Origin of the sequence: Microcoleus sp. T3_A4, from assembly GCF_036700465.1 — a bacterium.
In the GTDB taxonomy this organism is placed as follows: Bacteria; Cyanobacteriota; Cyanobacteriia; order Cyanobacteriales; family Microcoleaceae; genus Microcoleus.
On the sequence record NZ_JAUBOY010000017.1, the window covers coordinates 57,672 to 115,342 of the forward strand.

The 57,671-nt window shown below is 45.6% G+C and carries 48 protein-coding genes and 1 tRNA gene (2 of these 49 cut by a window edge); 30 read left to right on the forward strand and 19 right to left on the reverse strand.

The annotated features are described in order from the left end of the window. Positions 1-3 carry the start of an AI-2E family transporter gene (locus QUA07_RS11600; RefSeq protein WP_333083079.1) on the reverse strand. It extends 1,041 nt beyond the left edge of the window, so the window shows 3 of its 1,044 coding nt (coding positions 1-3); the start codon lies at positions 1-3; its stop codon lies off the left edge, out of view. A gap of 416 nt (positions 4-419) precedes the next feature. Here QUA07_RS11600 and gshA point away from each other — a divergent pair, with 416 nt between their 5' ends. The 8 genes from gshA (at position 420) to QUA07_RS11640 (ending at position 12,187) form a co-directional block, all read left to right on the forward strand. Continuing rightward, positions 420-1,571, forward strand: a complete 1,152-nt coding sequence (gene gshA / locus QUA07_RS11605; protein ID WP_333210167.1) for a glutamate--cysteine ligase — start codon at positions 420-422, stop codon at positions 1,569-1,571. A gap of 372 nt (positions 1,572-1,943) precedes the next feature. Beyond that, a complete protein-coding gene (locus tag QUA07_RS11610; RefSeq protein ID WP_333293458.1) occupies positions 1,944-2,405 on the forward strand; it encodes a tRNA (cytidine(34)-2'-O)-methyltransferase in 462 nt (153 codons plus the stop codon). A gap of 582 nt (positions 2,406-2,987) precedes the next feature. Continuing rightward, positions 2,988-5,450, forward strand: coding sequence for a peptidoglycan DD-metalloendopeptidase family protein (locus QUA07_RS11615; protein WP_333325115.1), 2,463 nt, complete (start codon positions 2,988-2,990; stop codon positions 5,448-5,450). Between the two features lie 138 nt (positions 5,451-5,588). Then, positions 5,589-5,661 (forward strand) — tRNA-Met (locus QUA07_RS11620). Positions 5,662-5,787: 126 nt separating this feature from the next. Next, positions 5,788-6,387, forward strand: coding sequence for a peroxiredoxin (locus QUA07_RS11625; protein WP_015178160.1), 600 nt, complete (start codon positions 5,788-5,790; stop codon positions 6,385-6,387). Positions 6,388-6,492: 105 nt separating this feature from the next. After that, complete coding sequence (locus QUA07_RS11630) at positions 6,493-7,032, forward strand: redoxin domain-containing protein (protein ID WP_333325118.1); 540 nt, start codon at positions 6,493-6,495, stop codon at positions 7,030-7,032. 214 nt (positions 7,033-7,246) lie between these two features. Further along, a complete protein-coding gene (locus QUA07_RS11635; RefSeq protein ID WP_333325120.1) occupies positions 7,247-11,296 on the forward strand; it encodes a hypothetical protein in 4,050 nt (1,349 codons plus the stop codon). 330 nt (positions 11,297-11,626) lie between these two features. Further along, on the forward strand, positions 11,627-12,187 hold the full coding sequence (locus QUA07_RS11640) for a Uma2 family endonuclease (protein WP_333325234.1): 561 nt from the start codon (positions 11,627-11,629) through the stop codon (positions 12,185-12,187). 177 nt (positions 12,188-12,364) lie between these two features. Here the strand turns inward: QUA07_RS11640 and QUA07_RS11645 are convergent, their stop codons facing one another. Beyond that, positions 12,365-14,833 carry an ATP-dependent Clp protease ATP-binding subunit gene (locus QUA07_RS11645; RefSeq protein WP_333325123.1) on the reverse strand — a complete coding sequence of 823 codons (2,469 nt, stop codon included), beginning with the start codon at positions 14,831-14,833 and terminating at the stop codon, positions 12,365-12,367. A gap of 443 nt (positions 14,834-15,276) precedes the next feature. Here QUA07_RS11645 and QUA07_RS11650 point away from each other — a divergent pair, with 443 nt between their 5' ends. Further along, entirely contained in the window at positions 15,277-20,622 is a 5,346-nt protein-coding gene (locus tag QUA07_RS11650; RefSeq protein WP_333325127.1) for an AAA family ATPase, read from the forward strand. A 4-nt stretch (positions 20,623-20,626) separates the two neighbouring features. Here QUA07_RS11650 and QUA07_RS11655 read toward each other — a convergent pair whose 3' ends face one another. Continuing rightward, positions 20,627-21,193: a hypothetical protein gene (locus QUA07_RS11655; RefSeq protein ID WP_333210154.1), complete on the reverse strand. Its 567-nt coding sequence runs from the start codon at positions 21,191-21,193 to the stop codon at positions 20,627-20,629. Positions 21,194-21,315: 122 nt separating this feature from the next. On the opposite strand from QUA07_RS11655, the gene QUA07_RS11660 reads away from it, so the two are divergent. The 3 genes from QUA07_RS11660 (at position 21,316) to QUA07_RS11670 (ending at position 24,107) form a co-directional block, all read left to right on the forward strand. After that, positions 21,316-22,329: a hypothetical protein gene (locus tag QUA07_RS11660; protein WP_333325129.1), complete on the forward strand. Its 1,014-nt coding sequence runs from the start codon at positions 21,316-21,318 to the stop codon at positions 22,327-22,329. Positions 22,330-22,486: 157 nt separating this feature from the next. Next, positions 22,487-23,587, forward strand: a complete 1,101-nt coding sequence (locus tag QUA07_RS11665; RefSeq protein WP_333325131.1) for a glycosyl transferase — start codon at positions 22,487-22,489, stop codon at positions 23,585-23,587. 103 nt (positions 23,588-23,690) lie between these two features. Next, a complete protein-coding gene (locus QUA07_RS11670; protein WP_333325134.1) occupies positions 23,691-24,107 on the forward strand; it encodes a secondary thiamine-phosphate synthase enzyme YjbQ in 417 nt (138 codons plus the stop codon). On the opposite strand, the gene QUA07_RS11675 is transcribed toward QUA07_RS11670, so the two are convergent. After that, positions 24,094-24,609 carry a heme-binding protein gene (locus QUA07_RS11675; protein ID WP_333325136.1) on the reverse strand — a complete coding sequence of 172 codons (516 nt, stop codon included), beginning with the start codon at positions 24,607-24,609 and terminating at the stop codon, positions 24,094-24,096. The two genes, QUA07_RS11670 and QUA07_RS11675, sit on opposite strands and share 14 nt — an antisense overlap. A 420-nt stretch (positions 24,610-25,029) precedes the next feature. Between QUA07_RS11675 and QUA07_RS11680 the strand changes: the two genes are divergently transcribed. Continuing rightward, positions 25,030-26,232, forward strand: a complete 1,203-nt coding sequence (locus QUA07_RS11680; protein ID WP_333325140.1) for an EAL domain-containing response regulator — start codon at positions 25,030-25,032, stop codon at positions 26,230-26,232. 53 nt (positions 26,233-26,285) lie between these two features. Next, positions 26,286-27,131 (forward strand): prohibitin family protein, encoded by an 846-nt coding sequence (locus tag QUA07_RS11685; protein WP_333325142.1) that lies wholly within the window; start codon positions 26,286-26,288, stop codon positions 27,129-27,131. A 137-nt stretch (positions 27,132-27,268) separates the two neighbouring features. On the opposite strand, the gene QUA07_RS11690 is transcribed toward QUA07_RS11685, so the two are convergent. After that, positions 27,269-28,192 (reverse strand): LysR family transcriptional regulator, encoded by a 924-nt coding sequence (locus QUA07_RS11690; protein ID WP_333325145.1) that lies wholly within the window; start codon positions 28,190-28,192, stop codon positions 27,269-27,271. A gap of 382 nt (positions 28,193-28,574) precedes the next feature. Here QUA07_RS11690 and QUA07_RS11695 point away from each other — a divergent pair, with 382 nt between their 5' ends. The 9 genes from QUA07_RS11695 to QUA07_RS11735 all read left to right on the forward strand — a co-directional run bounded on the left by QUA07_RS11695 (position 28,575) and on the right by QUA07_RS11735 (position 35,943). Continuing rightward, complete coding sequence (locus QUA07_RS11695) at positions 28,575-30,077, forward strand: APC family permease (RefSeq protein WP_333325146.1); 1,503 nt, start codon at positions 28,575-28,577, stop codon at positions 30,075-30,077. Between the two features lie 213 nt (positions 30,078-30,290). Then, positions 30,291-30,995, forward strand: a complete 705-nt coding sequence (locus tag QUA07_RS11700) for a cadmium resistance transporter (protein ID WP_333325148.1) — start codon at positions 30,291-30,293, stop codon at positions 30,993-30,995. 20 nt (positions 30,996-31,015) lie between these two features. After that, positions 31,016-31,678, forward strand: coding sequence for a cadmium resistance transporter (locus QUA07_RS11705; RefSeq protein ID WP_333325151.1), 663 nt, complete (start codon positions 31,016-31,018; stop codon positions 31,676-31,678). Positions 31,679-32,218: 540 nt separating this feature from the next. After that, positions 32,219-32,884, forward strand: a complete 666-nt coding sequence (locus QUA07_RS11710) for a hypothetical protein (RefSeq protein WP_333325154.1) — start codon at positions 32,219-32,221, stop codon at positions 32,882-32,884. Positions 32,885-33,030: 146 nt separating this feature from the next. Beyond that, complete coding sequence (locus QUA07_RS11715) at positions 33,031-33,453, forward strand: DUF202 domain-containing protein (protein ID WP_333325157.1); 423 nt, start codon at positions 33,031-33,033, stop codon at positions 33,451-33,453. A 15-nt stretch (positions 33,454-33,468) separates the two neighbouring features. Further along, on the forward strand, positions 33,469-33,915 hold the full coding sequence (locus QUA07_RS11720; protein ID WP_333325159.1) for a DUF202 domain-containing protein: 447 nt from the start codon (positions 33,469-33,471) through the stop codon (positions 33,913-33,915). Between the two features lie 19 nt (positions 33,916-33,934). Then, on the forward strand, positions 33,935-34,171 hold the full coding sequence (locus QUA07_RS11725; protein ID WP_333325161.1) for a hypothetical protein: 237 nt from the start codon (positions 33,935-33,937) through the stop codon (positions 34,169-34,171). Between the two features lie 172 nt (positions 34,172-34,343). Beyond that, positions 34,344-34,847 (forward strand): hypothetical protein, encoded by a 504-nt coding sequence (locus QUA07_RS11730; RefSeq protein ID WP_333325164.1) that lies wholly within the window; start codon positions 34,344-34,346, stop codon positions 34,845-34,847. A gap of 301 nt (positions 34,848-35,148) precedes the next feature. After that, complete coding sequence (locus tag QUA07_RS11735) at positions 35,149-35,943, forward strand: sulfite exporter TauE/SafE family protein (RefSeq protein WP_333325167.1); 795 nt, start codon at positions 35,149-35,151, stop codon at positions 35,941-35,943. A gap of 229 nt (positions 35,944-36,172) precedes the next feature. Here QUA07_RS11735 and cysK read toward each other — a convergent pair whose 3' ends face one another. After that, a complete protein-coding gene (cysK, locus tag QUA07_RS11740) occupies positions 36,173-37,153 on the reverse strand; it encodes a cysteine synthase A (protein ID WP_333325170.1) in 981 nt (326 codons plus the stop codon). A gap of 18 nt (positions 37,154-37,171) precedes the next feature. Further along, positions 37,172-37,609, reverse strand: a complete 438-nt coding sequence (locus QUA07_RS11745; RefSeq protein ID WP_333325173.1) for an Rrf2 family transcriptional regulator — start codon at positions 37,607-37,609, stop codon at positions 37,172-37,174. Positions 37,610-37,719: 110 nt separating this feature from the next. Here QUA07_RS11745 and QUA07_RS11750 point away from each other — a divergent pair, with 110 nt between their 5' ends. After that, positions 37,720-37,953 carry a hypothetical protein gene (locus QUA07_RS11750; protein WP_333325175.1) on the forward strand — a complete coding sequence of 78 codons (234 nt, stop codon included), beginning with the start codon at positions 37,720-37,722 and terminating at the stop codon, positions 37,951-37,953. A gap of 763 nt (positions 37,954-38,716) precedes the next feature. On the opposite strand, the gene QUA07_RS11755 is transcribed toward QUA07_RS11750, so the two are convergent. The 6 genes from QUA07_RS11755 to QUA07_RS11780 all read right to left on the reverse strand — a co-directional run bounded on the left by QUA07_RS11755 (position 38,717) and on the right by QUA07_RS11780 (position 46,211). Continuing rightward, positions 38,717-40,027 carry a YeeE/YedE family protein gene (locus QUA07_RS11755; protein WP_333325178.1) on the reverse strand — a complete coding sequence of 437 codons (1,311 nt, stop codon included), beginning with the start codon at positions 40,025-40,027 and terminating at the stop codon, positions 38,717-38,719. 182 nt (positions 40,028-40,209) lie between these two features. Continuing rightward, on the reverse strand, positions 40,210-41,166 hold the full coding sequence (locus QUA07_RS11760; RefSeq protein ID WP_333325180.1) for a sulfurtransferase: 957 nt from the start codon (positions 41,164-41,166) through the stop codon (positions 40,210-40,212). A 289-nt stretch (positions 41,167-41,455) separates the two neighbouring features. Next, entirely contained in the window at positions 41,456-42,040 is a 585-nt protein-coding gene (locus QUA07_RS11765) for a Crp/Fnr family transcriptional regulator (RefSeq protein ID WP_333083957.1), read from the reverse strand. A gap of 87 nt (positions 42,041-42,127) precedes the next feature. After that, on the reverse strand, positions 42,128-42,859 hold the full coding sequence (gene cysE / locus QUA07_RS11770) for a serine O-acetyltransferase (RefSeq protein ID WP_333325183.1): 732 nt from the start codon (positions 42,857-42,859) through the stop codon (positions 42,128-42,130). Positions 42,860-43,015: 156 nt separating this feature from the next. Then, complete coding sequence (locus QUA07_RS11775) at positions 43,016-44,959, reverse strand: ATP-binding protein (protein WP_333325186.1); 1,944 nt, start codon at positions 44,957-44,959, stop codon at positions 43,016-43,018. A 220-nt stretch (positions 44,960-45,179) separates the two neighbouring features. Next, on the reverse strand, positions 45,180-46,211 hold the full coding sequence (locus tag QUA07_RS11780; protein ID WP_333325188.1) for a sulfate ABC transporter ATP-binding protein: 1,032 nt from the start codon (positions 46,209-46,211) through the stop codon (positions 45,180-45,182). Positions 46,212-46,732: 521 nt separating this feature from the next. On the opposite strand from QUA07_RS11780, the gene gltD reads away from it, so the two are divergent. After that, a complete protein-coding gene (gene gltD, locus QUA07_RS11785) occupies positions 46,733-48,217 on the forward strand; it encodes a glutamate synthase small subunit (RefSeq protein WP_333253831.1) in 1,485 nt (494 codons plus the stop codon). Between the two features lie 179 nt (positions 48,218-48,396). Continuing rightward, complete coding sequence (locus QUA07_RS11790) at positions 48,397-48,888, forward strand: tetratricopeptide repeat protein (protein WP_333325190.1); 492 nt, start codon at positions 48,397-48,399, stop codon at positions 48,886-48,888. 53 nt (positions 48,889-48,941) lie between these two features. On the opposite strand, the gene QUA07_RS11795 is transcribed toward QUA07_RS11790, so the two are convergent. From QUA07_RS11795 to QUA07_RS11810, 4 genes are all read right to left on the reverse strand, one after another. After that, entirely contained in the window at positions 48,942-49,355 is a 414-nt protein-coding gene (locus QUA07_RS11795; protein WP_333325193.1) for a transcriptional regulator, read from the reverse strand. After that, complete coding sequence (locus QUA07_RS11800) at positions 49,330-49,638, reverse strand: type II toxin-antitoxin system HigB family toxin (RefSeq protein ID WP_333310847.1); 309 nt, start codon at positions 49,636-49,638, stop codon at positions 49,330-49,332. Before QUA07_RS11800 ends, QUA07_RS11795 begins: the two co-directional genes overlap by 26 nt. Before the next feature lie 120 nt (positions 49,639-49,758). Then, complete coding sequence (priA, locus tag QUA07_RS11805; protein WP_333325196.1) at positions 49,759-52,320, reverse strand: primosomal protein N'; 2,562 nt, start codon at positions 52,318-52,320, stop codon at positions 49,759-49,761. Between the two features lie 79 nt (positions 52,321-52,399). After that, positions 52,400-52,756, reverse strand: a complete 357-nt coding sequence (locus QUA07_RS11810) for a sensor histidine kinase (RefSeq protein WP_445305884.1) — start codon at positions 52,754-52,756, stop codon at positions 52,400-52,402. A 339-nt stretch (positions 52,757-53,095) separates the two neighbouring features. Here QUA07_RS11810 and QUA07_RS11815 point away from each other — a divergent pair, with 339 nt between their 5' ends. The 3 genes from QUA07_RS11815 to QUA07_RS11825 are packed head-to-tail and all read left to right on the forward strand — an operon-like array spanning position 53,096 to position 54,509. Continuing rightward, a complete protein-coding gene (locus tag QUA07_RS11815) occupies positions 53,096-53,365 on the forward strand; it encodes a hypothetical protein (protein ID WP_333325199.1) in 270 nt (89 codons plus the stop codon). Further along, positions 53,355-54,299: a fused MFS/spermidine synthase gene (locus QUA07_RS11820; RefSeq protein WP_333325201.1), complete on the forward strand. Its 945-nt coding sequence runs from the start codon at positions 53,355-53,357 to the stop codon at positions 54,297-54,299. Before QUA07_RS11815 ends, QUA07_RS11820 begins: the two co-directional genes overlap by 11 nt. A 39-nt stretch (positions 54,300-54,338) precedes the next feature. Beyond that, a complete protein-coding gene (locus QUA07_RS11825) occupies positions 54,339-54,509 on the forward strand; it encodes a YqaE/Pmp3 family membrane protein (protein ID WP_333259816.1) in 171 nt (56 codons plus the stop codon). Positions 54,510-54,640: 131 nt separating this feature from the next. Here the strand turns inward: QUA07_RS11825 and QUA07_RS11830 are convergent, their stop codons facing one another. Next, on the reverse strand, positions 54,641-55,927 hold the full coding sequence (locus QUA07_RS11830; protein ID WP_333325204.1) for a lipid-A-disaccharide synthase: 1,287 nt from the start codon (positions 55,925-55,927) through the stop codon (positions 54,641-54,643). Positions 55,928-55,963: 36 nt separating this feature from the next. Between QUA07_RS11830 and QUA07_RS11835 the strand changes: the two genes are divergently transcribed. Beyond that, positions 55,964-56,440, forward strand: coding sequence for an ankyrin repeat domain-containing protein (locus tag QUA07_RS11835; RefSeq protein WP_333325207.1), 477 nt, complete (start codon positions 55,964-55,966; stop codon positions 56,438-56,440). A gap of 71 nt (positions 56,441-56,511) precedes the next feature. Here QUA07_RS11835 and QUA07_RS11840 read toward each other — a convergent pair whose 3' ends face one another. Continuing rightward, positions 56,512-57,671, reverse strand: the 3' portion of a protein-coding gene (locus tag QUA07_RS11840; protein WP_333325208.1) for a hypothetical protein. The gene runs 418 nt beyond the window's last position; 1,160 of the gene's 1,578 nt are visible here — the last part of the coding sequence; its start codon lies beyond the right edge, outside the window — the gene reads right to left on this strand; it ends in the stop codon at positions 56,512-56,514.

A 57,671-nucleotide genomic window follows, 5' to 3' on the forward strand; every position in this document is an offset into this window, starting at 1 on the left:
CACAGGGATTTTTAGGGGTTAATAGTATAGCTCAAAAATATTGCAGAGCCCTCTTTTAGAATCGCATCTAAGATCTATCTGTGGCTATCCCCCTCAAGACAGAAAACAGATGTCGAACTGAGGCAGGAGTGGGTTCTATTCACCATAAGTTCGATCGTCACGAATGCCGAATAAAACACGTCGGCGATCGAACAAACAGCATTTTTGACTCTAAAACGGCCTCGGAAACTCTTTGCCAGGGGAGTATTTGTCGTGGCAGGCCCCCAACTAGGAAACAAACGCCCAAACTAGCGGACGCCGAAAAATCCGGTTTCAGTGCCAGTGGCGAAAAATTTCAACTCTGCCCCGTGGAAGATAGTATGAACAGGTCAATTTTTGGGATACTAGAAACTAGCACTCAACTTAGCTGAGGAACAAACGTGCTGCTATCAAAAGGCTTTGAAGTAGAAATGTATACCGGCACTCCCGAAGGTGAGGTTGTCGGTCTATCCGATCGCATAGTTGCCGATCTAGAGGGATTTGTCCGGGAGCCTGATAGCCGCAATGTGGAGTACACGACCGCCCCGCTGTGCAGCTACGATCGCCTGTTGTGTGCCTTAGTCAAGCCACGAGTTCGGCTGCGCGAGTATTTAAAACAATTGGGCGACTATACCTTGCTGCCGGGAAGTACCTTGTCTCTCGGAGGGAGCGATCGATTTTACCGATCCGATCCCAACAACCCCTACCACACCTACATCGAGCAAACCTACGGCACCAAAGTCGTCACCGCCAGCATTCACATCAACATCGGCATCTCCCAACCAGAAATGCTGATGCGCGCCATCCGCCTCGCCCGCGTCGAAGCACCGCTATACCTTGCCTTGAGCGCCTCTTCCCCCTTCCTCGACGGCGAAGTGACGGGCTATCATTCGACTCGGTGGGGTTTGTTTCCCAAAACTCCCGCCATCGTTCCCCTGTTTGAAAGTCACAAGCATTACATTCAGTGGACTGAAGAACAGCTAGAACTCGGTACTATGCAAAACGTCCGCCATTTGTGGTCTGCAGTGCGACCAAATGGCGATCGTCGCCCCTACTGTCTCAATCGCCTCGAACTGAGAATTTGCGACCTCGAAGTCAATCCTCTGGCTTTGTTGGCCATTACTGCCTTACTAGAAGCTCGCATCTGGCAGATGATGGAAGACCCCAGCTTAGACCCTTTAGAGCTCAGCACCTTGCCTGCGGCCACCCGCAACGAAGACTTAGTTGCCCTCACAGACGCCAACGAAATTGCTGCATCCCGGCAAAGTTTGGATGCCGAACTCACTCACTGGCAAGACGGCAGAACTATTCTGGCACGAGATTGGATTGAGGAAATTTACCGCGAAGTGTGGCCTATAGCCAAAAAACGCGGCTTTAGTTGCTTTCTCTCGCCACTCAAAAAGATTCTCCGGGAAGGCAACACGGCCCAGCAGTGGTTGAAGCTACACGAGGGCGGTTCGGACACCCGCAGTATTATTCTGCAAGGGATTCAGGGGATGGCTCACCAAGAATGGGAGCTAGAAGACAACTTGTGCGCCCAGTTAGTTGCCTGAAGTACCCGCCGTTATGATAATGGGGGCTTTCACTAGCCCCCTGGCTATGCGTACTCAGCCAATAGAAATAGCCCGAACCTCCCGGTCAATCGATTTTAGATTTTAGATTTTAGATTTTAGATTGACCCCACGGATAAATTCGGGGGCTTGTGTATTGGATACAGGTTTTTTATTTCTGGACGGATGAATCCGGGGGCTTATATCCTGGATGCTTGATTGTCAAAAGTTGCAGATCGCCGCCCTTAAAACCAATCAGAATATTTAATCAATGGAGTTCGACAAAGGTTATAAATAAAAGCTATAAGGTATATCTACCTGTGGGTAGTTTTATAAATTTCCCAAGAGCTGTATTTTTCGCTTTTAATTAGCTTCATGCCCCAACTTGTCTTGATTCACCCGCAAATCCCCCCGAATACTGGCAATATCGCCCGCACTTGTGCTGCCACAGGCACGGAACTGCATTTAGTCGGCCCGCTGGGGTTTGAAATTAGCGATCGCTACCTAAAACGGGCCGGCTTAGATTACTGGCCCTACGTCAATCTCCAGTGCCACGAAGACTTAGCGGCTTTTCAGGCCTATCGGGAGCAGCGCGGGGGACGATCGATCGGATTCAGCACTGGCGGGCGATGCAATTACGCGCAATTCCAATTTCAGCCCAGCGACTGGCTGATGTTTGGCTCGGAAACTGTAGGCATTCCCCAATTCGTCTTGGATGCCTGCGACGCCACAGTTTTTATTCCGATGAGCCAGCCTGGAGTCAGGAGTTTGAACCTCTCCGTCAGCGCCGCTGTGGGTTTATTTGAGGCTAAACGACAGTTGGGGGAGCTGGGATAAATCATTATCAACACATAAATATATAGATATTTAATAGCTGCCGGAGGCTGCCAAAGCTGCATTTAAATATAAGAAATTTGTATCAAAGGGGTGAAAATCTAGATAGCCGACATTAATATATTTTATTCAGTCCAAAACAGATTGTTATCAGCAACACAAAATTACTCCCAAGATGATTCAGCAACAAAAACAGAGGATTTTAGGGATTTAGGGCGTGAGCGAGTACCAGCTTGGGTCTGAACACTATATCTAGTAAATATACGGTTGTAGGTTGTCCGGAAATTAGCCTAAAGTTTGATAATAGGTGAGAGTTCAGAGCCTTACCGGAACGAAGATTTTATGTATTCGTTCCAGCTATTACGGTGTAAGGCTTGTGGGGTTAATTGCAGCAGGTTTGACCGAGAATTTTAAAATTTCTGACGGTTTGAGCTTGTCTAAATTAAAAAAGCAAGGTAATCTGGCCTAAGCATGATAGCTGTCAACAATCAGAATATTTTTGCTTGTTGATTTAAACTCAGCGTCATGCGATCCCCTTGAGTGTTTCCAAGGACAGTTAGCGCTTCTCAGTAGGAGGTCGTTTTTTTGAAACGAACATATCCCCAAATTAAGCCTGTTCAGGCTAGTGAAATCGACAGAGACGGTTCTGCGGAACCATCCAAACAGACAACGCTCAGCACAGGCAGAGTTCGCTCTCTCGCCACGATCGGGCTGGCAATATCGGTAGGTGCTTCTGGCATCCTGCTACCGAGAAATGGAGACAGCGCTCGCGCGTCTGAACTCGCACCGACATCAGAATCCACCGCTGAAGTACAGCCAGTATCGGCCAACGGGCCCGCTACGTCGGCACAAGTTGACGGTTCCAGGGCCGAACAGCCCGGGTCACCTTATGAACCCGCGACGGTTAAGGTGCAGGAGGGGCAAAGCCTTTGGGAGCTTTCTCGGGATTATGAAGTTGAACCGTTGGCACTAGCAACTGCCAACGACATCCAACCCGATACCATACTCCAAGTTGGCCAACAGCTCAGAATTCCGACTGCGACGGAAGCCACACCACAACAGAACGCCGGCTATAGCACATCGGCTTCGCTAGATCGCGCAGCGACGGTCAATCCCGAACAAGAGTTAAATCTGACTGGCTCCGAGCCATTGGATAGTGCAGCCATGACAGCGCTGCCATCACCCGCAGCGACCCCGCTGGTCACGACGGTACCGGAACAAAGTTTGATCGAGATCCCGAATGCAGACGGGGCGATCGACAGTTTGAAAAAACAGGAAAACCGCACCACAGAATCGGGTCGAACTATGTTCGGGTCGGAAGGGGGAGCAAATTTATCTACACCTGCGGCATTTTTGCCGGAGTCAGCACCGACGCTGACCTCCCCCGGATATGCAACTGGGACAAATATTCCTGACCTCGATGCCACATCTGTAATTCCCAATTCCGGGGGAGGTCAAGCAGCATCGCCAGATCGAGCATTCGAGTCAATTGAACAGTCTTTGGCAACACCCACTGTGCTAGTCCCCCCTGCGGGAAGTACCGCCGCGCCGGCTGAGGTTCTCTACAGCGTGCGTCCGGGAGATACGCTAGATGCGATCGCCAAAGGTCACGGCGTATCGCCCACAGATCTGATCTCCGTTAACAAGCTCGGCAACCCCAACTTGCTGAATGTCAATCAACGGCTGAAAATTCCCCAAGTTGGGTTTAAAAATCCAGGGGTGCAGGCGGCAGCCTCTTATTCTGCCTCCAACTCTACATCTGTCTGGGCGGCGAGTTCGGTTCCCGCATCTTTGAACCCCAGCTCGTCTACCTCGGAAATAGCCGGTGCTGGCGTTGCAGCACCCGCGCCCAAAGTGCCTGTTGTCTCTCCCCTGGAGAACCTGGAAGGTCTGAACAATATTTCAGCGCCGATGGTTCCCCAAATTAACAGCATTCCGCTGACTCAAGTTTCCCAAACCATTAGCGATCCACGGAAGCTGGATCTTCAAGGCGAACCAACATTTACAGGTGCAGTTGACACCAGTGCCCTGCCCTCGCCAGCCAGTGCAACTGCTACCGCCATCGCTACGGGAGAATACCCGCAGCCGATCAGCTTCGTGGCAAATACTAGCGCCCAGGGTTCAAATGCGGAGCCAACTAGCGCTGTACCAGAGTCGAAATCGGAGCCTCTCCCTACCGCAGAATCTCTCAACCCTTATTCCGAACGCTTGAGGGCAGAAGTTGTCAGGCTGCGAGAGGAATATCGTGCCTCGCGCAATTCGATCGGCGCCAATGCGGTGTCCCTGGCTCCAAATGACGGGCCCTCGGTCAACCCGTCTGAGGATATGCCAAGTGCCAATCCCTATCTCTACACCCCCGACTATACTGAGGCGGTGCAGAATGAAATCAGCAGACCGCCATCGAGAGCCTGGTCTGAGCAGGTTCAGAAGCAGCAGCAAGAGCGTTTAGACCCCGCTCGCGCAGCGGAACTGCAACCGATCAACCTGACGCCGAACTCTGCTGGGCAGCGGCCTGTGGTAGCAACTGCTCCTTTGGGAGCCGACGGTTACGATCCCCTAAGCAACCCGTCTTTGGGACGCATGGTTTCTCCAGAACTGCCTCCGCTTTCGAGCCCTGATACTTATCTGCCTAACGGCAAACAACAGTCGGCTAACCGGTTTATTTGGCCGTCTAAGGGCGTTCTGACTTCTGGCTACGGTTGGCGCTGGGGACGGATGCACAGGGGAATTGATATTGCAGGGCCGATCGGCACGCCAATTGTGGCAGCATCAGACGGGGTGGTTACCTATGCTCAGTGGAACGACGGCGGCTACGGGTACCTGGTGGAAATTACCCATCCTGACGGCACTGAGACTGTCTATGCCCACAACAGCCGAATTTTGGTCCAAAAGGGTCAGAGAGTCGCTCAAGGGGAACAGATTTCAGAAATGGGCAGCACTGGATTCAGTACCGGGCCGCACTTGCACTTTGAAATTCATCCCGCCGGACAGGGTGCTATCAACCCAATGGCTTTACTGCCCGACGATGCCTCCAGCGCTTCTCGGTAACGACTGGTCGAAAGTTATGGGTTTTGAATGATTACCAAAACTCATAACTTTTACTGGAAGTCATTAGAAATAGTGTTGCTTGAAAAGAAGACATAGCTAGCCCTACCGTGCTACGATAGTAAATCGTGAAGTAGATTTGGCTCAGTGGCGCAGTGGTTAGCGCAGGGGACTCATAAGCCCAAGGTCGCAGGTTCAAATCCCGCCTGAGCCATTATTTAATCCAAAAAATTGCGCTCTCAAATTTGAGAGCGTTTTTTTTTGATTTCTCTAGAACATACTTGTAGTCGTTATGAGTATGATATATTTGTAACAGTTCGTAAAAAAGGAAACAAAATCTATGACCAGTGAATGCCTCCGGGTTGGTCAAGCTGCACCCGATTTCGCAGCAACAGCCGTAGTGGATCAGGAATTCAAGACAGTTAAACTGTCCGACTATAAAGGCAAAAAGTATGTAGTCCTGTTCTTCTACCCCTTGGACTTCACCTTTGTGTGCCCGACTGAGATTACAGCATTTAGCGATCGCTTCGAGGACTTCAAGAAAATCGATACCGAAATCCTCGGCGTATCCGTTGACAGTGAATTCTCTCACCTCGCTTGGATACAAACAGACCGCAAATCTGGCGGTGTTGGCGACCTCAACTATCCCTTAGTTGCTGACCTCAAAAAAACAATTAGTTCGGCCTACAACGTCCTCGACCCAGAAGCAGGTATTGCCCTCCGAGGTCTGTTCATCATCGACAAAGAAGGCATCATCCAACACTCTACTATCAACAATCTTGCCTTCGGCCGCAACGTGGACGAAACTCTCCGTACTCTGCAAGCTATCCAACACGTCCAGTCTCACCCCGATGAAGTTTGTCCAGCCGGCTGGCAGCCCGGTGACAAGACCATGACTCCCGATCCTGTCAAGTCTAAGGTATTCTTTGCTGCGGTTTAAGCAGATTATATTTGTACGGACACGGCAGTGTCGTGTCCGTACCTGCACGGGCATTCATTTAACCGGATTTTTAATTAGCAATTAGCAATTACCCAATTAGGAAATATGCTGACTTCTACTAATTTTAGCGGCTTGTTAAATCAGCGGTTTTTCCAAAATCTATTGCCTGTTCCGGCGACTAATGTTCTTAACCTGGAACAGAGAACGCCAGATTTTGAATTGCCGGATATTAATAATGGCAAATTAGTGCGGCTATCGAATTATCGGGGCGATAAGCCGGTAATTCTAGCTTTTACACGGATTTTTACAGAAAAGCAATATTGCCCTTTCTGTTTTCCTCACATTAAAGCTTTGAATGAAAACTGGGAAAAATTTGCCGATCGCAATATAGAATTATTGATGGTTGCCAGTACCGACGATCGCCAAAGCCAAATTGTAGTTAGAGATTTAGGCTTGAAAATGCCTCTGCTTTCTGATCCAGGCTGTCAAGTTTTTCGGGCTTATCAAGTCGGTCAGGCTTTAGGTGCTCCTTTGCCTGCTCAGTTTGTTTTGGATGCAGATGGAAAACTCCTCTTCAAACATTTGTTTTCTTTCATAGACCACAATGCTAGTGTGGACACTTTGTTGAAATATGTCGATCGGTAAGGACACCGCTGCTGTGTCCTAATTGGGAGTTTTTCACCGCTGATGCACGCTGGTGTAGGCCCATCAGCGGGATTTTTTCACCGGTTGACACTAGCTGCGACAGGTCTTTAGTAATAAATACTTATTGTGCCAATTTCGATGGCGGAATGTTGCCATGTTCGATCGACATTAATCTAGGCTATAGCTTGAAGGTACTTAGTACAAGTTTAAGCCAATGTCGTCTCCCAAAGATCGATCGAGCAAAATTGAATTGAGCGTCTTAGCGTCGCATCCTGAGTTGTTGACAGGTTTAGATGCGTGGCTGCGACTAGGTTTACTTTCGCCCGCTGAAGTTGAGGAATTGTGCCGACAGTATTTAGTCTGCCCAATCAGAGAGCCCGCTGTAGATTTTTCTGAAATTGAGGACCCGCGAGCTCCTATTGGCGAGCCAAAAGTACCTGCCTTATCAACGCAAAAATCAGTACCTAGCAGCAGAGAAAGCGTTGCTAGGCCCACAGAAACGACTCCAACCCCTAATTTTATCGCTCAAATTTTGCACTCGCTAATGGCCGAAATTAGCGTGGTGTGGCTGTTGTTTTTAGGGGTGTTCATGGTAGTTGTCTCCTCTGGAGTCTTAGCTGCCAGTCAGTGGGAAAGATTTCCTGCCGCCGGACAATACGGAGTTTTGTTAGCTTATACTTTAACTTTTTGGGCGATTAGCAGTTGGGCCAACAGACAGGTTAATTTGCACTTGACTGCTCAAACTTTGCAAGAAGTGACACTGTTGCTAGTGCCGATCAATTTTTGGGCAATGGATACTTTTGGATTGTGGCGGTATCCTTGGGATTGGGCGGTAGCAATCGCAGCGGCACTTATTTTGACTTGGATAACTGCCCGGATTATCAAATATCAATATCAAAGCTTATCAGGAAAAAACATCACTCGCTCGATCGCCCTAAATCACTTGGGATTGAGTTATTTGCACTGGGGGTGGGCATTGACCGGCTTTTCCCTGGCTGCGGTTTATGTGGGTACAGTGGGAACTGCTGCTACTACAGTTTATCAAGTTCAGCAACAACGATTGCAATCTATCCAACTTGGGGGAAATACTGAAACATTCCCCGCTGCTTTCAGTTTGAGCAGAGATTTTTTGACTTACAAAAAAGCGGCTTTAGTAGCTTATTCGTTAGGAATTTTACTGGGTCGAGCGATATTTGTCAAGGATGTAAATATCGCTGAAATGGGTTTAGCTTTGGCGATTTGTGGCGTGCTTTTAGCATGGCTAGATTGGCAGCAACCCCGGCCATCTGGGACTATTGAAAACAATATATCCGACCAGCCAAATCCCAGCAACTTTTTTAAATGGCAATTAGCGGGAATGGGTTTGTTGGGTTTGGGGTGGCTGGTTTGTTTTCGCGACATTCCGCTACAGGCGATCGCAGTTAGCGGATTGGCTGTTTGGTTTTTTTATAACCGTTTAGTGCGGTTTGGGCAAGAGTTTGATTTGCTAATGCTTGAGGCGGTGGGACTTCAAAGTATTTGGCTGTTTTGGCGACTGCTTCCTTTAGGGATTAAAACACAAGTTGTGGCATTTTTAACTCAGCTTACAAACTCTCAGGAAACTCCTTGGGCTTTTTGGAGTGTTCTGCTATTGCCTTATTTAATTTTAATGGTAAGTGCGGCCGAGTGGCTCTACCGCAAGCGAAAGTTTCAACTTGCCAGTTTTGGCGAAAACGTTGCTCTCGGTTTGGGGAGTTTTTTAACTGTTATTAGTTTTGTCAATCCGTTTTGGCGATCGCTCAATTTATTAGTCTCTACTTTAATTTTAGGTTGGATAACTTGGAAATACGTAATTCCCGATAATTCCCGGCGAGTTTCGAGGTCGGCTTCGGCGGCTGAACCACACGGAAATCCGGTAATTTTGGTTCCCATAACTCACATTATGGGTTTAGGCGCGATCGCTTCGGCAATTGACTTATTTTTTCCCAACCAGCCACCAAATATTTGGTCGGCAATATTATTGATTTTTATGGTGGCTGAGTGGGTATTTTTTGTCTGGATGAAAGCGGCGAATTTCCGAGAAACTTCTGCGTTTTTCCGTTGGCATCCTGCATGGTTCCAAAGTTCCTGGTATCTGGGCTTAGTATTAGCAGGACTCAGCTTTATATTGTTGCAAAATTATGTGATTCTCGGTACTGCAACTCATCGCTCTCAGTGGAGTTTGCTCTGGCTGGTGACTCCTTTGGCTTTGACTGCTGTTGCTAAATATACTGAGAGTCCTCACAAACGAGTTGCCAGTACCTTTAGTTCGATCGCCTTAATATTCGCACAATTTATAATTTTTACTTTTCCGGGATATCGGTTAATTGGTTTGGGCTTTGCAGCAGGATTAATGTTGGTTAATACTTACTATTTAGTTGAATTGCCAGCGGCTGCAATTGGAGTGGGGTTTGGCTTGAGTTTTGTAGCTGCGGCGATCGATCAATTAGGTTTTGTGTCTGGTTGGCTTTGGGCAATTGCCGGGGCGATCGCACTTTTGTCTCTGTGGTTGCTTCGCAGCAGGATAGTTCGTTTTTCCAGCCGTTTGCCTGAGTCTTCTCAATTAGCTGAAATTTACGAGCGTTCTTTAGATGGATTGGCAATCTTACTGGCCGGCTTGCTGTTAACAACTATTACTTTTTATTCCTTTGACTTCTACGCAGGCAGGACATTGATTTCCCCGCCCTCTGCTGAAGTTTTGGCTGCTATTTTGGTGATAATGGCTGCGATTATTTTCCGAAGTTTACGCCAAATTTCCCCTCTGGCAATTTATGCCTTGGCTTGGAGTTTGGAGTTGTTGACAGCAGTCGGTTTGAGTTTTGTCGATCGCACTACGGTTAATTTGGCAGTTGCTAATATCGCTCTCGGATTGTTTACTCAATTGTTGGGGGATTGGTGGCGGCGCCGCCACCGGACTCAAACAAATTTACCTAGCATTCATTTTATACCTTTGGTTTACGGGGTATTGGGTTTAACTTTCCGATCGCACACTTTTGCGAATTGGACTGGTTTAACTGTGTTAGGTGCGTCTTTAATTGCGATCGGCATTGGTAGGCGGGAACCAGAATTCAAACCTTTGGTTTATTTAGGATTAAGTGGCGTGTCCGTTGCTGCTTACGAATCGCTACTATATCAACTTTTTCAAACACCGGGAGGAGCTTTTGGCGACGGCTTAATTGTCCTGGCAACTCTCGGCACAACTTTAACATATATCTATCGCATTTTATCTCCTTGGCTCAGTAATTATTTACATTTAACTAATGCAGAGTTAAAATTATTTGCTCACCTGCATTGGGTTTTGAGCAGTTTGCTCCTGATTTGGGCTTCTGCCGATGATATTAAGTCCGGCCTAAGTTTAGGATTAGTCACTGGTGCTTTATTAGTTCAATACGCTTTCTTGCAAGGGCGAAATAATCTCGATCGCCAATGGGCTGAAATTTGGATTTACTTGGGCTGGCTAGAAGCCTTTGGCATCCGGCTTTATTGGATCAATACGCCTTTAGTTAAGTATATTTCCGGGCCGCTGGGACCTTGGAAAGTTGCCCTCGCTTCTCTATTAGCCTATTTTCTTTACATTTTGCCTTGGGACAACTGGGGTTGGTCAAAAAAACCTTGGCAGGTAATTGCTTCGCTGATTCCAATAGTTACTATTTTGGAAAGTCCGGCTAAGTTTTATCCGATTAGCTTGCTGATAGCTGCCGCCTTCTATGTTTTCCTAGCTTGGGAAAGGCAGGAAGTCCGTTTTACCTATGTGAGTGTGGCGATAATTGATTGGATAATGCTGCGGTGGTTTGGGGAAATAGGATTGACTCAGCCGGAGTGGTTTTTTACTCCTTTGGGGCTTTCTTTCCTTTATATTACTCAGTTCGATCGCACTCTCAAATTACCCGCACAAAAACCGCTACGCCACACTCTGCGAATGCTTGCAACGGCGCTGATTTGCGGGATGCCTCTTTTGACTCAGCAAAGCCACGGTTTAGTTGCGGCAGCTTTTAGTTTACTGGCGATTGCCGCGGGTTTGGCGCTGCGAGTTCGGGCGTTTTTGTTTGTGGGAACGGGATTTTTTTTAATCAATGTTTTCTATCAGTTGGTGGTTCTAATCTTCGATTATCCGCTGATTAAATGGGCGATTGGTCTGGCTTTTGGGATTGCGTTTATCTGGATTGCTGCTACTTTTGAAACGCGGCGTGATCGCATTTCTGCTTTGGTGCAGCATTGGGTTGTGCAATTGCAATCGTGGGATTAAATTTTCCCTTAATCAACTTTTGTTGGGTGGTTAGGGTGGGTTTACCAAAACCCTAACCCTATGATTATTTGTTGATGAAGTTTTGAAAAATCGCCCTTTTTTTTTGGGTAAAAAGCTTGACACTGTTAGCTTGACAATGTATTATTTAATAATGGGAATAGTGGCAATTTTAAAACTTAACTCACTACTTTCATTATCTAAAATATACCTTAAAAGCAAACTAAGATCAATAGGTAAAAATTCCTTTTTTTGCGCCGCGATTTGAGATTGTGAAAGCAGCAAAGGCGATGAAACAGAAAAAGGGCAACTAAAAGGAGCGCCAAATAAATGATGACAACTCAGTTAATCAAGCGCCTGTTCACAGTAAAAGAATATCATCAGATGATTAAATCTGGCATCTTGACAAAAGATGATAAAGTTGAATTGATTCGAGGAGAAATCGTTCAAATGGCCGCCGTCGGTAGAAGGCATACATCTCATGTCAAGCGTCTGACAGAGTTATTTTATACCCGCTTATTATCGAGAGTAACCATTGGAGTTCAAGATCCGGTAGAATTGGACGATCGCTCGGAACCTGAACCGGATATTTCCTTACTGCGACGGCGCGATGATTTTTACGAATCGGGACATCCTCAGTCTGAGGATATTTTACTCATTGTGGAAGTAGCGGATGCAACCGCTGAAACTGACAGAAATATCAAAATTCCTCTTTATGCCGAAGACAATATTGTAGAAGTTTGGCTGGTAGATATTAACGAGCAATGTGTAGTAGTTTATCGCGAACCTTCTCCATCGGGATACCAAAATATTCAAAGATTCCAGCGGGGTCAGACTTTATCTATTCTAGCTTTTCCAGATGTAGAAATTGCTGTAGATAATGTGTTGGGATAAAAGAGCCAAAACTCATACGATTTTAGATTTTAGATTTGAGATTGGGGAATGACTTATATAAGGATTTGGAGCTTGCCTAAAGTTGCTTTTTTTTAACTGGTTTTATTTAATTAAAAACCCGGTTTCTCTAAGAAACCGGGTTTTTAATCAACAGTATTTATCCGTTTTTAGAGCCGATTAATGGCTCAATGCAAATTCGGGCAATTTCGGCTCAGATGAACCATCGGGCACTACCTTAACCTGACCGTTTTCATCCACATCCACGATCGCCTTTTGGCCGTCTTTCAGCTTGCCAGACAGCATTTCCTCAGCCAGTACATCTTCCAACAACCGCATGATGGCGCGGCGCAAAGGTCGAGCACCGTAGCTGGGATTGTAGCCTTCTGTAACTAACAAGTCCTTGAACCGTTCTGTCACCGACAAAGTAATACCCTGTTCGGTTAAGCGGCTGAAGACTTGCTGCAACATAATGTCCGCAATCTGCTTGACTTCTTCCCTGTTCAACTGGCGGAACACGATAATCTCATCCAAGCGGTTGATAAATTCGGGACGGAAAAACTGTTTCAGTTCTTCGTTTACCAAGCTGCGAACTCGGTTGTACTGCGCGTCTGCGGCACTTTCAGTAAACTCGAAACCAAGACCGCCACCACCTTTTTCAATCACTCGCGAACCGATGTTGGAGGTCATGATCAGCAGTGTATTCTTAAAGTCTACTGTCCGACCTTTAGCATCCGTCAAGCGGCCGTCTTCTAAGATTTGCAGCATCATGTTGAAGACATCCGGGTGAGCTTTTTCGATTTCGTCGAACAAGATGACCGTGTAAGGACGGCGCCGGACTGCTTCTGTTAGTTGGCCGCCTTCATCGTAGCCGACGTAACCGGGAGGCGAACCGATGAGTTTGGAAACCGTGTGGCGTTCCATGAATTCGGACATATCTAACCGAATCATGGCTTCTTCGGAACCGAAGAAATAAGTTGCTAGGGCTTTTGTAAGTTCCGTTTTGCCGACGCCGGTGGGGCCGGAAAAGATGAAACTGGCGATCGGGCGATTCGGATTTTTCAAGCCTACCCGCGCGCGGCGGATGGCCCGAGAAACTGCGGTGACAGCTTCTTCTTGACCGATCAAGCGCTGGTGCAGGGTGTCTTCCATGTGCAGCAGCAATTCCGATTCGGATTCTGTCAGCTTGCTGACTGGTACTCCCGTCCAATTAGCCACGATGTGGGCGATGTCTTCTTCGGTGACGACAGGAGAGGTTTTGAGTTGGCTTTTGTTGATCGTAGCTTCGGCGATTTCGGCTTCAATTTCTAATTCGCGATCGCGCAATTTTCCAGCTTTGTCGAAGTCTTGCTCGCGCACTGCTGCATCTTTTTCTTTTGTTACTGCTGGCAGTTGCTTTTTGAGTTCTTTAACTTCGGGCGGGGTTTGTGAATTCATCACGCGGACGCGGGAACCTGCTTCGTCAATTAAGTCGATCGCCTTGTCTGGCAAAAACCGATCATTAATGTATCTGTCTGACAGTGTTGCTGCTGCTTCTAAAGCTGCGTCGGAAATTGTCAGTCTGTGATGCTGTTCATAAGCCGATCGCAAGCCGTACAATATTTCTATTGTTTCAGCCACGCTCGGTTCACCAACTTTGATCGGTTGGAAGCGCCGTTCTAAGGCAGCGTCGCGCTCGATGTGTTTGCGATATTCGTCCAAGGTAGTTGCGCCGACACACTGCAATTCGCCTCTGGCAAGGGCTGGTTTGAGCATATTGGAGGCATCCATGCTGCCTTGAATTGCGCCTGCACCGACTAAGGTGTGAATTTCATCGATTACCAGAATGATGTTGCCGGCAGCGCGAATTTCGGCCATGATTTTCGTCAGCCGTTCTTCAAATTCGCCTCGGAACTTTGTACCAGCAATCAGCGAACCCATATCGAGGCTGATTACTTGTTTGTCTTCTAAAATTTCCGGGACGTTTCTATTAACAATCCGCTGGGCTAGGCCTTCGGCGAGGGCTGTTTTGCCGACTCCCGGTTCGCCTACTAACACTGGATTGTTCTTCGTGCGGCGGCCGAGCACTTGGATCACGCGCTCGATTTCATTTTCGCGGCCTACTACGGGGTCGAGTTTGCCGGCTGCGGCTAACTTGGTCAAGTTTGTGCCAAATTCTTCTAAAGTCGGGATTTTGCGATCGCCGCTATCTCCCCTACCTCCAGGTACCGCCGCGACTTCTCCCACGGCACGAATTACCTGTGTGCGGACTCTCTGGCGATCAATTCCCAAGTTTTGCAGCACCTTCGCCGCCACCCCTTCATCGTCCTGAATCAGCCCTAGCAGGATGTGCTCGGTGCCGATGTAATTGTGGCCTAACTGCCGCGCTTCGTTCAGCGCCGTCTCAAAAATGCGCTTGACGCGGGGCGTAAAAGGAATTTCCGGCGGGAGGAACCCAGAACCTCTACCGATGATATTTTCGATTTCATTGCGCGCCTCTTTCAAGTTGAGGCCCATATCCAGTAATACTTTTGCAGCGATGCCAGTGCCTTCGCCGACGAGTCCCAGAAGAATTTGCTCGGTGCCTACAAAATTGTGACCGAGGCGTCGCGCTTCCTCTTGGGCTAGCATGATTGCTTTAATGGCTTGTTCTGTAAAGCGTTCAAACATATTTTTTCTATCCTACTGTCTTGGCGAGGGCTGTATCGCTGCTGGTGAGGAGCGATTTGGAACACTACACAAATTATAGATGTAAATTTTTGTGTATTTCCTTCTTTAACAATGTATCTTGCTAAAGGGGTAGGGACAGTGGGGAGAGCCGAATAGTAGGGGTGTGGTTGCCGTCCGCTGTCGATCGGATATTAATGGAGAATAATAGTAGCAAAATGGCTTTATTCCATGAATACTATCATTTTATCTATAAATTATCTTCTTGTTCGAGTAAATAAAGCTTGATTTTTGTTGGCCTAAGTACATGGTTGAATTAATCATATAACAGTTGCTATGTCAAGACTTTTCACGGTTGAGGGTGGTCGTGCCGTCAGCCAACAGCCCACAGTCAACAGCGAACAGCGACTCGAATCAGATATATTTCCAACTCAGAGGAGAACTCCATGCAATTTCTCTCGCAATACCAAATCCACTCTACTCTCCACGAAGGTATCGAAACAATTATTTATCGAGGAAAAATCCCCACCCAGCAGGAGACAACTGTACTCAAAATCCTCAAAGCTGAATATCCCACCCTTGATGCAATTACCCGGATCAAGCACGAGTATCGCATTCGCCAACATTTAGACCATCCGGGTCTAGTTAAAGTCCTTAGCCTAGAAACCTTTGATAACCGTCTCGGCTTGCTTTTAGAAGACTTTGAGGGCGAATCTCTCGATCGCCTGATGTCCAGACAAAAGCTCGAAGTCATCACCTGTTTGAGGTTTGGCATCCAACTCATAAAAGCCTTAGAATATCTGCACGTTCCAAAAATAATTCACAAAGATATTAAGCCTAGCAATATCATCATCAACAGCCAAACAGGAATTATTAAACTGACAGATTTCGGCATTGCTTCACGATTGTCTAAAGAAAACCCCCAAATTAATAATACTACCTCGCTAGTTGGTACTTTTGCTTATATGTCTCCCGAACAAACCGGGAGAATGAACCGCACCCTCGACTACCGCACAGACTTTTATTCTCTCGGAATCACTTTATATGAAATGCTGACAGGTCAATTGCCATTTATGAGCAACGACCCTTTAGAAATAGTTTACAGTCACATAGCTTCTCAAGCAAGTTTACCGCATCAAATTAATTCAGACATTCCACCAGCCATTTCACAAATTGTGATAAAATTAATGGCGAAAAATGCCGAAGATAGATATCAAACAGCCGGCGGATTGTTGGCAGATTTAGAAATTTGTTTACATCAGTTAGAAACTACAGACAAGATAGTCGATTTTACACCCGGAAACTTAGATATATTGAGTCAGTTCTTGATTCCTCAAAAATTGTACGGTCGGGAAACACAAGTCAGCCAACTATTGGCAGCGTTTGAACGTGTAGCTAATCCTTGCAAGGAAAATTCTTCCCCTTCCCAAATTGAAGTGATTCTAGTGTCGGGTTATGCAGGTATAGGCAAATCGGCAGTAGTCAACGAAATTCAAAAACCCATCACCAGACAGCGGGGCTATTTTATTTCTGGTAAATTTGATCAATTCAAACGGAATATACCTTACGCATCTTTAATTCAAGCTTTTCAATCTTTGATCCAGCAGTTACTTGCGGAAAATAACGAAAAATTACAAGATTGGCAACATCAACTTTTAGCCGCACTAGGCGATGCCGGACAAGTAATTATTGACGTGATTCCCGAACTAGAATTGGTAATTGGCAAACAGCCTGCCGTTGCGGAACTTGCCCCCACAGAAGCACAAAACCGCTTTAACAGGCTATTCAAAGAATTTATCCACGTATTCGCGCAAAAAGAGCATCCATTAGTCATATTTATCGATGACTTGCAGTGGTCAGATTCAGCGACCTTGAAATTAATGGAATTGCTGGCTACTGACCCAGATAGCAGATATTTACTATTAATTGGAGCCTATCGAGACCATGAAGTTAGCTCTACACACCCTTTAATGCAGACAGTAGAGTACCTTCAAGAAACGGGGATTATTCTCAACAATTTAGTGCTGGAACCTCTTTCTTTAGCCCAGGTGACAGAGTTAATTTCTGAGACATTGAATGACTCAGAAACAATTCACCCCTTAGCGGAGTTAATTTGGAATAAGACTGGTGGAAATCCTTTTTTCTTGACGCAATTGCTCAACAGTCTTTATCAAGAAAAACTTTTGAGATTTGACTTTACCAGGCTGCTGTCTAGCGGAACAAAAGGGGAGTGGCAGTGGAACATTGAGGAGATTCAGGCTATTGGCATCACAGATAAGAGTGTAGTTGAACTGGTAGCAAGTCGGATTCAACAATTGCCAGAGACTACACAACAAGTTTTGAAATTGGCGGCTTGTGTGGGGGACAAATTCACTTTAGATGTTCTCTCTACTGTTAACGCAAAATCTCCATCAGTCACTGCGACTGAACTCTGGGATGCTTTGCAAGCTGGGTTAATACTTCCATTGAATGAGAGTTACCTCATTCCTTTATTTTTAGATGGAGAAGCAGGATCTAATTTAACTTTCGATTCTTCGCGAGTCAGCTATAAATTTTTGCACGATCGCGTCCAGCAAGCTGCATATTCGCTGATTCCTGATGGTGAAAAGAAAGCCACTCATCTTAGCATCGGTAAATTGCTACTTAAAAATACGCCCGCTGATAAAGTAGAAGAGAAAATTTTTGATATTATCAACCAGTTGAATGTAGGAATTGATTGTCTCAGCCTGCAATCAGAAAAAGATGAGTTAGCAGGATTAAATTTAATCGCGGGACATAAGGCAAAAGCAGCTAATGCTTACGAACCCGCTGTTAAGTATTTGAATGCGGGAATGTCGTTATTAGCACCTGATAGCTGGGATCGCAACTATAGCATGACCCTGCGGTTGTATGTAGAGACGCTGGAAGCGGAATATTTAAACACCAACTTCGAGCAAGCAGAAAATTTGGCGGAAGTGGTTTTGCGATCGGCTAAAAACCAGCTTGACATAGTGAAAGTGTATCAGCTCAAGATCCTATTTTATCAGGCTCAAAGCCAGATGCTAAAAGCTGTTGAAACAGGTCTAGAAGTGCTGGAAATGCTGGGACTCAACCTATTAGACAACGAAACCATTGCAGTGCCAAAATTGCCACGAATTGAGGAATTAGAAAACCTGCCAGTTATGACAGATCCATATCTACTGGCAGCTATGGAAATCCTGACAGCCCTCTATCCTCCTGCTTATATTGCCAAACCTGAAATTGTGTCCTCCCTCGTCTTGACTATGGTCAATCTTTGTATCGATCACGGTCATTCAGCATTAGCTACTTTTCCCTATACTCTTTATGGAATGATTCTGTGCGGCATCGAAGGCGACATCGAAGCAGGCTACTACGCTGGATTAATCGCTTTAAAGCTACTAGAACAATTTAATGCTAGCCAACAGAAAGCTAAGGTTTATGTAATGTTTAATGCTCATATAAGAATCTGGAAAGAGTCTAGTAAAAATACACTTAATTCATTTCTAGAAGGGATGAAATCTGGTGTAGAAAATGGTGATTTAGAATGGGCGGTTTATAATTTTATGCACTATATTACTAATTTAGTGTTAGTGGGAGAACAGTTAGAATATGTCGAAGAAAAACAAAGCGTTTGTATGGAGTTTTTGCAAAAAAATAAACACGAATTTGCCATGGGTTATGCTCAAATTTGGCAAGTAACTGCTTCAAGCTTAAGAAGCAAAACATCAGAGCAAGTACGATTAGTTAGCGGCAGGTTGGATGAACCTGCTGTGATGTCCCGTTGGCAGAAAGAAAATAATCGAATGTCGCTGTTTGCAGCTTATGTTGCTAAATTGATGCTGCTTTATTTATTGAAAGATTATGCTGCGGCTGTGGCCAGCGGTAAATTAGCGGTAGAATACGCAGATGGGGCGATCGGCTTAATCACTGTTGGGATACACAATTTCTACTATTCGCTGGCTCTCCTCGCTCACTATCCTGACAGTGACAATCAAGAAGCATACCTAGCTATTGTTAACTCTAATCAGCAAATTATGAAAAAGTGGGCCTGCCATGCACCCATGAATTATCAGCATAAGTACGAGTTAGTCGAAGCAGAAAAAGCGCGAGTTGTCAACGATAAACTTGCCGCAATGGATTATTATGACTTAGCTATTAAAGGAGCTGCTGCTAACGGTTACATCCACGAAGAAGCATTAGCTTATGAATTAGCGGGAGAGTTTTATCTATCTTTGGATAAAGAGATAAGTGCTCGAGCTTATCTGACCAAAGCTTATTATGCTTACATCCGCTGGGGATCTACAGCCAAAGTTAAAGACTTAGAATCCCGTTATCATTATTTAGTTGAGCGCCATCAAGACCCAATACATAAAAATGTTATCAGCACTGCCCAAACTACTATGAACAATAGTTTGGTGCTGGATTTTTCAACAGTTGTCAAAGCATCACAAGCTGTTTCGAGCGAAATTATTCTCAGCCGATTGCTAGAGAAACTCGTACAGCTTGTAAAGGAAAACGCAGGCGCTCAAAAAGTATTATTTCTTGCCAAGACAGGTAATCAATTATTCATAGAAGCTGGACTTACCGATCAGTTTAATGATCTAACCGTGTTACCATCTCTCCCGATTGCCGAATCGGATATCCTCCCAATTTCCTTGATTAACTATGTAGAAAGAACCCAAAAATACTTGGTTTTAGATGATGCTACCCGATCCGAGCAATTCCAATTTGACCCTTATATTGCGGTCAATCAACCCCTATCTATCCTAGTATTGCCAATTATCCATCAAGGCAACCTTACGGGAATTTTTTACTTAGAAAATAATTTAACCAAAGGTGCTTTTACTAGCGACAGGCTAGAAATTTTGGGAATCCTGTCTGCACAAGCCGCTATTTCTCTAGAAAATGCTCGTTTTTATAGTATTCTGGAAACGCGAGTAGCCCAAAGAACTGAGAATTTGCATACTGCATTAGAAGAACTTCGCCACACTCAATTGCAGCTAATTCAAAGTGAAAAAATGTCCAGTTTAGGGCAAGTTGTCGGGGGAGTGGCTCACGAAATTAATAACCCGATTAACTTTATTTATGGAAATTTATATTACACCAATGAATACGCTGAAAACTTACTAAATATACTACGTTTATACCAAAAAAATTACCCCAATCCCGTGCTAGAAATAGTAAATGAAACAGAGCAAATAGATTTAGATTTTTTAATGAATGATTTCACTAAAATGATAGATTCAATGAGAGTGGGCGCTGCGAGAGTTCGCGATATTGTGCTGTCGCTGCGAAACTTTTCTCGGCTAGATGAATCTGATAGAAAATGGGTTAATATCCACGAAGGTATGGACAGCACCTTGATGATTTTGGATCACAAATTACTTAATATTCAAGTGATCAAGAAGTACGACAATTTGCCTTTAGTTAACTGCTATCCGGGAGAAGTTAATCAGGTATTTATGAATGTCCTGACCAATGCGATTGATGCTTTTTGTCGCGAAAGAGGGAGTGAAGTTGACTCGAAACACACTCCTACAATTCAGATTTGCACTGAAGTCGCGGAAGGAAATCAAGTAGCGATTCGCATTGTTGATAATGGTGTGGGGATGAATTCGGAGGTGCGGGGTAAAATATTCGATCCGTTTTTTACTACTAAACCGATAGGTAAGGGGACTGGTTTAGGATTGTCTATCAGTTATCAAATTGTGGTAGAACAGCATGGAGGAAAGTTAATTTGCAAGTCGGAACCTGGAGAGGGCAGCGAGTTTACTATACTGCTGCCGTATTGATTAATTAAAGCCATCGTGACAGCAACTGCTCAAATACTTCCACAAAGCCGATCGCAAGTTGAATCAATGGCCAACCCACCAGACAAATTAACACCGCCCAGCGAGTTTGAATATCCAAACCTTGCCGAACCGCGACAATTACAGCTAGCAAACTCCAGACAACTAATATGCGCTCTATTCCTTCTCCCAGCAAGGGAATTAAGGTTAAGAAACTCAGAACTTGGGGGGCGTAGGCAAATCCGATTGGAACCAGCAGCTCCCGATAAGTTACGTGACCCGGTTTCAGCCACTCCCCGATTTTAAAGATAGTGAAAGTCCAAAAATAATAACCCCCCGCGACTGCCAAACCCTCTATGAAAAGTCCTAGAAATAATATTGATAGCTCAGTTCGGTTGATTAACAAGATGACAGAACTGCCCAACACGCGGGACAGCGCAGCTAAAATTACAATTGTTAAAGCTATTCGCTTAGTTCTGCGAGTGTAGGGAGTTTTTTCGTAAAAGTTGCCGTTCAAAGAAAGTGCGTTCCAAAGCGTTGCGCCCAAACCTGCAATTGAATCTTCTCCCTTCACGTTGAACTCCTGCTCCTCAAGATAGTTGACAACTTGTACAAAATAAGCTCTAATACAGCAGAATCACCGAACTATTTCTAGGTAATTAAGTAATTAATTGGCATTCTACCAGATTTTATTAAATGCTAAGATTGATTTTACGGATACTTGCATGGCTGCGCGGGGGAAGTTTAAACTTGTTGCTGATCGCAGGTGTAATTTTGATAATTTGGGGCATTCTTTCGCCGGTGGGGACTGTTATATGGTGGCTGAATCAAAGTGCCGAAACTTTTGGTATCAAGAAAAATCCACCGGAGATATTGCCATCTAAGAAGGGCAATCTAGAAGCGCGTAAGTCTTCGCAGATAAATTGTTATATCATTTTTTTACCGGGAGTTGGCGATTTTTCGGGGGACGAATTAACCCCTGGTGAAGAGTTGTTTCTCAAGCGTTTAGTTAAAAGTCACCCGCAGTGCGTAGCAGTGGGCGATGTTTTTCCTTACTCAGTTTCTAACAAAAGTTTAGGAGGAGAGCGCTGGCTAGCTCCTTTTTGGCGGTTTGCAGAACAGGCAAAAAAAGGGCCGATTGCGGGGAATATATTCATTAAAATTCGCAATCTCTGGAGGTTTGCAATTTCTCTAGATTATCGCTACGGCTTTGCATACAATCAGGGAATAGCTAATGTAATTATCGAGAGGATGAATGCTCAATCTCCCTTTTCAGTTAAGTCTCAACAACCGGTGAAAGTTATTTTAATTGGCACTAGCGGCGGCGCACAAGTTGCTTTGGGTGCTACTCGCTATCTTAAAGAATGGCTGAAGGCAGAAATTACGGTTGTTTCGGTTGGGGGGGTTTTTTCGGGAGAAAATGGTTTTGCAGAAGCCGATCGCATTTTCCACTTTCGCGGCACTCGCGATTCAATTGAGGATATCGGCGGCATAGTTTTTCCCAGTCGCTGGTACTGGTACGCGACTTCTCCTTTCAACCAAGCTCGTTTGCAAGGCCGCTATGCAGAAGCTGTGAGCGGCCCTCACAAGCACGACGGCGATGAGGGATATTTTGGGGAAAATCTAGCAGCGGATGGTAAAAAGTATGTAGATATAACGCTGGACAAAATTAATCAATTGCCTGTTTGGTCTGAGGGCGCGCGCGATTGATGAGTTCTTGCATATTCGATAGTCATTAGTTATTAATTGTGTCATTGTTGGTTGTGCGTCGCTTGAAGCTGGGCCTTGTTGACTTCCAGTCTCTACCTCCAATTCGCAATTCCCGATGCCCAATTCCCCATTCCCCATTCCCCATTCCCTATTATAAATGTCTCGACCAACATTATATATTGCCATCACAAATCACGGATTCGGCCACGCTGTCCGAGTCTCCTCCGTAGCTGCAAAAATTCAAGAATTAAATCCAGAGATTTTACTAATTATCACAACAACAGCTCCTCGCTGGCTGCTAGAATCTTATATTAGTGGCGACTTTATCCACCGTCCCCGTGCTTTTGATGTGGGTGTGGTGCAAGCTGACAGTTTGAATATGGATAAAGACGCGACACTGCAAAAATTACGGGAAATTCGGAAAAAGCAAAATTCCCTAATTGCCAGCGAAGTTAATTTTATTAAGCAAAATCGGGTGGGTTTGGTGCTGGCAGATATTCCTCCTTTGGCAACGCGAATGGCGGCAGCGGCTGGGGTTCCTTGCTGGATGATGAGCAATTTTGGGTGGGATTTTATCTATCGCGATTGGGGCGGGGAATTTGCAGAAATGGCAGATTGGATTGGTGAGTGTTTCGGAATGTGCGATCGGCTTTTTCGTCTTCCTTTGCACGAACCGATGGCAGCTTTCCCAAATATTCAAGATGTGGGCTTGACTGGTGGCAATCCTCGCTACAGTAACGAAAAAATTCGGGAAGTATTCGGCATCGAAGCACCGCTGGAAAAAACTGTATTGCTGACTTTCGGCGGATTGGGTTTAGAGGAAATTCCTTATCAAAATTTACAGCAATTTAGCGACTGGCAATTTATTACTTTTGATGCGGGATCTCCCGATTTGCCGAATTTGATTAAAGTCAAAAATCAGGAGTTTGCAAAATCTCTCCCGATTTTACCGCGTCCGGTTGATATTATGCCTGTCTGCGGGCTGTTAGTTTCTAAACCGGGATACAGCACTTTTGCGGAAGCTTTGCGCTTGGAAATACCTGTTGTTTCTATAATGAGAGAAGGTTTTGCAGAAGCTGCGGTGTTGCTGGAAGGGATTCAAAATTATGCGGAACATCAAATTTTGACGGCGACGGAGTTTTTTGAGGGGGATTGGGAGTTTTTGCGACAACCGCTGCATCCGCCCTGTTTGTCGGATAAATTGCATAAAAATGGTACGGAGGATATCGCCCAAGCTGTTGTAGACTATTTTTCATAAGTGCGATTAGAAATCGATCTTATACAAACAAAGTCTACCTCCGCCAACAGAAGAGTTTGGCATCAGTCTCATCCAAAATCTAAAATCTAAAATCTAAAATCGAATGAATCACTATCAACAGATACTCAAGATTCAAACTACAGGGAAATCTTTGGGCAAAATCACTCCTAAGATAGAAGATGTGGTGGCGAATTCAGGTATTAAAACGGGACTTTGTAGTTTATTTTTGCGCCATACTTCTGCTAGTTTGGTGATTCAAGAAAATGCTGACCCGGATGTACTTAAGGATTTGGCTAACTTTTTGGCTAAACTGGTACCGGAGGACGATCGCTACATTCACGATGCGGAAGGCCCAGACGATATGCCGGCCCACATTCGCACTGCGCTGACTCATACTTCTGAACAAATCCCGATCGACCGCGGCAGGTTGCTGTTAGGAACTTGGCAGGGAATTTACCTGTGGGAACATCGCCAGCGGGGTCACATTCGCGAATTAGTTGTTCACGTCAGCGGCACTTGATCGGAATTTGTACCTCGCTGATTTTAGTTGCTTCCGGCGTCATCGGGGAATTGTAAAAAAAGCGGCGCGGTGGCCCGACTATTTCGTATTCAGGATGTTCTTGAAGCCAATCTTTGAGTTTCTGGAGGTTATTTTCGTAGCTTTCCCAAGTGTAAGCCCCGCCCACGCCGATGCTGACAACCATCATGGGCGAAGTATCCGTAACTTCTACAGCGGAGTTAACGCTGCTGGGGGCGATATTTGGTGCGGGATAGAGGAACGAAACTTCAGCTTGAGGAACGGCATCGATTTGCCCGGAAGTTTCCGTGTAGCGCGCTTCTACTGGCGTTGTCATCGCTATTTGGTTGTTGCTGATGTGTTGAAATAAGGGATTGAAGGCGATGCCAGTTGCTTGTCGCAAATCGCCCGCGTGGGTGTAGGTGACAGCGCGGTACTGAGGATATTGCTTAACTTCTATGACCCCAATCTGTGCGGGTTCAGGAAATCCAGTAGGTAATACCATTTGAGATTTAAAAGTTGAGATTTTACATTGAAAAATGGGGAAGACTGACTCCGCAAGGGTTTGGAACTTGCTTGCAGTTGCATTATTTTTGGCAACTGGTATAAATAGGCTGAGATTGTTTGCAGACAATCGTTCAGGTGGCACAATTAGTTTAGCAGTTATTTAAGGCGCTGCTAACTATCGATCGCCTAGAATTAGTTGAGAGATTATTAATTAACCTCGTAATAATACGGACGGCACTGACTAAGCACAGAAACATTAATCTAGTTGTGCTTGAAAAATTACCGTTTTTCAGGCGTTTGCTATTTGGGTCGGAAAACATTTTGCTGTTTGGTCGATCGAGCTGTGCGTTCTCAGTTATTGCCACGCTTATCGCGTTCAGTAACGCCTATCAATTATACCGCTTTCAGGGAATGACGTATGAAAAAGATTCTAGTGATTGAGGACGAGCAAGTAATTCGCGAGAATATTCTCAAACTCCTCAAAGCTGAAGGTTTCGACGTGACGGGTGCAGAAAATGGATCGCAAGGTTTATCTGCGGCGGTGTCAAATGTTCCCGACGTGATTATTTGCGACGTGATGATGCCAGAACTTGACGGGTATGGGGTGCTGGTGGCCTTGCGATCGAATCCTGTTACTGCTACAGTACCTTTTGTTTTTCTGACCGGTAAAGCCGATCGCTCTGAAATGCGGCAAGGTATGGAATTGGGAGCAGATGATTACCTGACTAAACCCTTTAGTAAAGCTGAACTTGTGGGCGCGATATCGAGCCGCTTGAAAAAACAAGAAGCTGTCGCCGAACAGTACAATACTTTGCGATCGCAAAGCAGCGAATTTATCCAAAATACCGCCGACAAATTAGAGCAGATAAAAACTTGTTTGTGCAACGCACTGGAACGAGAAGAATTCCAAGTTTACTATCAGCCGCAAGTCAATGTCCAGACAGGTAAAATTATGAGCGCAGAAGCTTTAGTGCGCTGGGTACATCCAGAAAAAGGGCTGATTTCGCCCGCAGAATTTATTCCCCATGCCGAAGAAACTGGCTTCATTGTACAATTAGGGGAGTGGGTTTTGCACACAGCTTGCAAGCAAATGCAAGTTTGGCAAAATGCTGGTTTTTCGCTTCGGATAGCGGTGAATCTGTCGCCGCGCCAATTTCACCAACCGGATCTCAGCAGCAGAGTTGCCCAAATTTTAGCAGAAACTGGTTTGCAAGCGAGCAGTTTGGAATTAGAGCTGACAGAAAGTTTGATGGTAGAAGATGCCGAAAGTGCGATCGCGACTTTGCAACACTTGAAAAATTTGGGAGTTTGTATCTCTCTTGACGATTTCGGAACTGGGTATTCTTCTTTAAGCTATCTAACACAATACCCCTTCGATACTTTAAAAATAGACCGCTGTTTTATCACCAACATCACTGATGGTTGCACAAATGCAGCGATTGTGAAAGCTATTATTGAAATGGCGCACAGTCTCTGTCTTGAGGTAATTGCCGAAGGAGTTGAGACGGAAGCAGAAAAAGATTTTCTCTGGCGCTATAAGTGCGATATAATGCAAGGCTATTTGTTTAGTCCTCCTTTGGCGGCAGTGGATTTTGAACAGTTGTTAATGGCAGGCAAATAGAAGATTGGTTAAGTCAATATTGAGCAGATAATTAAGTGCGATCGGGGTGGAATATGGTTTTAGAATCCAGCAGTAACGTTGACTCACTCAAATCAAGCCATAAAAAAAACAAGGATTTTTACCTAGCTGTTCAAATAGCTATAGTGATAGTGTTTTTAGCTATTTTGTCCAAATTTTTTATCATAGTCAATGCTGGAGAACGGGGCGTACTGATGCAGTTTGGTAAAGTGCAAGAACAGGTACTCGGAGAAGGACTTCACGTAATATTCCCCACAGTTTATAGTGTAAAAAAGTTGAGCGTCCGGATCCAAAAACAGGAAAGTTCCGCTGAAGCTTCCTCAAAAGATTTGCAAGATGTTTTCACGGATGTAGCGCTCAACTGGCATATTATCCCAGCAGAAGCCAATGCTATTTTTCAACAAATAGGTGACGAAAAAGAAGTCGTGACTCGCATTATCGAGCCGGCAGTTGAAGAAGTATTAAAAGCAGTTATGGCTAAATACACCGCTGAAGAAATTATTACTAAACGGGGAGAAGTTAAAGCCGCAGTTGATGATTCTTTGACCTTGAGGCTGGTTACATATCACATTGCCGTTGACGATATTTCTTTAGTACACGTTCACTTTTCTGAGCGGTTTAGCGAGGCTGTGGAGGCGAAACAAATTGCCGAACAGGAGGCAAAAAGAGGGGAGTTTTTAGCGCTGAAAGCAGCAAAACAGGCGGACGCTAAGGTGAATTTAGCCAAGGGAGAAGCCGAAGTGCAAAGGTTGCTGCGGGACAATTTGACTCCGGAACTTTTGGAAAGGCAGGCTATAGAAAAATGGGATGGGAAATTGCCGCTGATTATTGGTGATGGGGGTAAAAATTTATTGGACTTGAGGAAATTGGTTGAGAGATAATTATAATCCTGGACGCAGGGGTAGCCAGAAACCGGGTTTCTTTACGAAAATACACGGAGTTTAGCTTTTGATGTCGGTAAAAAACCCGCTTTCTTGAGTATTGGTGCGTAAGTCCTGAATTACCAATTACCAGCACCTTAAGTTAATATCTGTTCAAAAGCTTTAGTAATTCCCGTTTGAAAACGCTGCCGGTGCTTCAGTTTTAAAACGGGTTTAATTATTTCCAAACATACATTAGAGCTTGGTTGACTATCTATAATTTTAATGGCTCGCAGTGTAGATAGCTGCAATTCTTTTTTTACCATCAATTCAGGAATAGCCGCTGCACCTGTGCCACTTTCCACCACTGCTTTTACCATTTCACTGCTGTTCAAAACTAAAGTTACATTCAATTCATCGGGATTAACGCCCCAACTTTGCAAAGCTTGTTCCAACATTTGCTGAACTCCAGAACCCGCTTCTCGCATCACCCAATCCGTTTTCGCAATTTCCGTTAAACTCACTTCTGCACGTTCAAACCAAGGGTGAGATTGGCCAACTACAATCAGCAAGCGTTCGCTGCCTACAACTTCTTCCTCTAGAGTGCTTTTAAGCGAAGCTTTAATGTCTCCCGTCACTAAACCCAAATCAAATGTTCCCGTCGCCGTCCCCGCACAAATTTCTTCGGCATTTGCCAGAGTACAATTCACGGAAATACCAGGATATTGCTGTTTAAACTTGCTAAGTTTATCCGGCAACCAATAATTGCCAATGGTCAGACTGCAACCCAAGTTTAATTCGCCTCGCTGCAAGTCATTCAACTCCCGCAAACCTCTCTCAGTCAAAGCAACTTGGTCGAGAATTTTCTGAGTTTCAACTTGCAGCAACTTCCCAGCATCTGTGATTTCGATCCGGCGGCCGATGCGGTGAAATAGTTTTACTCCATATTGCGCCTCTAAGCTTTGGATTGCGGCGCTGACAGCGGGTTGGGTGATGTAAAGTTCCTCGGCTGCGCGGCTGAAGTGCAGGTGTTCTGCGACAGCCAAAAAAACTCGCAGTTGGTCAAGCGTCATTCCGGCCATGCTGAGTACCTTTTTACTAAATACAGACAGTTCTTTTTTGAAATAAAAATCTTTGGCGGCTGAACTTTGACCTGAACTTTTCGACTCTATTGTACAGGTTAGAATTCCCAAAAAAGCACGGTTGCCAACCGCTATTTAAAGTTTCCTTTTAACGTCAAGGGTTTGAGCTTGTGGCGACAGATAGGTCTCGTTTTCCAACAGTTTTTTTGCGGTGGCACTGCATCACTTGTATTTATTAATTCGATAAAAAACAACATTTGATTCTACCCCTCAAGAGCCTTAAGGTGATACTTAAGCTTCTAACGCAGATCCAGATGCTGAAGCAGCACCGACAAGTTTAAGCCGATCGCCAAAAGTCGATCGACAAAAAGAGAGAAGATAAATGACTAAGAAAACGCCAAAAAATCAGAGTGCACACGGCTTAAAGCCGGATTGTCTCTCCTTCGGGGAGGTTTTAGCTCAATCCTTTGCCGTCATTGCACCTACAACTATACCAGCATCTAATATAGGGTTAATTGTCGCTCTTTCGGGTAACGGGGCTTGGCTGAGCTTTCTCATCGGCTTGATAGGCCTAGTATTTGTCAGCATCAATATCAACCAATTTGCCAGCAGATCGGCTTCTGCAGGTTCTCTTTATTCTTATATTGTTAAAGGACTTGGCCCGACTGCCGGCGTAATTTGCGGCTGGAGTTTGGTACTCGCTTATCTATTTACTGCGATGGCCGTTTTGTGTGGTTTTGCCAACTTTACGGGTACTTTCATCGGTCATTTAGGCATCCATCCGTCGCCGATTACCCTGTTATCGATCGGGGCAGGGGTTGCTTGGTATGCAGGTTATAAAGATATCCAGCTTTCAGCTATGGCGATGCTGTGGCTAGAGGGGGCATCAGTGGCGGCGATCGCACTTTTAGGAATCATCATCTGGGCGCACAAAGGTTTTGCCTTAGATATGTCGCAACTGACTTTGGAAGGCGTAACTCCGGGCAGCATAGCGACGGGACTTGTATTAGTAATGTTTGGTTTCTCTGGTTTTGAAAGTGCTACATCTCTCGGTGACGAAGCGAAAAAACCATTAAAAAATATCCCCATGGCTGTCATGGGCAGTGCGGTCATGGCAGGCTTATTCTTCATTTTGATGACCTATATTGAGGTGTTAGGTTTTAGCGATACTGGAGTTTCTATTACTAATACTGAAGAACCTCTGACTTTTCTGGCGCAACAAGTGGGCATGGGTTGGCTGGGAGAGTTAGTGGCTTTCGGCGCTTTATTTAGCTTTTTTGCTTGCGTGCTCGGCAGCATCAATCCAGCGGCGAGAGTGTTTTTTATGATGGCGCGCCACGGTTTGTTTCACTCTTCATTAGGTGTAGCGCATTCATCTAATAGAACTCCCCACGTTGCAGTAACCATGTGTACATTTCTGACATTTTTGGTGCCTGCTGTGATGTCTATGTTTGACATTAAACTGTTTGATTGTATGGGTTATTTGGGAGCACTTTGCAGCTACGGATTTTTAACCGTGTACGTCTTAATTTCGATCGCAGCCCCAGTTTACCTGCACAAAATTGGTAAATTGCGCCTGCGGGATGTAGCGTTCTCGGCTGTGGCGATCGCATTTATGATGATTCCGATTGCAGGCAGTGTGGGCATTCCCGGCAGCACTATGTTCCCACCTCCCGAAGCTCCTTACGATGCGTTTCCTTACTTGTTCTTGATGTACTTGGTGGTTACTTGCGGATGGTTTTTCTGGCAGCGGCTGCGTTCTCCTGAACTGACGGGATCGATGCAGCAGGGTATTGACGCAATTCACGCCAAATTCGAGGAAGAAAATGCAATTTACGGCGGTGTTCGATTGAAAGCCGTTCCCTTTGACAGCGATCGTTTTTGAGTAACAGTTACCAGTTCGCTGTTCGGAGAAAGAGTTTTTAAGCAACTGGGTTTTTACTGAGATATTGCAGAATTGTCAATAAGCCTTTCAAGGGCGTTGCTCAGCTCAACAGCCCACAAGAAAATTTAATTTTTGTGGAACGGGCATCTTGCCCGTTCCGAAGATACGATCCCAGCAAGTACAACCAAATAAAAAATCTGAGGAGACACAGAAATGAATGAATTACTAACAGCAATTTCTACGGCAATGACAGCTTTTACGGCTACGAATCTTGACGATATTCTGATTCTGCTGCTGTTTTTCTCGCAGGTGAATGCAGTATTTCGGCGCAGGCATATCGTCTTCGGTCAGTTTCTGGGCTTTACTGCACTGGTGTTTGTTAGTCTTCCCGGCTTTTTTGGCCGCTTAATCTTTCCACCAGATTGGATCGGAATGCTGGGTTTGCTGCCAATTGCGATCGGGCTTAGCCGCTTGCTGAATCCAGAAGCTGATGATTCGGAAGCTGAGGCAGAATTAGAGCAATCTGAGAAATCTTTTTTTAGCAGTTTTCTGTCTCCTCAAACTTACAGCGTAGCAGCGGTGACGGTGGCAAATGGGGGCGACAATATCGGGATATATGTGCCGCTTTTTGCTAGCAATACTTTAGAAAGTTTGGCGGTGGTTCTCACTGTATTCTTCGGGATGGTGGGCGTTTGGTGCTACGCGGCTTATCGGTTAATTCAGATGCGGGCGATCGCGGATAATTTGACTCGCTACGGCAATCAATTAGTACCTTTTGTTTTAATCGGATTGGGAATGGCGATTCTGCTTAAAAGCGGCACTCTGGCAAGCCCAACTTTAAGTATAATATCTTTAGTGGGTTGCGGTTTCTGTTTAATAACTATGAGCAGAAGTAACGCTAGCGAAACTGAAGTTTAGAAAAATTGAAGGGACAGCACATGAATTGGATTGCAGCAGCGATTATTGCCGGGATTACATCTTTTGCCGCAACCAATATCGACGATATGGTGCTTTCGATGCTGTTCTTCGCCCAGGTAAATAATACTTTCCGCCCCCGGCATATCTTTGTCGGTAAGTACCTCGGATTTGCAGCGCTCATCGCTGCTAGTTTGCCCGGTTTTTTTGGCGGTTTAATTGTGCCGAAAGCTTGGATTGGCTTGCTGGGTTTGCTTCCGATCGCGATCGGCCTCAGTCACTTAGTCAAGAGAGAAAATGAGGAAAATGACGTACAAGCCGTATCGGGCGAATTTAACCGTCAATCTAACTCATCTCTGCTGTCAAAACTCGCCAATCTTTTCAATCCCCAAACTTTGAATGTGGCTGCGGTAACAGTGGCCAACGGGGGAGACAACATCGGCATTTATTTGCCGCTGTTTGCTAGCAGCGATTTGCCGAGCTTGGTGGTGATTTTGGCGGTTTTCTCGGTGATGGTAGGTGTTTGGTCTTATGCCGCTTACTGGTTAACTCGCCACAGGGCGATCGCCCCTATTTTGACTCGCTATACCAAGGCTGTTGTCCCTTTTGTATTGATTGGCTTGGGAATATTCATTCTGATTGAAAGCGGTACTTATCGCCTGCTCCCGGCATTTCAATTTAACTAAGAATTAGCCTCGGTTCCGCTACTTACATCCCTCTCTAGGTAGATAACTTTTTCGATGTTCATGATTTATAACTCATCATTTTTACCTTACAAATTGTTTTCTTAAAATGGTGTCTAAATTACTTGCCATATATCACCAAATATGCTAAGTTAATAATGAACTAATTAACCGAGCTAAAAGCAGCTTCAAACTAATTTAGCCTCGAATTTGTACGAAAGTTCAAGCCATTTTGTGAGCTAGCAAGTTGCCAGACTTAGGCAAGAATATACCTGTCATTTCACTAAATCCTGTAGTGGTGAATCCAACTCAGCTAAAAACTTGAGGAGGAATCCTTAAAATATCGCCCGCACACTTTGCCACTACCCCACACCGATCGACTTTGACAATAGGTCTCATCCTAAAAAACCAGATTTTTCGATTCTGCCAAATTTGGTTTCTCAGGCCAACCTGTTAAAGAGAGTTCGTTTTTGCCTAAGTCTTAAGATAGCAAGCAAACAGAAAGTTGAAAAAAACCTGACAATCTAGAAAAGGACAAAAATTGTGAAAATCTTCAAATTTGTTTTAGTGCTCTTGGTAATGACCGCCAATTTAGTATTCGTTCCCCCCTCCTGGGCCGACGCTCCAAAAACGCCGAAATATGCGAGCAATCCCGACTACATAGAGGTGACTCAAGCTCTAAACACTCTCAGGACAGCGAAAGATGCACCCGATACCGCCCAGACTTATACCCCTGAGCAACTTCAGCAAAAAATCGCTCAATTGGAGTTTCAAAAATACACTTTAGAAACGGGAAAACCTTGGGGTCAGTGCCGCAACGAGACAGGAAAAACCCTGGCTGTCTACGGCCCGAAAGGCAAAAAAGCCGCTTCTTCTACTTACGAGAATGCCCTTTATTTTCTAGCTGACGGCCAAACAACTGAACATAAATGGGATTGCGATGGAATGTATCTACCCAGCGATATCAAAGCAACCGATTTAAGAACTACCGATCAACCTTCAGAAGAATTGACGGGCGGTATAGCTGTTAAGATAGTTGACGGAACTCAAGTTGTAGCCAGAGCTAATCCCGATACGGGGGCTGTAGAATTCAACGTTCCTACTGCTAAGGTTTTCCAGCCTGGGGATGCGAATTGGTTTGTTCCTGATGTGACTCAGGCTTACATAGATACACAAGTTCCCAACGCACCAACTGAGGAAAATGATTAGTTTTGGTGAAGTTGTAATGCGATCGGCTGTGTAAAGCCTGTTCCAACGCAACAACCCGCCGGGGATCGATCCCCGGCGGATAATCGTCCCAGCGGAAATATATCAGTTTACCTTCATATTTGGAGTTAATCTTAAAAGGCTAATCTATGCTATTAAATTGGAAATCCACGAAAGTAAATACAGAAAAGATTAGGCGACCAAATCCGTCGCGGGTGCGGGATCACTTGGCAAACGAGCGCACTTATTTAGCATGGATGCGGACAGCAATATCGCTGATGGGTTTTGGCGTAGTTATCGTCCGCCTTCGCACCTTTCACCCCCCTCTACTCCCAACTCCCGGCAATGGCTGGAAGTTGGGTTTGCTTTTTTCAGCAGTGGGTTTGCTGACGGTGTTATTCTCAACTAAGCACTACTTTGGTGTCCGTCACGATATCGATTACGATACTTATGAACCTACCGATCGCTGGGTAATTCTTTTCAGCCTCGCGATCGCCATCCTAGGGGCTGGGGTAATTTATTATATGTTCACCGTTCCTTCTAGCTCATTTGGTTTGATGGCACCTGAATAATGGTGGCGGTTTAATATGAATATTCAAGAGTTCGATCGCGTGCAATTATCGTTCAAACCGATGCAAGTAGATGATGAGAAACCAAAGCAGCAAAATCTGTCGCGGGCGATCGATCGATCGGCAAATGAGCGCACATTCTTAGCCTGGATGCGGGCCGCGATCGCCCTCATGGCTTTTGGCGTCGTCATCATCCGACTTCGCGTCGTGCAAATGCCCGTACATTACCGTCAGGCGATGGGGTGGAAGTTGGGTTTAATCTTCTCTCTAATAGGTTGGGTGACAGTCTTAATCTCAACTAAGCACTACTTCACCGTTCGCCACCAAATTGACCACGATACCTACAATCCCCCAGACGCCATGGTTTTATTTTTCAGTTTTGCTGTGGGCTTATTGGGAATTGGAGTAATTTATTCGATTTTGGCAGCCGCCCTGGGCCCAAGTAGTTTTGTAATACCCGATTGATTGTCAACAGGAGTTAATCATGAACAGCGATACAGTTGCCACGATCGCTTCCATTATCATCTTAGCGGCTGCTATCTGGGCAGCCTTCGTAGTGCTGGAAACTGTCGCGAAAATAGTCCCTAAATTGCTGGGCGTGACAGTCGCGATCGGGATTTTGCTCGTTTACCTGCAATTTTACTGGGGTATCGATGTTGCATATCTTTGGCTAACTGTCAAGCATTTGCCTGAAGCTTTCAATTTCTCGATCGCAGCCTAAACCGACACCAGCCAGCATTCTCAACAACCTCTCCCGGATAGATATTTTTGTCTCGGAAAGAAAGTAGATTTAGGGGATCAACAATAAAATACGGTAACTTGATTGACTTACTAGACATAGCTCAGTTTTGCTGCTAAACTACGGTAAATCGATCGAGTTATGAGCTATTAACGTGGAAAACGCTAAAAAAGTCATTGAAGAGTACCAGCTTGCAGGACAACTGACCCAACAGTTGCCAGAAGCTAAGGGGTTGAAGGAAGTCTGGTTTAAAAAAATCCGAGGCGGGTTGCTTCTGGCAATTGGATATTTGCTATCACCCTTGTGTTGGTGGAACGACATATTTTTCAATCTGCCAATTGCCTACGCCTTTGGGTATATCTTTAGTTGGCTTTCCCCAGATTTACTGTTTCCTTGCACAATTGTCGGCTACTGGCTTTCCAATATTGCTGGAATTCTGTTGATGCAGCTAGGAACTTTAGATGTTTTGACAGACAAACCCAAGGAAAAAAACCTCAAAAAAGAGTTATTGACGGGTTTAGTTTCCTCAACCGTCTTCACTGTTGTCATTGTGGCATTGATTCATTTTAATGTTCTCGATACTCCTGATTTATTTGCCGGCAAGCAGTCGGTTAACCTCAGCTCTACTTTACCTATGACGATCGTCACTTCCAGGTAGAAAGCAGAATCTAAACCCTCAATAAATCTAGAATTTTCAATCAGTTACACAGGTAGATTTAAGAAAATCAGGGAGCTTTTACACTACAATTTTTGTAGCTTTATTTATTTGCATTTAATTACTGTTACCAAGAATTTTGTATCTGAACGCGCGGAAAAGTCAAGCGTTGAAAAGCAAAATTTATAGCGGTAAATATTGAAATGCGAGTGATCTTTTGCCTGTGTAGCTGTGTTGCAGGAGCCACCCAAGTTATCTATTTGTTGGTTGCCAGCGCTTAAATACACAGTTTTTGGGCATAACCGTGAACTACTTATTACTATCCTTTCTCAGCTTTTTTGTGGGCATTATCGTTGGTTTGACCGGAGTTGGCGGAGCCTCGCTCATCACCCCAATGTTAATTTTTGTTTTCCAAATTCCAGCATCAATTGCTATTAGTTCGGATGTCGTAGCTGCCACATTAATGAAAGTTGTTGGCGGCTTCAAACACTGGCAGCAAAAGACCCTCGACTTGCAAGTAGTTAAGTGGCTGGCTGTGGGCAGCGTGCCGGGTTCGCTGACTGGCGTGTGGATTTTACACTGCATCAAATCCAGCGGAAATCAAAACTTAGACAGCATATTACTGCGGTTTCTGGGAGTAGCGATCGCCCTAATTGTCGCTTTATCGTTGACCCAATTAGTGGTCAAAACATTTTTCCCTAATTTTAAATTACCTTCGCCCCCTGAATGGGACTTAAATACTAATTATGGTCGTTTTTGTACTGTGGGTGCAGCAGCAATTTTAGGCTGCATAGTGGGAATCACTAGCGTTTCTTCCGGTTCGATGTTTGCACTGTTGCTGATTGCTTTTTTCCGCCTGGATACTTCTAAATTGGTGGGTACAGATATTTCGCAGGCGGCAATTTTGTTGATGTTTACATCTCTGGGACACCTCAGCCTCGGAACAGTAGACTGGAGTTTAGTTTTGCCAATTTGGTTTGGTTCGGTGCCGGGAGTTTTGGTAGGCGCTAAATTCTGCCAAATTATGCCTCAACGCCCGCTAAAGTTTGTGATTTACGGAATGTTGGCGATGGCGAGTTGGAAGTTGTATCAAGTCTGAAAATTAGGGGTAGTGCCGGGCCCATTGGTGTCAACAAAGATGCGCTTTCGGTGCAGTCCGGCAGGGGTTTAAACCCCTGCCTCAAAGCTGAAGTCCTCTGAAGAGGACTATTAACTCATTCGTCCTCTTCAGAGGACTTTCGCTTTGAGCCAGGGAATTAATTCCCTGGCGGTCTTTCGGGTTAAGCTGATAGCAATGTCGCAGTAATGACGCTCGCCCCTACTACAATTTAATACTTGCTGACTAATGCTTCAAGTTCGCTGACCGTGGGCAATTCTAAATCTTTGAACAAGACTGTGCTGAGGTAGCGTTCGCCATAAGAAGGCTGCACAAAAACTATCAGTTTTCCAGCATTTTCGGGACGCTTGCCGACTTGAATTGCAGCACACAAAGCGGCGCCGGCAGAGATTCCTGACAACAATCCTTCTTCTCTGGCAAGTCGGCGACTGTAGGCGATCGCATCTGCGTCGCTAACTGCGATAACCTCATCAATTAACTCTGGTTTCAAGACTTCTGGGATGAATCCTGCGCCAATCCCTTGAATTTTGTGAGCACCAGATTTACCTCCAGAAAGCACGGGGCTGGTGGCGGGTTCAACTGCGATCGTCCGAAAACTCGGTTTCCGCTGTTTAATTACCTCAGCAACTCCAGTAATCGTACCGCCGGTGCCAACTCCAGCAACTAAAAAATCTACTTTACCTTCTGTATCTTCCCAAATTTCCTCGGCCGTGGTTTCCCGGTGAATTTTCGGATTAGCGGGGTTGCGAAACTGTTGCAGCATGAAAGCGTCGGGGGTTTCTTCTACAATTTCTTCCGCACGGGCGATCGCGCTTAACATCCCTTCATGTCCGGGAGTTAATTCCAACTGAGCTCCGTAAGCTTTCAGCATCGATCGGCGCTCTAAACTCATCGTATCCGGCATTGTTAAAATCAGACTGTACCCTTTCGCCGCCGCGATCATTGCCAAAGCAATTCCAGTATTTCCTGAAGTCGGTTCAACTAAAATAGTTTTCCCCGGTTGAATTAACCCTGCATCTTCTGCAGCCTGAATCATGCTCGCTGCAATCCGATCTTTCACCGAAGCAGCCGGATTCATCCCTTCCAATTTGGCCACAATTTGAGCAACTACTCCTTCGGCTTGGGGAATTTTGTTGAGCTGAACTAAAGGAGTTCTGCCAATTATTCCTGTAACATCCTTAGCAATTTTCATGGCTTAATTTTTCTCCAATTAAATGTAGTACATGGGATGTGCTTGTTTGCGAACATCCCGCTGTTCGCACAAATCTTGTAATGTGTATTTGCCCAAAACAGCCCAAGATGCCTGTTGAGCTTCCTGCCAGATTTCTAGCACCGCAGTTTTTTCTATTGTTACAGATTCCGAAACTTTTTGGATCTTGCCACTCCCTTCGCCTTCGAGACTCGAAAACACCTCTAGCAAAGTAATCTGCCAAGGCTCTTTCGCCAGCAAATAACCGCCTTTAGCGCCCCGCAGACTCTGGACAATACTTGCACGCCGCAGCACGGCAAGAATTTGGTCTAAATAGCGTTCCGGTATCTCTTGAGAAGCAGTAAGTTCGTTCACTGTTAGGGGCGAATCCTTCGGGTGGTGACTCGCCAATTCCAAGAGCGCTAACAGGGCATATTCTACTCTAGAAGATAGTTCCACATTCCCCACTGGCGATCGAGTTTAAATTGTACATTATATAATAGTACACAATTCCGGTAGGTGTACAGGTGTTAGTATATTTTTATTACAAAAACGGTTGGAGAAATCCCGTGAGCAACGTAAATGTAGGTTTAAGCTGTCGGCACTGTCGGTTTTACGAGCAGCACGGGCACAGGGGCGGAAACTGCCTGATGCTCGGCGTGGGGGTACAGGGTGGGTGGAAAGCTTGCTCCTTCTTGGTTCCGCCCTTTGCACCATCTTGGGAATACCCCGAAGCGGGTAGAGCAGGAGAGTCTCAAATGTTGCAGGGAGCGAGTATTTTACAAGCAATACCGCCGCCTTAAAGTAACTACTAAGTAGGTAGGCGGATATATGCTGTCTCATCTTTAAGTTGATTCATACTCACCTACTTAAGGGTAGTCAACAGGTGCGAGATATCGCATCTGTTGGCAGTGAGAAGAAAGAAATCAACACAAACAAAAAAGCAAGTGCGATTGTTGCCCTTGCTTTTGAACTTATTGACGAGTCGATGAGAAAATTTAATAAACGCACATTCGATACAAATTATCTGTTGCCCAGACCATTCTGAATTTGATCGAAGATTGCACCGTCACCTTTGAACAGGGACGATTTTAACAGAGCGGCTGATTTAAGAGAAAATACTGGCAAACCAGTTTTTTTCTTAAATGGCTGCAAGACACTATCTGCGAGATGATGATTCCGCATTGATGCTTCTTAGTTCCTCTTGTTTTTCTCAGGTCGATTGAGCGCATAATTAAGTTTAATGCGCTTGATATAGGGCAAATGCAGCCTGATGAGATTTGCCCGGATAATCTATAAGATTTCGCTGATGTGGCAATTCTTATTAATGGCAACAGTGGCAAGATTGAGAGACTGTTTTGCTAGCAGTTTGGCGATCGATCTTTGAGTGCGCTCGCCACCTCTCTCTACTTAATCTAATACATTACACTATTAAATACTTAATTTTTATATATAAACAGTAGTTTATTGTTTTAGGCGAGCTTGGCGGGAAAACGCGACCTCTGTAGGGACAAAGGCAAAGCCTTTGTCCCTACCCGCAGGGCGATCGCCTATTCATGTTGGAAATTAATTCTCAAGTCGGAAGAGCGATCGCAATTTAATTCCCGCAACGCTGCCCAACAAAGCAGTCGCAATCCACAGCCAACCGTGCAAACTGGTAGAAGCAATACCGCTAAAAAAAGCGCCGACATTGCAGCCAAAAGCCAGCAACGCCCCGTAACCCATCATGAAACCGCCGCTCAAAACTGCTGTAACTTTGGGTAACGAAAGGTTTGTTTTGACGGTGAATTTGCCAGCCAAAGCCGCCGCTAAAACTGCTCCCAAAACAATGCCAAAATTCATCACGGAAGTAACATCAGCAAAAATGCCTTTTTGCAAGGATTCCAACTTGTCGGGAGTATTCCAAAACGGGTTATTTCCGGGATTCCAGCCGAAAGCAGTAGCAAGTTCTGCGGCCCACAAAGTAAACCCCCAAGTCACTCCCCAAGGCCTGCCGTCAATTAACAGTTTTACCCAGTTGAGAAAGGCAAGGGCAAAGGCTCCGGCAGCGAGAGACCAAGGCCCGTAAAGCCATTGATTCTTGATGTGAGATTGAGGAGTTTTAATGATAAAATCTGCTGTTAAGGGTTGCTTGCCATTGGTGCGATTCCACTGCCAGAGGGCGATCGCAATTAACAGAAATACGCTTAGCTGCAAGATGACTGCGGGCATCCATCCCAAAGTTTTTCCTAAAGATATCGGCGGCAGCGAGGGCAAATGCCACAAATGTCTGGTCAAACTTCCTGCAAAAGAACCGATGCAAAAAGTCAGCAGCGTTAACAGCATTGACGTGCTGCCGCCGCCAATTGTCCAAAGCGTGCCGCAAGCGCAGCCGCTGCCCAATTGCATTCCAATTCCGAATAGAAAAGCGCCGATCGCATTTTGCCAGCCCACAGGCGCAACAGCCCCGGCTATTTTGTGTCCGAATGCCTCTCCTGATGCAAGTACGGGAGCAAAAAGTACAGTAGCAATTCCTAACATCAGCAAGTGCGCTAAAACACCTGTAATATCGCGATCGGCAAATAATTTGCGGTAAGCAGAAGCAAAGCCAAAACTTGCATGATACAAACTCGCGCCCAGCAAGCCTCCAATCAGAAATAAAACGCTCTGCCGCCAGCCGTAGGCGCTCAAACCGGCCGCACCAGCAGCAAATAGCGTCAGTATCAGAGCTAAAATCGGACGCTGCGATCGGGGCTGTGAAGTTTTTGTCAGCGGTGAAAGAGCAATTTCTGCGGTGTTATTCACAATAAAATACTTGACTCCAAAAACAACTGTAAAGCGAGGCAGAGCCTCCATTTTAGCGCTAAGTTTTTCGCGGCGAAGTATCCGATTTTTCATCGGGTTGTTCGCTAGGAGTGCAAGCAACGGAATTATCTGCTTGTCGGTGCTCAGCTATTGTTGATAAACCAAAGCCAATCGCGCTGATTATTCCGAGCATTGATATCGAGATAATTGCTGTTTTCATTCTACCTATTCGGTCAATTTTTAGCCAAAATTGCTGTTAACTACAGATTTGTTTTCTACACTGCTTGTTCCGGACCAGTTTCTACAGGTAAATTAGTCTGACTGTATTCAGTCCAAGAACCTTCGTAGATTCTGACTTTCGGATAGTTCAGCAAGTGTTTCAAAACTACATATTGCAGCGTTGCTTCCCGCCCCGTACTGCAAGTAACGATGATGTCGCTGTTGCGATCGATCTTTTTAGCTGCCAAAATCTGCTTGATTTCGTCGAGAGACTTCAACTTGTGCGGGTTTTCAGCATCGGTAAAAGTCGGCCAGGGAATGTTGCGAGCGCCGGGAATGTGTCCGTTGCGCGTCCAGATTTTTTCTTCCCCTTGAAATAGTTTTTCCGGTCTGGGATCGATGAATGTGACGCCTGCTTTGCCAATTAAATTTTTGACTTCATCCAGGGTGACACGAATTGATTTGTTGTCGCGCACAGTCAGTGTACCAGCCACGTATTTTGGAAACTCTTTCGTCACAGTTTGAGCTGCTTTGTAACCCGCATAACCTCCGTCGATAACGGCGATATCCGAGTGTCCCAATCGCTCCAATACGTAAGCAACCATTGTCGCGCCTAGAATGTCTCTGCCGTCGGAATAAACTAAGACGCGGCTGTTGTCTGTTACTCCTGCCCGCGACAGTAATTGCCCCAGTTTATCCGGCGTTAGATACTGTACTGGCAAACCGCTGTCCGGCCCGCGCAAGGTGTTGTCGGCGATGTTGACTGCGTTGGGAAGATGCCCGATAAAGTAGTCCATTGGATTGGTGCGGACATCGAGAATTCGCAGGTTTTTGTCGCTGGCGTTTTGGGCAACCCACGCGGGGGAAACGAATTGAATTTTACTTTTTGATTCCGCTGCTTGGGTTGGGAAAAATGGGAACAGAGGAATTGCGATCGCCAGCACCGCTAGGACGGCAATTAATGCCCCTATTTTGTTTCTTTTAAATCGAGCTTTCAGGGATTGAGTTTTCATTTTCTTTCCTCTTGCATTGTCTCTGTCGAAAAGCACAAAAAGCTCCTCGCTGCTAGAGAGCCGATCGCTCCCTCCAGTAATCACCTTAAATTTGATTGATTTACCGTATATTATAGGTATAGCCGTTGATTGTTGCACAGACAGTCTCAGAAAGTCAATAGTTTTTTTTAGTAGCGAAGGATACAGGAATTTTGGGGCGATTCCCTCCGGAATAGCTTCGCACGCGCGTGCGAATTTGCCCGTGTCAGCAACGGGCTCACGAGCACGTGGCGAGACATTGATTCTACCCTTAGATTTCGTAGTGCCACACCTCGGAAGGTTGCAGAATAATCCGGTGGAGCGGCAGACGATCGATCAAGCCTTGCTGCTCAAAATGACCGAGGGTGCGAGTGACAGTTACGCGACTTGTGCCGATGATTTCTGCAATGTCCTGATGCGTTAAAATCATATCTATCAGATGTCCTTGCTCTACCTCAGAACCAAACCTCTTAGCCAGCCAAGTTAATAGTTGATAGAGCATAAAATCAACTCTTTTGTAACCTCGCATTACCATAAAAGCTTCAGCCTGCTGAATGTGAGTGAGCAAAATATCTCTATTTAGCCAGCGATCGCCAGATAATAGAATTGCCTCGACTTTAGTGAGGCATTCAATTTGAAAAGGATCGCATTTTGATATCGGTTTGCCGATCGTATCACCAGGCCCCCACAATCCCAAGGTGATAATTGTGCCATCTTCAAGCCACGTTACAGTTCGCACTACTCCAGTTTCAATTCGCCACAAAGCATTGCTTCTGTTCGGCAAGTGCGAGCGGCGAGAGAATATATGTCTGCTCGTTTCATCAAATGTTTTAGTGGAAAGAGAAGCAATAGTCATAGCCACTTACTGAATAAATTAAAGTTAGTTTGTACCAGGGTAGCAGGATAGTCTTGTCGGCAAAAATCTATATAAATTAAAATTTAACTAGATTCCTGCACCGTCTAAAAAATCTGTAATGAATAAATTAGAATACATAAATAATTCATGTTTTTCTGCCTCTTTTTGCTCTAATCCAGTTGGTGTTAGCGGAGATAATTGAGATTTCAAAAAAGCAACCTGCTCTTCTAAATTCTTAATTCTATCGAACAAAGCTCGAATCGCTTGAGCTTCCAAATCCGGTAGACCTTGAGAATTTTGAGCATCTTCCACCTGCTTTTTCCGAGAGATGATGCGGCCGGGGATTCCCACAACTGTGCAATCGCTAGGGACATCCCGCAGCACTACCGAACCCGCACCAATCCGAACATTATTGCCAATTTGAATATTGCCTAAAACTTTAGCACCTGCTCCTACCACTACATTTTCTCCCAGCGTTGGATGCCGTTTTCCTATTTCTTTACCCGTGCCGCCAATGGTCGCTCCTTGATAAATTACAGCATAATCTCCAACGATCGCCGTTTCGCCAATGACCACCCCCATACCGTGGTCGATAAACACCCCCCTACCAATTTTTGCTCCTGGGTGAATCTCAATACCTGTTAAAAAGCGACTCAGTTGGGAAATCAAGCGCGGTATAAACGGCAGGCCAGCCGAATAAAGCCAGTGTGCTATCCGGTGCAAAAAAAGTGCTTGCAGTCCGGGATAGCAAAATAATACTTCCAGCCAGTTACGCGCCGCAGGGTCGCGTTCGTAAATAATTTGCAAGTCACTGAACATATTTACTCTCGCCGTGTTTTGGTTATACAGTATCGGCCGTGCCGACGGTTTAAGCTGCTTAAAGCAGTATTGGTTTTGGCATTATTACATATAATACTGTAATCCGACCAAATTACAGTAGTTAATGAGAAAAAAATTTTCCTTTCACAGCCCCTGCTAAGCTGCCTCCGATATTTTCCGCGAAACAAACGGTAGTGCTTGTCTGACTTCTTGTCGCAGCGGAATCTCGATCGAGAATTCCGTCCCCAATCCCGGTGTCGAATCGCAGCGCAGCGTACCTTTGTGCTTTTCGACGACAATTTTATAGCTGATGGACAGTCCCAATCCTGTCCCTTTTCCGACCGGTTTCGTCGTAAAGAAGGGGTCAAACAGCCGTTCTTTGACATTTTCTGCCATACCGGGGCCGTTGTCAGATATCCGCACAATTATTTTGTCGGGGAGCGAATATTCTGTGGTTATGGCGATCGCGATCGGATTGGCTTTCGGTGCTGTGGGCCCGCGATCGAGGTTGTAACTCTCAAGGGCGTCGATCGCATTAGCCAGAATATTCATAAACACCTGATTTAATTGTCCGGCATAGCACTCTACTAAAGGTAAGTGGCTGTAGTTTTTAACAATCTCGATCGCCGGGCGATCGGCTGTAGCTTTCAGGCGACTTTGCAGAATTAGCAGAGTGCTGTCAATGCCTTCATGGATATTGACAGGTTTCATTTCGCTTTCGTCTAAGCGAGAGAAATTCCGCAAAGATTGAACAATTTGAACAATGCGATCGGCTCCTATTTTCATCGAAGACAACAGTTGGGGCAAATCTTTGTTGAGAAAGTCAAAGTCAATATTTTGTAAATATTCGGAAATTTCCGACTGAGGGTATAAAGAGTGTTTTTGGTAAAGTTTTACCAACTCTAACAAATCGGTAGTATATGCCCTGACGTGGTGGATATTGCCATAAATAAAATTTATAGGATTGTTAACTTCGTGGGCTACACCAGCAACTAATAAACCCAAACTAGACATTTTTTCCTGCTGAATCAGTTGAGCTTGAGTTTGTTGCAACTCTTGCAAAGTTTGCTCTAGTTGTTTAGATTTAGCCGTGCGTTCTGCTGCTATTTTTTCAATTTTTTCGGTATAATTTAACAAACTCATTAGATAAAGTGTCGCCACCAAAGTTAAGATTATCCCCAAAATCAAAACAGTCAAAGAACGCCAAAACTTTAGAGGATTAATGTACTCGGGCGTTAGCCGTAATTGCAGCAACCACCTGCGATTTTCAATATTGAGAATTCGGGTGCAACTGCTGCCGTCCGGGCAGTAAGCTCTTTCCCCAATTTGGATGTTATTTTTAATGTTTTCATCGGTAATTATCCTTTTTGTCTTGGCTTCATAAAAAGCTAGAAATCTTTCGGCTTCAGGAGCCATAGCATCTTGAAGATAAACGTTAACAAAGTTGAGGTTAGTTTCCTGTAAAGCCGATTTGACAATAGCATCAACCAGCAAAACGCCAAAAGTAAAACCTTTCAAAATTTCTGGTGAGCGAGCAGGTAAATTTGGCTGCAATTCTGCGCCATCGTCAGCAGAATTTTGAGTAAAAATTGGCATGAAGACGAAGACGGTGGGTTGATTTTGGGAAGACCATTTTTGGCGATCAGTCGCGGTAATTTCTTGTCTTTTTGTGGCGTTTTCTAACGCTATCCGATTGGCCTTTAAATCTAAACCTAAATCTATTTCATCTGTTAGGAATTCGGGAGAGTCAGAAACACGGGGCAGCCAAGCGATCGCCTTCAGGCTAGGATGGCGGTAGAGGGCAGGCCCAACAAATGTCTTCACTTCTGGTTTTTTAACGCCGTCAAATACGCTGTAAAATGCTCCAGCAGCCCGAATTATTTCTAAATTACCGCTAACATCTCTCTGAATGTCTGTAGCTATTTTGTCCAGGCGGTCTTGCAGTTCGGCTTGCATGGATTTGTATTCCCAATTGTACGCAACTGAAGAGGCGATCGCAGACAGTCCCAATCCTGCACAAAGTGTTAATCCTGCCTGGATGTGGCGGCGATAAGCAAGTAAAGTGCTAGTTGCTAAATTCTTGAATTTGTTAGCAGTCATATTCTTCACCTATCTTGTTTCTAGTTCTCCGTCCCAGGCTCTGCCTGAGATTTCTCGTTTTTCTCGTTCCCAGGCTCTGCCTGGGAATGAATTTCAGGAGGCTGTGTCTCCGATTTAGAGCCACGAGACAGCATTACCAGGCACGAGCCTGGTAACGATGTGAGAGGAGTGTTTTGTAAAAGCTCCCCGATAGTATTTTGAGTAAGATGCCGCCGCTGATTTAAATTGAATAAACAGGGAAAGTCATCGCGTGTTTGGGCTTGACGTAAACCTGCTGATCTCGCGTTAACTGTAGAGAATCGAAGCGCTCGCGACTCACGTAAGCTGTTACTACCTGCTGCGATTCTAACAGTAACTCGGTTTGTATTTCCCGCCCTAAATGAATGATGCGGCTGACTTTTGCTAATGCAAAACCAGACTGCGGCTTAGTTTGAATTTCCACATCGTGGGGGCGCAAAAACACTACTTCAGAATGAGCTGCTCCGTTCTTGTGAGCCGTTGTGCCGTTGCTGGCGAACAAACCCGCAGCATTCGACAGCACATTGACCGGCCCAATAAAACTCATCACAAAAGCTGATGCCGGTTTGTCATAAATTTCAGCAGGAGTGCCAACTTGTTCGACTCTACCTTTGTTCATCACCACAATTTCATCGGCTACTTCCATAGCTTCTTCTTGGTCGTGAGTCACAAAAACTGTGGTGATATTAACTTCTTTGTGAAGGTTGTGCAGCCACGATCGCAATTCTTTGCGGACTTTAGCATCTAATGCTCCAAAAGGTTCGTCTAGCAGCAGCACTTTCGGTTGAACTGCGAGAGCTCTTGCCAAAGCAACCCGCTGCCGCTGCCCGCCGGAAAGTTGCGAAGGATAGCGATCGCCCAAACCTGTCAACTGCACTAAATCCAAAAGTTCATCAACCCGCCTGCGAATAGAGTCTTTAGGAACTTTGCGAATTTCCATCGCAAAAGCAATATTTTTCCGAATACTCATGTGTTTGAACAAAGCATAGTGCTGAAACACAAAACCAATATGCCGTTCCTGCACCGACTGCTGGGTAGCATCCTCCCCGATCAGGTAAATCTGACCGCTATCCGGCGGTTCGAGTCCCGCAATCATCCTCAGCAGAGTCGATTTCCCCGAACCGGAAGGCCCTAAAAGCGCGACTAGAGAGCCGTTTTTTATTTTCAAACTCACGTTGTCAATGGCGTGGAAGGAGCCGAAGTGTTTCGATACGTTCTCAATTGTAATGCTCATGACTTTGTGTACCTATTTTAGGAGTTGACGATATTAACTCCATATATCTGACCGATTTACAGTAGTATATCCTGAAATTAATATTTGGCAAGGCCTGTAACTTTTTGTATTGTATTTCGAGCTCTGCTGATGGGGACGGCACTGGAAAGTTGACGCTGGCGGGTCGTCCGAGTTAACCCGCGAGGGTTTCCAGATGTGGGATTATCGGTAAATGCGATCGTCGGAGAATAAGCCAATGCTGAAATTACGTAGAAACCGGGTTTGATGGACGAAAATACTGCCTCATAACCTTTAAAACCTTTAATCCCCGTAAAAAACCCGGTTTCTTTGCTGTCGATCTATCTATATTTTACCGCTGCCGACAATTCCCCGACTCCCGGCGATATTAAAGATTTCATGTACAAATTGCTCAATCAGAGGTGCGATCGCACACAATTTAGATCACAATAGTTAATTCAGAAGCGCGCCAGCTTCACCTTTGACAAACTACCAGAATAGTAAATTCTAACCAGAACACCACTATGGGAAAACCAACCGGCTTTATCGAATTCTTGCGCGAATTGCCCTCCGAACTCTCACCAGTCGAGAGAGTCCACAACTGGGACGAATTTCACCTGCCGATGGAAGAGGACAAACTCCGCACCCAAGGCGCGCGCTGCATGGATTGCGGCATTCCGTTTTGCCACACGGGCACAATTATCAGCGGCATGGCAAGCGGCTGCCCGATTAACAACCTCATCCCCGAATGGAACGACCTCGTATATCGCGGACTGTGGAAAGAAGCCCTAGACAGACTCCACAAAACTAACAACTTCCCTGAATTCACCGGCAGAGTCTGTCCCGCACCCTGCGAAGGCGCTTGCGTGCTCGGCATCAACAACCCGCCAGTCACGATTAAAAACATCGAAGCCGCAATTATCGATAAAGGCTGGGATGAAGGCTGGATTACCGCCGAACCACCCGCCAAACGCACCGGCAAAAAAATCGCCGTCATCGGTTCCGGGCCCGCAGGTTTGTCCGCCGCCGCGCAACTCAACAAAGCCGGTCATTGGGTAACAGTATACGAAAGAGCCGATCGACCAGGCGGCCTGCTAATGTATGGCATCCCCAACATGAAGCTAGACAAAGAACAAGTCGTAATGCGCCGCCTGAAAGTCCTCGAAGACGAAGGCGTGACATTCGTCTGCAACACCGAAGTCGGCAAAGACTTGCCAGCGGAACAACTGCTAAAAGAATACGACTCCGTTGTGCTCTGTACCGGCGCCACCAAACCCCGCGACTTGGGCATCCCCGGCCGGGAATTAAAAGGCATCCACTTCGCAATGGACTTCCTGACTGCGAACACCAAAGCAGTTTTAGACAAGAGCACCAACGATAACTTCATCTCCGCCGAAGGCAAAGATATCGTGATTATCGGCGGCGGCGACACCGGCACCGACTGCGTGGGCACCTCCATCCGCCACGGCTGCAAAAGCCTGGTACAGCTTGAAATCCTGCCCAAACCTCCTTCAGAACGCGCCGCCAACAATCCCTGGCCCGAATGGCCGAAAGTCTACCGCCTCGACTACGGCCAAGAAGAAGCAGCAGCCAAATTCGGCGACGACCCCCGTGGCTATCTCACCACGGCGACCAAGTTCGAGGGCGACGAAAACGGCAATGTCAAAGCCGTGCACACCGTTGAGGTGGAGTGGGCGAAAAACGAGAAAGGGCAGTTTATTCCGAATCACATCCCGGGCACGGAAAAAGTTTTGCCGGCACAGCTTGTCTTGCTAGCGATGGGCTTCCTCGGCCCCGAACAGCCCTTGCTGGATGCGCTGGGATTGGAACGCGACGCGCGCAGCAATGTGAAAGCCGAGCACGAAAAATATACAACCAGCATTCCGGGAGTTTTCGCGGCTGGTGACTGTCGCCGGGGACAAAGTTTGGTGGTTTGGGCGATTAACGAAGGGCGCGGCGTGGCCCGGGAGTGCGACCTTTATCTGATGGGGAGCACTGATTTGCCTTAAGACTTGACCTGTGAAATGCCGTAGGGACACGGCTGCCGTGTCCTTGACTTGTGAAATGATGTGTCCTTGGCCTGTGAAGTATGTGTCCTTGACTTGTGAAATTAACGCGCTTGTTGACAAGATAAAGGACACGGCAGTGCCGTTTCCCTATCTTGATTTGACGGATAGAGGACACGGCAGTGTTGTTTCCCTACCTTGAATGGACTGAAAACCGCTATTTTATCCATTGGTTTGTAGACTTCCTTCCCTGCGGGTTTAACGCGATTGTTGACAAGATAAAGAACCCGGTAGTGCCGTTTATCTACCTTGACTCGACTGAAAACCGCTATTTTACCGATTTGGGCGATCGCTCTGGTAGGGCAAGTAGTTGGGGAGTATGGGGAGATATCGAGGGAAATCGCGGCAATTGGGATGAATTAGAAGTTGAGACAGATGTGGGCGATCGCTCTGGTATGGCAGCTTCGATCAATTGTTTGGGAGAAAATGAACTCGGTAGAGGCAATCTAGATGCAGCAGAACCGCTTTTACAAGAAGCTTTAGCGAAATTACAAGAACTGGGAGAATCTGCAAAAATTGCCGAGGCTAACTACGGTTTAGCACAACTTGAACGCAAACCTAACAACCCAGAACTTGCCCAACAACATTACAATAGTGCCCATCAAATATTTTAACAATTGGGAACCGCCAAAGACTTAGAAAGAATCGAGCGAGAGTGGGAATCCGATTAATTTTCATCAAGAAATGCCGCAGGCGATAGGTGGAAAAACTCAGCTAATTTCTGAATTTGACTCACCGTCAGTTCTCTGTTACCATTCAACACCTCAGCCACCCGAGACTCAGTAGCAAAAATATCAACCAAGTCTTTTTCTGAAACCTCAGCTTCCACCATCAAAGCCTTCAGCAATTTAATCCCTTTCAGCACAGGCATTGGCTCATGTTTTTGTTCGTAATCATAGACAAGAATACCCAGCACATTTAAGTAATCTCGGTCATCTTGCGTCAGTTTTCGGCGATCCAAAATATAATTAATCCGATTTTGGGTAGCAATTAACTCAGCTTCACAACTAATCGGGCGCGGGGGAAAAGCTACGATTAGCTCAATGTAATCGCTACTAGGAGTTTTCAAACCAATCGTCATTTTTCCAATTCTCCTTGTCGTATTCTGAATGAATTAATACACTGCGGACGAATACTATTTGGTATTCATAATCAATAAAACAGATTAGTCGGTAATTATTGCCACCAATATTAAAGACTGTAAAATTACCTACTAAGTCAGCGGAGGGAAAGACTTGGCGTACCTCGACAAAATTTTGCCATTCAGCCTCAGAAGTACGCTGATACCATATTAATAAACTTGGTTCAGCATTGGGGTGTTTTTCCCAAAATTCTCTCAGTGGTTTTCGGCTGATGACACGCATTAGATAATTATTTTATTCCTTGCTTGATAAGTATCATAGCTTTTAAGGTGCGTCAGCTTGGAGGTTTTAGATTATGGATACAATTGTCGAAGCTGACACACCCTACGATTACACCACCAATCAACCAAAATTCAACGGATCGACATCAATAGTTAAACTAACAGAACGCGGCGTGCGATCGCGCAATCCGATCAAATCCGACAAATCCACCGACTCATCCAAAGGCAACTTCAGCAAAATCTGCCACCGATACCGATTTGCCACTCGCATAATCGCCGCAGGTGCAGGCCCCAACAACTCACATCCCGGTACAGACAATCGCTCAATATACTCCTGACAAACAGACGCCAATTGTACTGCAGTCACCGCAACTTCTGCCGCATCTACACTGCTCAACCGCAACAAAATCAGCCGCCCCGAAGGTGGATAATTCAGCGCCGCTCTTTCTGCTAATTCTGTTTCCACAAAATCTGCATATTCGTGCCGCCTAACTGCTTGAATTACCCGGTGTTCTGGAGTGTAAGTTTGAATAATTACCCGCCCCGGATCGTCACCTCTGCCCGCACGGCCCGCGACTTGAGTTAATGTTTGAAAAGCTCGTTCGCTTGCCCGATAATCTGATAAGTTCAGCAACCCATCAGCAGAGACAACTCCCACCAATGTGACTCCAGCTAAATCTAACCCTTTCGTCAGCATTTGCGTACCCAACAAAATATCAGCTTCCCCATTAGCAAATTGCGTTAACAATCTGCGGTGATCGCCCTTATTTCTAGTTGTATCGCTGTCAAATCGAATTGCCCGCAATTCTGGAAATAATCTCGTTAATTCCTGTTCGACTCGCTGAGTGCCACTACCAAAGTTTTTGAAGTAAGGAGAACGGCATTCGGGGCAGTTTTGGGGGTGTCGTTCCGTGTGGTTGCAGTAGTGACAGCGCAATATTTCTGCGGTTGCTTCGCCGACGTGGTGATAAGAAAGCGAAACATCGCAATTCGGGCATTCCATCACATAGCCGCAACTCCGGCAAGACACAAAGGTACTGTGTCCTCTTCTGTGAATAAACAGGATACCTTGCTGTTGTCTGGCTTGCAATTGTTCCAGGGCATTTTGCAGGGAAGCACTAAAAATTGAGCGATTCCCTTGTCGCAATTCTTGGCGCATATCGACTATTTCCACAGGCGGCATCGGACGGGAATAAATGCGACCGGGCAATGATAAATAATGGATATTTGGTAACGAGTAATAATCTCGGCGCGTCCCCACCCAAGTCTCTAATGCTGGCGTTGCAGAACCTAAAATTAAGGGACAATTTTCTAATTCGGCGCGCCATTTGGCAACGGTGCGGGTGTGGTAGCAGGGGGCTGGTTGGTCTTGTTTGAAGCTGCTGTCGTGTTCTTCATCGAGGATAATTAAGCCGAGGTGAGGTAAAGGTGCGAAAATGGCAGATCGCGTGCCAATGACAATTTGCGGGGTTCCAGTCAGCATCTGACGCCATGTATCGTAACGTTCGCCGTCGGATAGGGCGCTGTGGTAGACGCAAATTTGCTCGCCAAAACGGGCGCGGAATCTGTCTGTAAGTTGCGGTGTAAGGCCTATTTCGGGCACGAGTACAAGGGCGGATTTGCCGCTGGCTAAGATTGGGGCGATCGCCTGCAAATACACTTCAGTTTTCCCGGAACCTGTAACGCCGTGCAGCAGCACTTGACGGAATCCCGAAAAAGAGTTAATAAACGCTAAGGCTTGAGCTTGAAAATGAGTTAAAGTTTTGGGTGCATCGGGCAATTGAGAAATTCCGCGATCGCCTCTGAGAACTTCCCTTTGGTCAATTACAACGCTACCTTTTTGCTCCAAAGCTTTGACAACCGAAGAACTCGCGCTGCAAATTCTCAACAAATCATTCAGCCACATTTCACCGCCACCGCGCCGCAAAACTTCCAATACTTCTTGTTGTCGCTTGGTTAAATCTGTGACAAATGCACTAGCAATTAATGTCACTGCCGGTTTGAGTTGTGGTTTGGGAGGATTGGGCGGTTCTAAATAACTTTCTACCCAACCGCGTTTCAATAAATCTTTCAATCCCCGATAACTTCCCTTCACTTGGCGCTGGAGGTATTGCCAAGTGTAATCGCCGTTTTTTTGAGCTTGCAGCAATTGCAAGATTTGACTAGCGGCGGGATTGAGAAATGTTTCGGCATTCGGAGAAATTGCCTCCTTAATTAAGCGAATTCGGCGCACAGAACGGCTTAACAAACCGGGCGGCAGCGAGGTTCTAATTACTTGAATTAATGGTGTACAATAATAGGTCGCAGTGCGATCGAGCAATTCCCAGTAAGTCGGTGGGAAAAAACCAGCACTGACAACATCTTCGACCTCTTTAACCCTTGTGGGATCTAAGTCGGGCGGCAGTTGAGAAATGAACCGAATCGCGATCGCGCCTACCTGTTGACTGCCAAAGGGTACACTCAAGATATCCCCTGGTTGCACGGTAAGTTCCGCAGGTAAACGATAGGTAAATAACTTATTTTCCTCCCCAGGAGAGTCCCCCGCAACCCTGAAAGGAGAGTCCACCAATACCTCGATCCACTCTGCTTGCACGGTGGGGCGCTGTGGCGGTTCGCTGCTGCCGTAGGATGCCCCGGCCTCTGCCGCTATAGGGGTTGACAAACCAAAAGTGACAGTAGACATAGGGTTGCACATCAAACTAGGAGGAGCCGCGGTCAAAGGGAGTTTTCATTATCCCTCAGTTTAGCTCGATCGATCGATCTTAGCTGCGGGAATTGGCGATCGGAATCTCGATCGCCAATTCAGTCCCTTCTCCAATTGCGGAGATACACTCCAACCTCCCGCCGTGTTTGTCCACAATAATTTGATAGCTAATTGACAGTCCCAAACCCGTCCCGTGACCAACTGGTTTGGTGGTAAAAAACGGATCGAAAATTTTCGATTTTACAGCTTCATTCATCCCGATACCATTATCTTTGATGCTGATTATTGCCCAATTTTCGCAAATAATAGAAGTAGTAATAATCATCATCTGGATAGGGTTGGCTTCTATCTCGTTCAGTGAAGACTTTTGCTCTCGCTCCCGCAGGGCATCAACAGCATTATTAATTATGTTCATAAACACCTGATTTAATTGCCCAGCATAACACTCTACCTGGGGCAAAAAACCATAATTTTTAATGAATTTTATAGCGGAACTACCGTTTTTTTTAGTTAAGTATTAACATTTCATTTGTATTGGTGGATTGAAAAATTTTATCTAAGATACATTCAAAATGTCAACTTATTAATAACAAATCTGGTTAAAACCGATCGCTACTTTTATTCCATGCTCTCGCATTGGCGGGGTTTTTATCGGATTATTGATAAATAAGCAGGCCGATCGCAAACTTATAAAGGTCGGCCCAGCGCGAAAAATTGCCCGATTCAGACAACCTTTGTACAAAACCCGCCGGCAATGCAAAGCGGAAATATTAAATGTGAGTGCGATCGACCGGGGGCGATGGGAAAAGTGCGATCAACTTGGCGCGCGATCGCCCACAAGCAATCTCAAGTACCAAGCCACTTGCGAGTTCCCAGAACGCAATCACACTATACCATTCCTCCGAAATCTCACTTTAATGTGTCGATCGTACTCACACACCCGCACCATTTTGTGTTAAGAACTACTACTTGTGACAACATCGACACAGCAGTTTATATTTGGAGAGTAATTGATGTCAGGTAGCGAAGTTCGTGCAGACTTTTGGATGAGCGAGTACATTACCCCCTGGGATATTTACGTTCACGGCGTCATCGCGGTGCTTGCTTACAAGAAAACAGCCTATCAAGAAATGTACGTAGTTCAGACCGGTACTTACGGCAAAGGCTTAGTTTTGGACGGTAAGTGGCAATCTTGTACAGGCGACGAGTTTCTGTACCACGAACCCTTGGTACACCCAGCCATGATTTGTCACGGTAGCCCCAAAAAAGTTCTCGTTCTCGGCGGCGGAGAAGGAGCTACAATTAGAGAAGTGCTGCGCTGGAAAACAGTTGAAAAAGTCGTGATGATCGACATTGACGGCGAAGTAGTAGAAGCTTGCCGCGAACACCTCCCAGAAATGCACCAAAACGCCTTTGACGACCCCCGCTGCGAAGTAGTAATCGGCGATGCTTTGGACTATTTAGATAAAACTGACAATGATTGGGATATTGTCATTTCAGACTTGTCCGATCCCATTGAAGAAGGCCCATCTTTCCAGTTGTTTACCAAGGAGTATTTTGAGAAAGTTCGCAGCGTAATGTCGCCTAACGGCTATTTCGTAGTGCAAGCGGGCCCCGTTTCTCCGGCAGAAATGAAAATGCACGCTCGCATCGTAAATACCCTGAAATCTGTTTTCTCCAATGTTCAATCCTGCACCAGCTTTATTTCTACTTACGGAGCTCCTTGGGGTTTCGCCATAGCTTCTAATCAAGAAATAAATACGCGGCCCGAACCCACAGTTACTGACAAATTACTCGCCGAGAAAACAACTGGCGGGTTGCGGATGTTCGACGGAATTACACTATTGGGTTTGATGCAGCTTCCCGGTCACTTGCGGCAGGTAATCGCCGCTGAAACCGAAGTTTACACTATGGCAGCACCGCCTAAGTTTTTCGGGAAAGGTTCGGTTGGTCAGTGAAGTTAAATTGGAAGAGAAAACTCGTTTGGAGTAACTGAGATGAGCAATTTAATTCGCATAGTCGCTGCAATTTTTCTTCCCCCTCTGGGCGTATTTTTGACTGTCGGCATCGGTACGGATTTTTGGATCAACCTGGTTCTCACGTTTTTGGGCTTTATTCCCGGCATCATTCACGCTGTTTGGGTGATTGCTAAGCACGACCGCGGTTAAGTTGAAAGCAAATCCGGTTTTGGGATAATAAACAGGCAAGAGAAAATAAACTTTCTTTTGCCTGTTTTGACTAATTAATCTGGATTAAATCTGCGTTCATCCGCGTTCCTCTGCGGTTAAAAATAAAAAATCTAATTCTTATCAAAATTTGATTGCACCTCAATTTCTTGACAAACCAATTCAGCAATTTTTTTCGCCGCCCCCGATTCTCCTCGAACCGCACGCAAACGATCGCCCATCTGTGCTAATTTTTCAGGATGGCTCAGATAGTCGATCGCCAATTGAGCAATTACTTCCGGTTCCAGCTTCCCAATGAACTCCGGCACAATCTCCTCCTGTGCCCAAATATTCGGCCAAGCATAAAGCTTTCCCTTTCCCAATTGCCAGATTAGCCAATTAATCGCCGTAGCAAAAACTGAACCGACTAACGGCAAATTTGCCAGCAATCCCGGCAATCCGTCCCAAGCTTTCATCGCATCCAATTGCTGCGTCGGAATCAAAACAATCATCGGTACAGCTAACGAACCCAATTCGGCAGTATTGGCTCCCACAGTAGTTAAACACAGGCTGCATTCTGATAGCAAGTCGTAGGCGGGCGTGTGCGTCCAAAGTTCTATTTGTAAGCCATTTACTGTCTGCAAAAAGGGCGGTTCTGTTAAATGAAGTTCGGCGCTAGCGTTCTCAAATAAATGTAGGCAAGGATTTTGTTCCGGGTCGGCAAAACGTGCTAGAGTTTGCACATCTATGGTAGGAGCAACGGGAATTACAAAGCGAGTTTCAGGGCGAAGGCGATGGATGGATTGGGCGATCGACAAACATAACGGTACACCTAAAGCTAATTTTGCCGCTTTAGAACCGGGCAACAATCCAATTAATTCTGTTTTTGTACGAGGCAGAGCCTCTGGATATGCGTTTCCAGGCAGAGCCTGGGAACGAGCTACTTCCGCGATCAAATCTCCGACAACTGTAAATTTACTAGCATATTTTTGGGGAATTTTAGCAAAAACTTCTGGTTTCATCGCCGCAAATTGATCAATCCAGCGATACCACCGCGCGTCCCATTCAGCATAAATAACAGTGCGATATTTTAGCCTTTTGCCAATAACAACCGTAAAAAATTGATCGCCGCCTAAAAACAAAACAACTCCTGTTTCATACCAATCCCAATTTTCAGCAGTTTTGCCCGATAATAAGAATGGAAAAAAATGCTCCGGCGCCTGCACTCTGTCCACTTCTGGGTAGGAACAAGCGATTTGTGCTTCTTTCCCGGTGGCGTGCGGACAGGGGGACAGCACCACAGAGATGCGGGCTTGAGTCCCCGCGTTTGCCAATTGCTCGCGCAAAGCTTGCACGACGGGACGCACCCAAGTTGCCAATTCTCCGGGGCCGTTGGAGAGGATTAAAATATCTACTGCCATAGGATTTAAGATTTGAAAGGATGCAACGGAGATTTTATGACAGATTTAATTAATGCCGTCAAGACGGGTGATGTTGTGGCTGTAGAAAGTGCGATCGAACAGCGTGCAGATATCAATGCCAAAGATGAGGAAGGTGCGACTGCTTTGACGGCTGCGGCTGAAGCTGGCAATTCGGCGATCGTCAAAAAATTGCTGGCGGCAGGTGCCGGGCCCAACAGTCAGGATAATGACGGGTGGACGCCGTTAATGAGTGCCGCTGCTGCCGGACATACGGAGATTGTACAGCTTTTGCTGGAGGCGGGGGCGGATGTGAATGCTAAAACTAATTTTGGTTTGACGGCTTTGATGAGTGCAGCAGGTAGCGGGCGCACTCAAGTTGTGGAATTTTTAATCGATAAGGGAGCTGATATCAAAGCGTATGATAATAATACTTGGACTGCGTTAATTTGGGCGTCTTCGGAAGGTCACAAAGATACGGTTGAGGTTTTGAAGCTAGCGCGCGATCGGGCTTAATTGTCGGGCTAAATTTTTGAGAAACCCGGTTGCTTGGTTCGTTCGGGTTTCTCATTGAGATTAATAGCTTTCTAGCCTAGCAAGAAAGGATTGATATTCCCAAAATCAGCGTTAGGAAATGTCAGTTGTCTCAAATTTAAGTCCGCACCTCCCTCAAGAATTGCAATTCTATCTCCTCGTAGTGAGATGACTAAATCTGCACCCACTGGAGATATTTGATAGTAATCCAGTTTTCCTGCTAGCTGAAGAGTATCTCCCTGATTGGGGTTGAAGCCACGAATGCGAGCCTCCCCCGGGCCCTCATACAATTGTTGAGTTATGTCCCTGTAGCTACCAGTGCTCGGTCGCGAAATAATGTTATTATGAGCCAAAATAAAAGTATCAGCACCTTCGCTGCCAATCAAGGTATCAAATTCGTTGCTGCCGTAGCTCAAATAACGGCCCTCAAAGTCAACTCCAATAACTGTCGATTTTCCCTTGCCAAAAGCAGTCACAACATCATTCCCAGAAGTCCCCACAAAAGTTGCAGAGCGATTTGTTTCAAATTGCCCAACTTTTGTATACTGATCGAGACCTGAAGCAAAACTTCCTGCTTGAACAGCCGCATCAACATCGGGATTGTTTGCTAAATATCCAGCTTCCCAAAAGTTATCCAATACAGCAACTCGATCGAAAATCAAGAAATTAGGTTCCCGATTTTCTAGAAACGGCATATTCGCAACACCCTCGACTTCAGCAATCACTGGGACAACCCTAGAGCTTGGTAGTCCCTCAATCTGAAAATTTCCAGAAGCGTTAAACTGATAGTTGTACCAGCCTCGCGTTCCCGCTACGCGGATCTTATCGGCTTGCGGGTCAAAGTTTTTAATCGTAGCTGCGCCACTGGCGACGATATACGACCTGTAGAATAGATTCCCCTTCACACCGAGAACGAAAGTATCACTACCTTGACCGCCAATGAGCGTATCGCGATCGTTAGGAAAGGGTCTGTTTTCATAAACTCTATTTCCCGCTGCATCTAAAGATACTTCAACGCCAGTGATTTCAACTTTTCCTACACCAAATCCCGTTACAATGTCAGTGTCTTTAGTCCCGACAAATGTAGCCGATCGCGCTGGCTCAAATTGTCCAAATTTTCGGTAGTGTTCCCCACCTGTTTTGAAAACTCCCGCCTTGACTGCTGCTGCTACATCGGGGTTTTTCAGCAAGTATTCGGGTTCAAAAAAGGTGT

Coding starts and splice junctions, on each gene's coding strand:
- QUA07_RS11610 (WP_333293458.1), top strand. CDS start 1,944: ATGCCCCAACTTGTCTTGATTCACCCGCAAATCCCCCCGAATACTGGC.
- QUA07_RS11625 (WP_015178160.1), top strand. CDS start 5,788: ATGACCAGTGAATGCCTCCGGGTTGGTCAAGCTGCACCCGATTTCGCA.
- QUA07_RS11630 (WP_333325118.1), top strand. CDS start 6,493: ATGCTGACTTCTACTAATTTTAGCGGCTTGTTAAATCAGCGGTTTTTC.
- QUA07_RS11635 (WP_333325120.1), top strand. CDS start 7,247: ATGTCGTCTCCCAAAGATCGATCGAGCAAAATTGAATTGAGCGTCTTA.
- QUA07_RS11640 (WP_333325234.1), top strand. CDS start 11,627: ATGACAACTCAGTTAATCAAGCGCCTGTTCACAGTAAAAGAATATCAT.
- QUA07_RS11645 (WP_333325123.1), bottom strand. CDS start 14,833: ATGTTTGAACGCTTTACAGAACAAGCCATTAAAGCAATCATGCTAGCC.
- QUA07_RS11650 (WP_333325127.1), top strand. CDS start 15,277: ATGCAATTTCTCTCGCAATACCAAATCCACTCTACTCTCCACGAAGGT.
- QUA07_RS11660 (WP_333325129.1), top strand. CDS start 21,316: ATGCTAAGATTGATTTTACGGATACTTGCATGGCTGCGCGGGGGAAGT.
- QUA07_RS11665 (WP_333325131.1), top strand. CDS start 22,487: ATGTCTCGACCAACATTATATATTGCCATCACAAATCACGGATTCGGC.
- QUA07_RS11670 (WP_333325134.1), top strand. CDS start 23,691: ATGAATCACTATCAACAGATACTCAAGATTCAAACTACAGGGAAATCT.
- QUA07_RS11675 (WP_333325136.1), bottom strand. CDS start 24,609: ATGGTATTACCTACTGGATTTCCTGAACCCGCACAGATTGGGGTCATA.
- QUA07_RS11680 (WP_333325140.1), top strand. CDS start 25,030: ATGAAAAAGATTCTAGTGATTGAGGACGAGCAAGTAATTCGCGAGAAT.
- QUA07_RS11685 (WP_333325142.1), top strand. CDS start 26,286: ATGGTTTTAGAATCCAGCAGTAACGTTGACTCACTCAAATCAAGCCAT.
- QUA07_RS11690 (WP_333325145.1), bottom strand. CDS start 28,192: ATGGCCGGAATGACGCTTGACCAACTGCGAGTTTTTTTGGCTGTCGCA.
- QUA07_RS11695 (WP_333325146.1), top strand. CDS start 28,575: ATGACTAAGAAAACGCCAAAAAATCAGAGTGCACACGGCTTAAAGCCG.
- QUA07_RS11700 (WP_333325148.1), top strand. CDS start 30,291: ATGAATGAATTACTAACAGCAATTTCTACGGCAATGACAGCTTTTACG.
- QUA07_RS11705 (WP_333325151.1), top strand. CDS start 31,016: ATGAATTGGATTGCAGCAGCGATTATTGCCGGGATTACATCTTTTGCC.
- QUA07_RS11715 (WP_333325157.1), top strand. CDS start 33,031: ATGCTATTAAATTGGAAATCCACGAAAGTAAATACAGAAAAGATTAGG.
- QUA07_RS11720 (WP_333325159.1), top strand. CDS start 33,469: ATGAATATTCAAGAGTTCGATCGCGTGCAATTATCGTTCAAACCGATG.
- QUA07_RS11725 (WP_333325161.1), top strand. CDS start 33,935: ATGAACAGCGATACAGTTGCCACGATCGCTTCCATTATCATCTTAGCG.
- cysK (WP_333325170.1), bottom strand. CDS start 37,153: ATGAAAATTGCTAAGGATGTTACAGGAATAATTGGCAGAACTCCTTTA.
- QUA07_RS11755 (WP_333325178.1), bottom strand. CDS start 40,027: ATGAAAAATCGGATACTTCGCCGCGAAAAACTTAGCGCTAAAATGGAG.
- QUA07_RS11760 (WP_333325180.1), bottom strand. CDS start 41,166: ATGAAAACTCAATCCCTGAAAGCTCGATTTAAAAGAAACAAAATAGGG.
- QUA07_RS11765 (WP_333083957.1), bottom strand. CDS start 42,040: ATGACTATTGCTTCTCTTTCCACTAAAACATTTGATGAAACGAGCAGA.
- cysE (WP_333325183.1), bottom strand. CDS start 42,859: ATGTTCAGTGACTTGCAAATTATTTACGAACGCGACCCTGCGGCGCGT.
- QUA07_RS11775 (WP_333325186.1), bottom strand. CDS start 44,959: ATGACTGCTAACAAATTCAAGAATTTAGCAACTAGCACTTTACTTGCT.
- QUA07_RS11780 (WP_333325188.1), bottom strand. CDS start 46,211: ATGAGCATTACAATTGAGAACGTATCGAAACACTTCGGCTCCTTCCAC.
- gltD (WP_333253831.1), top strand. CDS start 46,733: ATGGGAAAACCAACCGGCTTTATCGAATTCTTGCGCGAATTGCCCTCC.
- QUA07_RS11795 (WP_333325193.1), bottom strand. CDS start 49,355: ATGACGATTGGTTTGAAAACTCCTAGTAGCGATTACATTGAGCTAATC.
- QUA07_RS11800 (WP_333310847.1), bottom strand. CDS start 49,638: ATGCGTGTCATCAGCCGAAAACCACTGAGAGAATTTTGGGAAAAACAC.
- priA (WP_333325196.1), bottom strand. CDS start 52,320: ATGTCTACTGTCACTTTTGGTTTGTCAACCCCTATAGCGGCAGAGGCC.
- QUA07_RS11810 (WP_445305884.1), bottom strand. CDS start 52,756: ATGAACATAATTAATAATGCTGTTGATGCCCTGCGGGAGCGAGAGCAA.
- QUA07_RS11815 (WP_333325199.1), top strand. CDS start 53,096: ATGCAAAGCGGAAATATTAAATGTGAGTGCGATCGACCGGGGGCGATG.
- QUA07_RS11820 (WP_333325201.1), top strand. CDS start 53,355: ATGTCAGGTAGCGAAGTTCGTGCAGACTTTTGGATGAGCGAGTACATT.
- QUA07_RS11825 (WP_333259816.1), top strand. CDS start 54,339: ATGAGCAATTTAATTCGCATAGTCGCTGCAATTTTTCTTCCCCCTCTG.
- QUA07_RS11830 (WP_333325204.1), bottom strand. CDS start 55,927: ATGGCAGTAGATATTTTAATCCTCTCCAACGGCCCCGGAGAATTGGCA.
- QUA07_RS11835 (WP_333325207.1), top strand. CDS start 55,964: ATGACAGATTTAATTAATGCCGTCAAGACGGGTGATGTTGTGGCTGTA.